At 60.7% G+C, this 57,671-nt stretch carries 35 protein-coding genes (2 of these 35 running past the window's edge); 19 read left to right on the top strand and 16 right to left on the bottom strand.

What is annotated here, in order from left to right; genetic code table 11:
• Positions 1-49, bottom strand: partial view of a type B 50S ribosomal protein L31 gene (locus RHM69_RS27415; RefSeq protein WP_014717108.1) — the start only. It extends 224 nt beyond the left edge of the window; 49 of the gene's 273 nt are visible here — the first part of the coding sequence; its start codon is at positions 47-49; its stop codon lies off the left edge, out of view.
• A 302-nt stretch (positions 50-351) separates the two neighbouring features.
• Here RHM69_RS27415 and RHM69_RS27410 point away from each other — a divergent pair, with 302 nt between their 5' ends.
• The 5 genes from RHM69_RS27410 to RHM69_RS27390 all read left to right on the top strand — a co-directional run bounded on the left by RHM69_RS27410 (position 352) and on the right by RHM69_RS27390 (position 10,441).
• The gene (locus RHM69_RS27410) at positions 352-1,971 is read left to right on the top strand and encodes an FMN-binding glutamate synthase family protein (RefSeq protein ID WP_020301187.1); all 1,620 of its coding nucleotides are present in this window, start codon (positions 352-354) and stop codon (positions 1,969-1,971) included.
• 12 nt (positions 1,972-1,983) lie between these two features.
• On the top strand, positions 1,984-2,268 hold the full coding sequence (locus tag RHM69_RS27405) for a putative quinol monooxygenase (RefSeq protein ID WP_014717106.1): 285 nt from the start codon (positions 1,984-1,986) through the stop codon (positions 2,266-2,268).
• A gap of 60 nt (positions 2,269-2,328) precedes the next feature.
• A complete protein-coding gene (locus tag RHM69_RS27400) occupies positions 2,329-2,625 on the top strand; it encodes a cupin domain-containing protein (protein WP_200599148.1) in 297 nt (98 codons plus the stop codon).
• 125 nt (positions 2,626-2,750) lie between these two features.
• Positions 2,751-3,881 (top strand): OpgC family protein, encoded by a 1,131-nt coding sequence (locus tag RHM69_RS27395; protein WP_019817685.1) that lies wholly within the window; start codon positions 2,751-2,753, stop codon positions 3,879-3,881.
• A 65-nt stretch (positions 3,882-3,946) separates the two neighbouring features.
• Complete coding sequence (locus RHM69_RS27390; RefSeq protein ID WP_200599147.1) at positions 3,947-10,441, top strand: NEL-type E3 ubiquitin ligase domain-containing protein; 6,495 nt, start codon at positions 3,947-3,949, stop codon at positions 10,439-10,441.
• Between the two features lie 41 nt (positions 10,442-10,482).
• Here RHM69_RS27390 and RHM69_RS27385 read toward each other — a convergent pair whose 3' ends face one another.
• Together RHM69_RS27385 and RHM69_RS27380 are read right to left on the bottom strand one after the other, a co-directional pair.
• Entirely contained in the window at positions 10,483-11,901 is a 1,419-nt protein-coding gene (locus RHM69_RS27385; RefSeq protein ID WP_020301190.1) for an amino acid permease, read from the bottom strand.
• A 345-nt stretch (positions 11,902-12,246) separates the two neighbouring features.
• Positions 12,247-16,839: a hypothetical protein gene (locus RHM69_RS27380; protein WP_200599146.1), complete on the bottom strand. Its 4,593-nt coding sequence runs from the start codon at positions 16,837-16,839 to the stop codon at positions 12,247-12,249.
• A gap of 181 nt (positions 16,840-17,020) precedes the next feature.
• On the opposite strand from RHM69_RS27380, the gene RHM69_RS27375 reads away from it, so the two are divergent.
• Entirely contained in the window at positions 17,021-20,110 is a 3,090-nt protein-coding gene (locus RHM69_RS27375) for a transglycosylase domain-containing protein (protein WP_200599145.1), read from the top strand.
• A gap of 192 nt (positions 20,111-20,302) precedes the next feature.
• Positions 20,303-25,483 (top strand): dermonecrotic toxin domain-containing protein, encoded by a 5,181-nt coding sequence (locus tag RHM69_RS27370; protein ID WP_200645821.1) that lies wholly within the window; start codon positions 20,303-20,305, stop codon positions 25,481-25,483.
• Between the two features lie 14 nt (positions 25,484-25,497).
• Here the strand turns inward: RHM69_RS27370 and RHM69_RS27365 are convergent, their stop codons facing one another.
• The 5 genes from RHM69_RS27365 to RHM69_RS27345 form a co-directional block, all read right to left on the bottom strand.
• Positions 25,498-25,983 carry a CS1 type fimbrial major subunit gene (locus RHM69_RS27365; protein WP_014717097.1) on the bottom strand — a complete coding sequence of 162 codons (486 nt, stop codon included), beginning with the start codon at positions 25,981-25,983 and terminating at the stop codon, positions 25,498-25,500.
• Entirely contained in the window at positions 25,980-26,732 is a 753-nt protein-coding gene (locus RHM69_RS27360; protein ID WP_014717096.1) for a hypothetical protein, read from the bottom strand. Before RHM69_RS27360 ends, RHM69_RS27365 begins: the two co-directional genes overlap by 4 nt.
• A gap of 69 nt (positions 26,733-26,801) precedes the next feature.
• Complete coding sequence (locus RHM69_RS27355; RefSeq protein ID WP_234451965.1) at positions 26,802-28,046, bottom strand: hypothetical protein; 1,245 nt, start codon at positions 28,044-28,046, stop codon at positions 26,802-26,804.
• Positions 28,047-28,067: 21 nt separating this feature from the next.
• On the bottom strand, positions 28,068-30,590 hold the full coding sequence (locus tag RHM69_RS27350) for a CS1-pili formation C-terminal domain-containing protein (RefSeq protein ID WP_103451491.1): 2,523 nt from the start codon (positions 30,588-30,590) through the stop codon (positions 28,068-28,070).
• Between the two features lie 122 nt (positions 30,591-30,712).
• Complete coding sequence (locus tag RHM69_RS27345; protein WP_172832672.1) at positions 30,713-31,210, bottom strand: CS1 type fimbrial major subunit; 498 nt, start codon at positions 31,208-31,210, stop codon at positions 30,713-30,715.
• A 491-nt stretch (positions 31,211-31,701) separates the two neighbouring features.
• On the opposite strand from RHM69_RS27345, the gene RHM69_RS27340 reads away from it, so the two are divergent.
• Together RHM69_RS27340 and RHM69_RS27335 are read left to right on the top strand one after the other, a co-directional pair.
• Positions 31,702-32,211 carry a PadR family transcriptional regulator gene (locus tag RHM69_RS27340; RefSeq protein WP_014717092.1) on the top strand — a complete coding sequence of 170 codons (510 nt, stop codon included), beginning with the start codon at positions 31,702-31,704 and terminating at the stop codon, positions 32,209-32,211.
• Complete coding sequence (locus RHM69_RS27335) at positions 32,208-32,975, top strand: siderophore-interacting protein (RefSeq protein ID WP_020301197.1); 768 nt, start codon at positions 32,208-32,210, stop codon at positions 32,973-32,975. Before RHM69_RS27340 ends, RHM69_RS27335 begins: the two co-directional genes overlap by 4 nt.
• Positions 32,976-33,081: 106 nt before the next feature.
• Here the strand turns inward: RHM69_RS27335 and RHM69_RS27330 are convergent, their stop codons facing one another.
• Entirely contained in the window at positions 33,082-33,708 is a 627-nt protein-coding gene (locus tag RHM69_RS27330; protein ID WP_014717090.1) for a Pr6Pr family membrane protein, read from the bottom strand.
• 4 nt (positions 33,709-33,712) lie between these two features.
• On the bottom strand, positions 33,713-33,946 hold the full coding sequence (locus RHM69_RS27325; RefSeq protein ID WP_003188882.1) for a VF530 family DNA-binding protein: 234 nt from the start codon (positions 33,944-33,946) through the stop codon (positions 33,713-33,715).
• Positions 33,947-34,116: 170 nt separating this feature from the next.
• Between RHM69_RS27325 and RHM69_RS27320 the strand changes: the two genes are divergently transcribed.
• The 4 genes from RHM69_RS27320 to RHM69_RS27305 all read left to right on the top strand — a co-directional run bounded on the left by RHM69_RS27320 (position 34,117) and on the right by RHM69_RS27305 (position 41,491).
• Positions 34,117-36,135 carry a TonB-dependent receptor gene (locus RHM69_RS27320; RefSeq protein ID WP_200599143.1) on the top strand — a complete coding sequence of 673 codons (2,019 nt, stop codon included), beginning with the start codon at positions 34,117-34,119 and terminating at the stop codon, positions 36,133-36,135.
• 481 nt (positions 36,136-36,616) lie between these two features.
• Entirely contained in the window at positions 36,617-39,034 is a 2,418-nt protein-coding gene (locus RHM69_RS27315; RefSeq protein ID WP_200599142.1) for a glucose/quinate/shikimate family membrane-bound PQQ-dependent dehydrogenase, read from the top strand.
• A gap of 167 nt (positions 39,035-39,201) precedes the next feature.
• The gene (locus tag RHM69_RS27310; RefSeq protein WP_038449041.1) at positions 39,202-40,047 is read left to right on the top strand and encodes a 2OG-Fe(II) oxygenase; all 846 of its coding nucleotides are present in this window, start codon (positions 39,202-39,204) and stop codon (positions 40,045-40,047) included.
• A gap of 34 nt (positions 40,048-40,081) precedes the next feature.
• Positions 40,082-41,491 carry a pyridoxal phosphate-dependent decarboxylase family protein gene (locus RHM69_RS27305; protein WP_069868287.1) on the top strand — a complete coding sequence of 470 codons (1,410 nt, stop codon included), beginning with the start codon at positions 40,082-40,084 and terminating at the stop codon, positions 41,489-41,491.
• 125 nt (positions 41,492-41,616) lie between these two features.
• Here the strand turns inward: RHM69_RS27305 and RHM69_RS27300 are convergent, their stop codons facing one another.
• Complete coding sequence (locus RHM69_RS27300; protein WP_200599141.1) at positions 41,617-43,953, bottom strand: putative bifunctional diguanylate cyclase/phosphodiesterase; 2,337 nt, start codon at positions 43,951-43,953, stop codon at positions 41,617-41,619.
• Positions 43,954-44,303: 350 nt separating this feature from the next.
• Between RHM69_RS27300 and RHM69_RS27295 the strand changes: the two genes are divergently transcribed.
• The 6 genes from RHM69_RS27295 (at position 44,304) to cmoB (ending at position 53,419) form a co-directional block, all read left to right on the top strand.
• Entirely contained in the window at positions 44,304-47,846 is a 3,543-nt protein-coding gene (locus RHM69_RS27295; RefSeq protein ID WP_106111028.1) for a YncE family protein, read from the top strand.
• 172 nt (positions 47,847-48,018) lie between these two features.
• Positions 48,019-50,439, top strand: a complete 2,421-nt coding sequence (gene lon, locus RHM69_RS27290) for an endopeptidase La (RefSeq protein ID WP_019817668.1) — start codon at positions 48,019-48,021, stop codon at positions 50,437-50,439.
• Between the two features lie 199 nt (positions 50,440-50,638).
• Positions 50,639-51,028: a protease inhibitor I42 family protein gene (locus tag RHM69_RS27285; protein WP_020301204.1), complete on the top strand. Its 390-nt coding sequence runs from the start codon at positions 50,639-50,641 to the stop codon at positions 51,026-51,028.
• Position 51,029: 1 nt separating this feature from the next.
• Positions 51,030-51,686 carry a lysoplasmalogenase gene (locus tag RHM69_RS27280; RefSeq protein ID WP_014717081.1) on the top strand — a complete coding sequence of 219 codons (657 nt, stop codon included), beginning with the start codon at positions 51,030-51,032 and terminating at the stop codon, positions 51,684-51,686.
• Positions 51,687-51,722: 36 nt separating this feature from the next.
• Entirely contained in the window at positions 51,723-52,466 is a 744-nt protein-coding gene (cmoA, locus tag RHM69_RS27275; RefSeq protein ID WP_014717080.1) for a carboxy-S-adenosyl-L-methionine synthase CmoA, read from the top strand.
• Positions 52,463-53,419 carry a tRNA 5-methoxyuridine(34)/uridine 5-oxyacetic acid(34) synthase CmoB gene (gene cmoB, locus RHM69_RS27270; RefSeq protein ID WP_020301206.1) on the top strand — a complete coding sequence of 319 codons (957 nt, stop codon included), beginning with the start codon at positions 52,463-52,465 and terminating at the stop codon, positions 53,417-53,419. The genes cmoA and cmoB overlap by 4 nt, the downstream gene beginning before the upstream one ends.
• A gap of 141 nt (positions 53,420-53,560) precedes the next feature.
• On the opposite strand, the gene tadA is transcribed toward cmoB, so the two are convergent.
• The 5 genes from tadA to era form a co-directional block, all read right to left on the bottom strand.
• On the bottom strand, positions 53,561-54,058 hold the full coding sequence (tadA, locus tag RHM69_RS27265) for a tRNA adenosine(34) deaminase TadA (RefSeq protein WP_019817664.1): 498 nt from the start codon (positions 54,056-54,058) through the stop codon (positions 53,561-53,563).
• Positions 54,058-55,440, bottom strand: coding sequence for a multicopper oxidase family protein (locus tag RHM69_RS27260; RefSeq protein ID WP_032872908.1), 1,383 nt, complete (start codon positions 55,438-55,440; stop codon positions 54,058-54,060). Before RHM69_RS27260 ends, tadA begins: the two co-directional genes overlap by 1 nt.
• Before the next feature lie 225 nt (positions 55,441-55,665).
• Positions 55,666-56,409 carry a pyridoxine 5'-phosphate synthase gene (pdxJ, locus tag RHM69_RS27255; RefSeq protein WP_014717076.1) on the bottom strand — a complete coding sequence of 248 codons (744 nt, stop codon included), beginning with the start codon at positions 56,407-56,409 and terminating at the stop codon, positions 55,666-55,668.
• A gap of 51 nt (positions 56,410-56,460) precedes the next feature.
• Positions 56,461-57,147, bottom strand: a complete 687-nt coding sequence (gene recO, locus RHM69_RS27250; RefSeq protein ID WP_019817662.1) for a DNA repair protein RecO — start codon at positions 57,145-57,147, stop codon at positions 56,461-56,463.
• A gap of 154 nt (positions 57,148-57,301) precedes the next feature.
• Positions 57,302-57,671, bottom strand: partial view of a GTPase Era gene (era, locus tag RHM69_RS27245; RefSeq protein ID WP_005785147.1) — the end only. Its footprint extends 533 nt past the window's final position; 370 of the gene's 903 nt are visible here — the last part of the coding sequence; the start codon falls outside the window, past its right edge; its stop codon occupies positions 57,302-57,304.

Here is a 57,671-nt window from a genome sequence, read left to right as displayed (position 1 = left end):
TGTCGTGGAACAGCACGGTGCGGTAGTCGGGGTGGATACCAGCTTTCATGAGGCCTCCGGGGCGTCTGGGTGCGGTTGATTTGTTATACAGTAACACAACATCAAGCATCCAAACGAGAACCTTTTGCAATAAGGTTAGGCTTGTTGCGTCTAGTAAGCCGATGCTGAGAGCCGCCCGAAACTATCAATGCTGACAAGGGTTGAACCGAATCAAGCGCCGACAGGTGTCTATCCCAGGCCAGTCTGTCCCACCCGCGTTGCCAAACTGAATATTCCCACAGGTTGTCTATGGTTTCCTGACAGGCGCAGAATGGCGGATCGACCTGAAGAGTCCGAACCCAAGGAAACCGTATGAGCCTGTCCTTGTTAAGCCGCTACGCCTTCTTTGCTGTGTGCGTCATTTTCACCCTCGCCAGCCTCCCCTTTATCGAACATGAATGGCTGTGGCCGATCACGCTGGTCACCGGCGTACTCAGCCTGATCGGCATTGTCGACCTGCTGCAAAGCCCCCATGCGGTGCGCCGTAACTATCCGATCCTGGGCAATATCCGTTACCTGGTAGAAACCATCCGCCCGGAAATCCGCCAGTACCTGCTGGAGTCCGACAGCGACGCCCTGCCCTTCTCCCGCGCCCAGCGCTCGCTGGTGTATTCGCGCGCCAAGAACGAAACGGCGGACAAACCCTTCGGCACCCTGATTGACGTGTACCAGTCAGGCTTTGAATTTATCGGCCACTCCATGCGCCCTGCGCCACTGAGCGACCCCAGCAGCTTTCGCGTGATGGTCGGCGGCCCGCAGTGTGCACAGCCATACTCGGCGTCGGTGTTCAATATCTCGGCCATGAGTTTCGGCTCATTGAGCGCCAACGCGATCCGGGCACTCAACCACGGCGCCAAGCTCGGCAACTTTGCCCATGACACCGGCGAAGGCAGCATCAGCCCCTATCACCGAGAAAACGGCGGCGACCTGACCTGGGAACTGGGCAGCGGTTACTTCGGCTGCCGCACCAGCGACGGCCGTTTCGACCCCGAACGCTTCGCCGTGCAGGCCCAGAACCCGCAAGTGCGCATGATCGAAATCAAGATGAGCCAAGGTGCCAAGCCCGGCCATGGCGGGATCCTGCCCAAGCACAAGGTCACCCAGGAAATCGCCGATACGCGCGGCATCATGATGGGCGAAGACTGCATATCACCGTCACGCCACAGTGCGTTCTCCACGCCCATCGAGCTGATGCAATTCATCGCCCAATTGCGCGAACTGTCCGGCGGCAAACCGGTGGGCTTCAAGTTCTGCCTGGGCCATCCGTGGGAATTCATGGGCATCGCCAAGGCCATGCTCGAAACCGGCATCCTTCCGGATTTTATCGTGGTGGACGGCAAGGAAGGGGGCACCGGCGCCGCCCCCGTGGAGTTCACCGACCATATTGGCGTGCCACTGCGTGAAGGCTTGCTGTTCGTGCACAACACCCTGGTGGGCCTGAACCTGCGCGACAAGATCAAGCTGGGTGCCAGCGGCAAGATTGTCAGTGCGTTCGACATCGCCAGCGTCCTGGCCATCGGCGCCGACTGGGCCAACTCGGCGCGTGGTTTCATGTTCGCCATTGGCTGCATTCAGTCGCAGTCATGCCACACCAACAAATGCCCGACCGGCGTGGCGACGCAAGACCCACTGCGTCAACGTGCCTTGGTGGTGCCGGACAAGGCCCAGCGGGTATTCAACTTCCACCGCAACACGCTGCACGCTTTGGCCGAAATGCTCGCCGCCGCCGGGCTCGATCACCCGTCGCAGTTGTCGGCCAAGCACTTGGTGCGACGCATGTCGGCGACCGAGATCAAACTGTTTTCGCAGTTGCATGTATTCCTGAAGCCTGGGGAATTGCTCACCGGGGAAGTGAACGGCGAGTTTTATTCGCGGATGTGGCAGATGGCGCGGGCGGACAGTTTTGAGCCGCATGAAATTGCTGCTGCCTAAAGGACACCTAGCATGTTGAAAGTCATCGCCGAAGACTTTATCAAGCCCGAACATGTGGAAACCGTGCGCCCCTGGTACGCCGAACTGGTGGAAAAAACCCGCCAGGAACCGCTGTGCATTGCCTACGACTTGTTTGTCGATCAAAAAGACCCCGGGCACTTCATTTTTATCGAGCAATGGCCGGATCAAGCGGCGCTGGATGCGCACTGCCAGACCGAGCACTTCACCCGGTTGGTGCCCCAGATCAATGAGCATCAAGCCAAGCCATGCCGGGTCTTGTTGATGGACGCTTTCTGACAAGACCCGCCGCCTGCTGAACCGGACCACCGACGGCATCGTTGAAACAAGGAGATTCACATGCCGTTATTGGACTTCGTCGCTATCGCCGCGCAACTGCCCGACAGTTGGACATCCACACGTCTGGGCCAGGTTGGCCCGGCGCGGATCAAAGTACTGCGCATGGATGAACAGGCGTACGAGGAAGAGACCCACGACTACAACGAAGGGTTGTTGGTGATCAGCGGGTACTTGCACCTGCGCATCGGTGATCAAGCCATCAGGGTGGACGCCGGCCAGATGTACCTGGTGGAAGCCTGCACTGCCCACGGTGTGCTCATAGGCAGCCAGGGCACCCTGGTGATCATTGATCTCTAGAGACATTCAGTAATACCCAGCCTTTGCAATTGCTTACAAATACCGCCAACCTGCGCCCGCCCTACGTGCGGCGACGCCCACGCTCACCTATCGTCAATCAACTACTTGTTCAAGAGCCCGCTGCCATGCTGAACGGACGCGACCCGCGCATCGATTTTTTTCGGGGCCTGGCGTTGATCTTCATTTTCTGGGATCACGTGCCTCACAACCCCCTGGCCAATGTCACCGTGCAGAACTTCGGCTTCAGTGACGCCGCCGAAATCTTCGTGTTCCTGGCCGGCTACGCGGCGGTGCTGGCCTACGGCAAGATCCTGCTGCGCGACGGCTACGTGTTTGCCTGCGTGAAGATCCTGCGCCGGGTATGGACGCTTTACGTGGTGCATATTTTCCTGTTGGCGTTGTTGATGGGCATCGTGATTTTTGCCAACAGCCATATCGAAACCCGCGATCTGGTGCAGGAGATGGGCCTCGAGTATTTCCTCACTCACACCCAGCAGGCCCTGCTCGATGAGCTGTTGCTGCGCTTCAAACCCAACCTGACCGACCCATTGCCGCTGTATATCGTGCTGATGATGAGCCTGCCCATTACCCTGCCGCTGCTGGTGCGAGCGCCCACGCTGATGGTGGCGATATCGTTAGCGGTGTATCTGCTGGCGCCTTGGCAAGGCTGGAACCTGCCGGCCAGCAACGGCGGCGTGTGGTACTTCAACCCTGTCACCTGGCAATGCCTGTTTATCCTCGGCGGTGCGTCGGCCTTGCGTTCGCCAGGCCCGGTCGATGCACGCCCGCTGCTGCGCCAACCGCTATTGGTGGCCGCTGCGGTCTACGTGTTGGTGACCTGCGTGATCACCTTGTCGTGGCGCTGGCCCGAGGTGCACGACGCCTGGATGCCGAGGGCGATTGGCGAATGGCTGTACCCCATCAGCAAGACTGACCTGTCCCCCGTGCGCCTGCTGCACTTCCTGGCCTTGGCCTACGTCACCGCCAAACTCCTTCCCGATGTCGGCTGGACGCAACAGTGGCTGGCCCGACAACTGGCGCGGATGGGGCGTTATTCCCTGGAAGTGTTTTGCCTGGGGGTGGTGTTGGCACCGTTGGCCGATATGCTCAATGCCATGGCCGGCGACTCCCTGGCGATCAAGCTGACCACGGCCCTGGCAGGGGCGGCGCTGATGGCGGCACTCGCGGGGTGGCTGGACGTGAACAAGCAACTGAACCAACGCGCCGCCGCCCGCGCCGCATCGCTACATAGTTAGCCACGGCGCCCATCAGCGGGATGGTTCCATTGCCCTTCCACCTCACCGTGAAAGGAAATGGCGCCATGCCCACCCAGTTACTGCTCAACGGTTTATCCGGGACCTTGCAAGACAGCGAGTCCTGGAACCGGCAACAAGCCCTGGCAATGATCCGCGACACCGTCGCCCAGACCCTGGCCAGCCTCACGCCCCCCCAACAACGTGAGTATGTGAAGCTGCAGCGCGAGGCACATCGCGCACTCATGGCGGTGGAAGCCGCCAACAACACCCTGATCAGCACCTTCAAGGCGCAGGGCCTGGCACGCCTGAGGGCGAAGGTCGGCGGCCAGGATCCAGAAAAAATCTACCTGCACACACGCTATCTGGAACCGGTCTCGCCGCCCCTCCCGTGGGAGCCCCGTGCCAGCACGGTCAACGGCCTGAACCCCAAGCGCTTTCGCAGGGCGTATGACGAATGGAAATACCGGCCGCACCTGTCGACGATGTCATTGTGGGAAGCCGCGTGCCTGAACTTCAGTTTCGCCACCCAGACGCGCCAGGCTTCCGGCCACACATTCGTCGACGCTTCCTACCTGTCCGGCAGCCACGACAAGTCGCTGACGGTGGAGTCGTTTATCGCGATCACCCGCGAGCTGGACCTGGGCGGCGCGCTGCAAGCAACCCTCAATGCGCAGTTGCGCCCGGACGGCAACCTGCATGCCCTGTTGCGCACCAGTGCACGTGCCTGCCTGCGCTTCGAGGCCCTAGAGGCCTATCGCAATCGCCGCAGCTCTGGCCTGACCCTTGGGCTTTACAACACGTTGATCGAGGCCATCGACAAGGATGAAACGGTCCAGCACATTGAGCAATTGGCGCTGAGCAAACCGTCAGGTGTGTTTCCGCAGGTCACCCTCACGCCGCCCGCCAGTGCTGTTCCATTGCCGCTGCTGCTGATTCCGGTCGCCAGCCTTGGAGTAGTCTCCTACTTCCCTTTCCGCCCCGGTGGCGCGCTGCGTTTCCATCCCGATGCACGCAGCGCCCATGCCCAATTTCTGGCGCAACTCAAAGAAAGCCATCGCAAACACGACCTGGGCTGGTTTTCTCGCCAGTTGCCGATCACCGAACTCAACGAGTTCAAACGCCTGTTGTACGCGCAAGAGCGCCCCGAGGGTTTGTCTGCCGCTGCCGCTTTTCTGTACGACAGCCTGCACTACCTGTTCCCCGAGCACACGCTGGCTGACCTGCGCTTCACACCCGTGCCCAAGAGCCCGCGTCCCGTTTCAGTGGTCGACACCTTGACCGCCTCGATGGTGCAACAATTGCAGTCCAACCTGGCCACATTGGCCAATACCCGTACGGACCGCGACGTGCAAGCCGTCATCGATGGCGCCGCCGCGATTGCCGCCGAAGTCCTGGAATTGTTGCTGACGCCTGTACCGGGCGGCGTCACCGGCTTGAACCGGGTCATGCACGTGGCGGTATTCGGCAGCCTGGCCCACAGCGTCACGCAGGGCGTCAACGAAGCGCTCAAGGGCGAGGCCAGTACCTTTGCCGCCGCGATGGGTGACGTCGCCGACCTGGCAATCAGCGGCCTGCTGATCTCTACCGCCGGCCGAGTACATCGTCGCCGCATGAACCAGTTGCTCCAGCAACTGGGCAACCCGCGCAAAGTCACGCGCAACGATGGCAGCCCTGCGCTGTGGAAACCCGACATCAGCCCTTACGCGATCCTCGACCAGCATCTGCTCAACGGCCAGATAGCCAATGCCCAGGGGATCTATTCGCTCAGGGGCAAACAGTACGTGTGGCTTCAAGCGGCCGAGCAAAAACACGTGGTGGAGGTGGGCTACGACAACCGCCTGATGCGCTTTGTGCTCAAGAACGACCACCAGGGCGGCTTTGCCCCACCGATTGTGTTCACCCCGCACCTGGACGCGTGGACGCTGGACCTGCAAAACGCACACACCCTGTCCAACGTGCAATTGGCCGAACGCATGCTGCCCAATGGCGCTGCCGCCGTGCCCATTGAGTCCATGGAAAACCTGCTGCGCAGCACGGCCACCAGCCGCAGTACCCTGGATGGTATCTGGGCAGGCCAGCCGACGCCGGTCAACCTTACCGAAGGGGTGCGTCGACTGCAGGCCGACCGTGTGATCGAACAACTCATCCACACCTTTCATCGACGCGGCCACATGCCGCCCCACGCCGACGGTGCCGTGCTGTGCCTGCTGACTCAATTACCGGAGTGGCCGGCGGGCGCGGCAATCAATGTGTATGACGGCCAAGGCAATCTGAGCGAAACCTACAGCGCCAGTGAGCAGACGACCACGGCCATTAATATCAAGCGGCGCGACGATGGCCGCTACGCGGGGCTTGATGATCCTGCTGACAGCGAAACGACGAGGCAGGCACTGTTTGAGCTGATCCTGCGCCAGCAACCCGCCGGTTCCGTATTGGGCAAGGCCGGTAGCCCGCTGCTCGACAATACCCAGCGTATCGCCCGCTTGCGCCTGCAAATCAGCGCCCTGGCCCAGGCCCGACGTGCCGACCTGTTCAACGCCATGACTCGTTTCGCCGGTTACGCCCGCCACGAAATGCCTGCGGACCATCCGGCCCGTTCGCTTGTACCCACCAGGGTGGCTCAACCGCTGGTAGCGATCACGCCATTGCTGCGAAAACTGCACGAACGCTATCCCCCGCTCACGCCAGCCAACCTGGCACAATTGCTTGAGCAACACCCACTGACCTCAGAGCAGCAAGCACGCTTTTTACAGGACGCCACCCTGCCACCCACAGTCCATCAAGGGCTGGAACAACACCGCATCGCGTTGCGTCTCGATGCCGCCATCGACGGCCTGTACCATTCGCGCCCGTTCAATCCAGACAACGACCAGTGGGCCCGGGAGTTTGCATCCAGCCTGCTACGCACGCGGCTCAACCGCGCTTTCGTGGTGACCGAGGTCGTCGATGGCGTTATCACCCGGCCCTATGTCTCGACGGGGCCCGATGACACCACGGTTGAACTGCGCCATTACGGCGAAGGCCGCTACGAAGCGTATGACATGCGCAACGGCGGCACCATTCCTGTATCGCCCACCACCGACAGTTTTTACCTGGCCATTGCCTCGGTGCTGCAACCTCACGAACGCACCCAATTGGGCACGACCGCCGACACCGATGCCAAGGGCCTGCGCAAAACCCTGGGCGACCTGATGAGCGAACGGCGCGGCCCCGAAGGTGTCAGCCTGCTCAACGGTTCTCTGGGGCAGTACGAACAGAATGTGCTGCTGCCGGCGCACGTGCAGGCCAATGCCGAGGGCATCTATCAATGGCGAGACCAGCAGTTGATTGCCCTCTACGGCTCGCTGTATCCGATCACATTCGATCAACAAGTGCTCAAGTGGCGGCTCAAGCATCCGCAGAAAGTCGGCGTCGATACACCACGGCTCGAACACAATGGCCACGGCGCCTGGCGCTTGGCCAGCGAAGACCCGCTTAGCTGGGATGACCATGCATTGCTCTATCGCCTGGGCCCGCAAGAGCTCCACATCGACCGGCCAACCTCGGCACGCATCCTCGCCATCACCGATACCCCGGCTCGGGCCCTGCGTGAAGTGCACAGCGCCGGCCTGCCGCCACCGCCGCTGCTTGCCGATACCCGTAAGCGGGTGGCTATCGAGCGGCAAATCCTGCACTTCATCGAGGCCATGCGCACGGCGTCAGCCCGCCACAACGCCCGCCCGACCCTGCAATTGATGTTGCTGAGCCTGCTGCCGGGCTGGCCTGAGACCCATGTGTTGCAAGTGGTGGGCAGACAACGCCAAGTACTGGCGCAATACCCGGCCAGGGTCAAAAACCCCATAGAGAAGATCTTGATTTCAGAAGCCGACGCCCGAGGGCCGACGCCGCTGCACGATGCGGCACTCAATGACACCCTGGTCCAGGCACTGCTGGGGGAACTGCCAGGCACCGTGCAAGAACGCCAGTTCAAGTTGGCAAAGAAAATCGCCGAGTACGCCTACCAGGAACGGGCCCAGTTGTTCGAGCAGTTTTACACGCAAAGCGAACAGCCCGGCACACTTCTGGAGACGCGCCTGAAAGCTCAACATCCCCATCTGCCCGTCAGTGCCGTCAGGGCCATCCTCGGCCAGGCCACGCTCAAAGAACAGCGCCAGCTCCAGGACAAGGATCAGGTCGGCCTGCGCCTGGCCGAACAAGCCCGGCTGACCGCCAACGACCTGCGCCTCAACCGTGCGTATGAAGGCCTGTACCTGACCACCCTGATGAACCCCGACAGCGACTCCATCATCCTGCACTTGCTCAAAACCCTTCCGGGCTGGCCTGCACAATTGCGCCTGGATGTTCACTCTGAACGCGACCCGGGGCGCCTGCTCGAGAGCGGCGGTAATCTGAACGGCACCGATCGCCGCTCACTTATTCGGGAGGGTGGGCGTTACCGTGCGCTCGACGCACAAGGCCGTTCACTCAACGATCCGGCAGACAGTACCTGTGACCTGTTGAGCGCGATTATCCTGCTGCTGTCGACACGCGAATGCGAGGCCTTGGGCGTGGCTGACCGGCTGGACCCAACGGCGCTGCAGGCGCGTATCGTCGACCTGGCGCTCAACCAGCGTGTGTCGATCAAACGGTTGCTCGACCTGCCCCATATTCCGCCATGGCTGCAGCCGCCCATGCAGGTAAACAGCTCGTTCGTGGTGTACCCGCTTTCACTGCAAAACCTGTGGCCCGCCCGCCCCCTTCGGTCGCCAGACCTGATCAGCAAAGTCCAGGCGCTCTACCCCAGCCTCAATGCGATGCACGCCGGTGATCTGATCGACTCACTGGGCCTGTCACAACCCGCCCTGCTGCTGGAACTGGAACGGCGCAGAGTCGAATACGCCAGCCTGGATTACGGTTTGACTCGGTGGGCAGAAACCCCGCAGCCCATTGACGACTCTGCCACCGACCCCTTGGGGCTGAACATGGGCCGGCGGCGCCACCTGGCCCAGCACATTCGTCGGGCCTGGCGCCGGGAAACCTGGCGCGGCCATATCCACGGCCAGTTCGATACCCACTGTATGATCCTGCGTCTGGATGACAACAACCTGCCCGACGCCGACTTCATCCTGGGAACACGGGGCTTTGAACACATTGAATACCTGAACATCTCGGGCAATGCTTTCCCGCCCACCGGCAACGCCTTTCTGAGTCGCTTTTCCAATCTGCGTACGCTGAATATCGATTGCCTGCTCAACGAGTTGCCCGTCGAAATCACCCAGATGCGCCAGCTGCAAATTCTGAACCTGGGTGGCAACAACATCACCTTGACCGAGGAGGCTCGCCAACGCTTGGGGCAAATGACGGCGTTGCAGGAGTTGAACCTGAACGACAACCCGTTGCGCCTGGCTCCGGACGTCAGCGCCATGGAGCGTTTACGAATCCTCAACCTGCGTAACACCCAGCTCGATCAATGGCCCGCCGGGGCTGAAAGCAGGCCTCTCCTGACCCAACTGCTGCTCCAGGAGAATCAACTGACGACGTTGCCGCCGACGCTGTTCCAATCCGATCGAAGGGTCCGCTCCAGCCGCAATATCAATTTGCATGACAACCCGCTGAATGCCGAGTCCCTGGCATTGATAGGTGAATACCGCCTGCGCACCGGGAACACCGCCGGTGGGCCACTACCCGGAATTGTCCATCAACTGCTCCCGGCAGATTGTTCCGATTGGTTGAGCGGCATACCGCAGGCTGAACACGCACAACGCCGCACCCTCTGGGACCAACTGCTGCAGATCGAAGAGCCCAGGCCCGATGACGCCTTTCGGGTGTTCCGGGATTTGACCAGCGCTTATGCCTATCGCAATACGCATTTGCGCCCAGCATTGACCAAACGCGTCTGGAAACTGATGGAGGCCATGGGCGACTCCACTGAATTGCGCAATGAAATCTTCCTCAACACCTACCTGGCAGGCACCTGCGGCGACGGTGCGCTGTTGACCTTCATTGATATGGAAATCGCGCACCGGCGTCACCAGGCCAAGGTGCAACCCGCCACTCTGCAAGCCAGCCGCGAACTGATGGAACTGAGCATCAGCGTATTCTTCCTGCGTGAACTGGACCAATTCGCCGAGGAACATATTCTGGCGCTGCGTGCCGCTGACAAAAACCCGGACGACGTTGAAATCAAGCTTTACTTGCGCATAGCGCTGGCTCAGGAGTTCAGCCTGCCGGTAGGTCGCGAGGAAATGCTGTACTCGGTCGACAGCTGGGTCAGCGCCGCAGACGTCACCCGCGCTCGCCAGCGGCTGCAAGCGCTCAAGAACACCGACGCCGCGTACGAAGCGCTGATGACCGAACCCTTCTGGATCGAGTTCATGACGCGCCACCTGCCAGAGCCATTCACGGCCATTCGGGACACCACGCGCCACAAAATCGAAAGGCTTAATCGGGAGGAATTGGACAGACGCTCGGACGCCTACCTGGACCGGCGCCAGGCAATCATCGACGATGAAAAGGAGGAGTTGGCCTCGCTGCTGCGACAACTGACGCAAGCCATACGGGCGTCAATCACCCGGCCCTGAAAGAAAACGGCCCGCCTGCTGCGGCAGGCCGTTGCAACAGGTTAAACCGAGCGCGTTGCAGTGCTAGGGGTAGCCGTTGGCTGCAATTTGAACACATGGTAAAGCACAGTCAGCAATACCAGGAACGCAGGCCCCACATACAAGGCCACGCGGGTGTCCGGGAAGTACGCCATCAGGCCCACCACCAGTACCAGGAACGCCAGCGCCAGGTAGGAGCTGACCGGGTACAGCCACATGCGGTACTTGAGGCCTGCCTGCTCGGCAGGGCTCAAACCTTTGCGGAACTTGAGCTGCGCCAGCAGGATCATCAGCCAGGTCCAGATCGCGCCGAAGGTGGCGATGGAGGTCACCCAGACGAACACCTGGTCCGGTACCAGATAGTTGAGCAATACGCCGAGCAGCAAGGCAAAGATTGACAACAGCAGCGCCTTGCGCGGCACGCCATTGCTGGAGGTCTGGCCAAAGGTAGCTGGCGCCTGGCCGTTCTGCGCCAGGCTATAGAGCATGCGCCCGGTGCTGAAGATACCGCCGTTGCAGGAGGACAGCGCGGCGGTGATTACCACGAAGTTGATGATGCCGGCAGCGGTCTTGATGCCAAGGCGCTCGAAGGTCATCACGAACGGACTGCCCTGGGTGCCGATTTCATTCCACGGGTAGATCGACAGGATCACGAACAACGCGCCGACGTAGAACAACAGGATGCGCCAGAACACCGAGCCAATGGCGCTGGGGATGGTCTTCTGCGGGTTGCGCGCCTCACCGGCGGTGAGGCCGATCATCTCGACGCCCAGGTAGGCGAACATCACCATCTGCAATGACATCAGCACGCCCTGCACGCCATTGGGCATGAAGCCGCCATGGGCCCACAGGTTGGAAATGCCCAGTGCAACGCCGTCATTGCCGAAGCCGAAGGCAATGATGCCGACGCCGCCGATTACCATGGCAATGATGGTGACGATCTTGATCAGTGCAAACCAGAATTCGAACTCACCGAAAGCCTTTACCGCGATCAGGTTGATGGTGCCCATGCTGATCAGTGCCGCCAGGGCCCAGATCCAACGCGGCGTGTCGGGGAACCAGACGCCCATGTACACCGCTACGGCGGTGATTTCCGCGACGCAGGTCACCAGCCACAGGAACCAGTAGTTCCAGCCGGTGAGAAAACCCGCCAACGGCCCGAGGTAATCCTGGGCATAGCGGCTGAACGAACCGGCCACGGGGTTGTGTACCGCCATTTCACCGAGGGCGCGCATGATCACCAGAATGGCCAGGCCACCGATGATGTACGAGAGCATGATCGCCGGGCCGGCCATTTCAATCGCCTTGGCCGAACCCAGGAACAGGCCCACACCGATGCAGGCGCCAAGCGCCATCAGGCGAATATGCCGTTCACCGAGTTCGCGTTTGAGCGGTCCGCCTTGAGCGGTCTCGCCAGGGGGCAGTGGTTTGCCGACAGGCATAGGGATACAACCTCATTTTGTTATTGGATTAAGCCACCGAGCCTGTGGTGCAGCAGCGTGTAGGCCGATGCACCGGCTTGACCGGGTCTGCCTCGTGGGCAAACCCGCCTGGCGGGCGTAGGCGGCCAGGTCAGCGGGGCGTCAGTATAAAAAGCAAGCGGTAGGATATTTCACTCTATAAACACACAAATTTGGCGATATGCCCCGTAAAAAAGTCCTTGGGCGGGGGAAGTACCAGGCCTCTAGACCGGCCTTCCCAGGGTAAAACGGCGCAGAGTATTGCATAACCTGTTACCGGTTGGGCTCGCTCATCCGCCGCAGGCGCGAGCGAGCCCACCTTGGCAGTCAGTCAACACTGAAGAACAAACGCCGCGCCAACAGCCTGGAAATGCTCGCCCGTTCGATCTCCAGGGTCTGCTGTACACGGCCGGTCTGGCCGGTGCGAATCCGCGCGAACGCCTGGGCTTCGGCCTGGGCCTGGGCCTGGCGCCCGAGGCGTTCCTGTTCAGGGCTCTTGAGGTGGGCAGCGGTGTAGTGGTCGTCCGGCCCCTGGCGGTTTTCATAGTGAAAATGCGCGTAACACAGGGGCAGCCCAGTGTCCGTATCCAGCACGACATACACTTGGATAAAATCCCGGGCTTTGTCCTTGATGGGCACGCGCGCGTCTTGGCGAACGATGCGAACTTCATTGAGCCCGTGCAGAAAGTCCACGTCTTCGGCGCGACTCAACTTCAGCTTGCTCGCGCGCACCCGCGCCTCAACACCCGCTGCGTCCAACCGCAGCGCGGCGGCACGCAACTGGGTGGCACGCACTCTCGCCGTGTTTTGCTGGGTAGGCTTCAGCCGTGACGGGTTCAAGGTCAGCAGTTTCTTGTCGATATCCGCAGCGACCATCCGCCGGCTGTTGGCCTGAGCCGCCAGTAAGGCTTGCAGAGATGAAGGCTCGCATTTGCTGGCCAAGGCCTGCACCTTGAGGATGGCGATATCGACATCTTCCAACAATCGCTGGCCCTTGTTCAGCAGCGCGCCCAATTGTGGGTTGGCCGTGCGCTGGGGCGCAGGCTCAACCGGCTCCCATATGCCGTCTTCAGCCTCGGTGAAGGTGGCAAGCACACTGCCTTTGTCATCCACCAGCTCTGCCGTGCCCGCTGGCGTCTTGATGCGTGCCACATAAACATCCCGGTTACGGGTGCGGATGATCTTTTTGACCCGCGTCCCTGCTGCGCTGGGCGGCCTGGGTTGTCTGGGTTGTCTGCCGCCAGGCAACGGTGCCAGCAGATCAGCCAGTTGCCCATTGGCTTGCTGGTGCAGGTCGGCCAACAGCGCCTGCAGCTTTTCCAGGTTGGGCAAGTCAAAGGTGTCCGGTGCCATGGCTCGCCAGAACTGAATATGGTCGTCGGTCACCGCGTAGACATGACTGAGGCTTTTAAGCAGTTCGATACGCTCCTCAACAGTGGTGGTCAGGTTCTCCAATTCGGCCAGGGAGCGGCTGGCCCAACGGGCCCGATTGATCACCCGGTTCAAGCTGTCGAAAAACTCTACTTCCAGGGGCGGCCCTTCAATGTCGATGGTGATGCCCCACAGCGTGGTGACCTGCAACGCCTGCAAATCCAGAATGGAGGGGCGCGAAGGCAGCTGTGCGTCCAGCGCCCGGGCTTTGTCACGGCCCAGGCGCGGTACGCTGTTCAACTGCTCCATATAGGCGCTTTCCAACTTGCGATTGCTGATAGCTGCGTCCTCGGCCGTCACCTGTTCGCGCATGTTTTTTTTCAGGTTGGCATGGGCCTGACGGTTAAGGTCGGAGCCGGCTTCGTCATCGGTTTCGTCTTGCAGCAGATCCAACAAAGGTTTGATCCGCCGATTGATCTGGATCATGCGCTCACGGGTGTCAGCGTCCATCAATCGCAAGGTGAGAATCAGCGACTCGAGTATTTCACACAGATTTTCCTCGTAACGGGGACGGGGCTTGATTGCCCGCAGACGCATGAGCAGTTGCAGTTCCTTCTCGGAAAACTCGACCTTGTTGCGCAGTTCCTGCTGGTAACGCTGCTCAAGCCTGGCAAGCTGTTGGGCGTCGATTTTATCTTTGGACTCAACCACCAGCTTGCGCGCCACCTGCATGGCGGCAGCCGCTTTGGCACGCGAACGTCCAGCCTCACGGTACTGTTCTTCAAGGCGTGGCAGTGAAAGCTCCAGCGCCTGCAACTGAGCCTCCATCGCCGCATCGGCATTGCCGCCGACCAAGCGCAAGCGCCCATCGAAATCCCAATGCCCGTCCCCCAACGGCTTGAGCCACGGCCCTTTCTGGGCACCATCGGCGCTGATCACCCGCCACGCGCCCGACTCGTCCACCACCCGATAAAGATGCCCACGCACCAAGGCTCGCCATTGCGGCGGCGAATAAGCGGTGTCACGCAACAAGCCACGGCGCGGGCCGCTTGACTCGGCGTGGTCCCAGCCGCCTGAGAACGCGCCCAGGCTCAAGGTACGGGCCCGTGCATGTTGCGCGGCGGTCAGGGTATCGCGGGCGTTACTCCAACGGGTCAGCGAGCTGAACGTCGCGGGCGGTGCGCCACGTGTGGGCACCCTGGTGGTGGCAGTGGCTCGGGCCAGGGGGGCGAACACCGGATGCTCCAGCTGCAATGGCGGTAAAGGATCATGGGGCGTGGCTTGATGGGCAAGGACAACCATCAGATTGCTTAACACGTCCATGACCGCTTTGTTCCTGACCTGTTCATCCTGGCTGGCCAAGTCCTGAATGTCTTGCTGCAGGCTGTCGATCAGTTGCACCAGCCACCCCCCCAGTTGCAAGGGCCCGCTGGCAAACGGCAGTACGCTGCCAAACAGCAGCCACCCCACCTCTTTAAGCCTGGCCCAGCGCTGCTCGGCATTCGATACCGATTGCCGATCAGCCAGAGCCACCAGGGCCTGGGCCGTGCCCTCAAAGACCAGGCTGCAAGCGTCCTCGTCGTTCAATTGTTTGCTGAGCTGGACCGGGGCAGGTTTCTCGTACAGCGTAAATTCATCACCGGGTAAAAAGCGGCGGATATGCGGTTCAAGGAAGCCGCCGTTGGCATACACCGCCTGGCGTGCCGGGGCGAGCCACGTCAGCACGTCATCCTGCAGCGGGCCGTTAGCCTTGATGGCGTCAAACAAAGCCTTGATCGACTCGAACCCTTGCAACATCGGCTTGAGCAAGGGCCGGTACAGCAGATGAACGCCAGCGCTCCCGGTAGCCGGCCCAATGATGAAGTGATTAGTGACCACATCCTGCGCAGCCTCAGGCGAAGCCTTGAATGCCAGCGGCCACAACGTCATCGTCTGGCCTTGCACCTTGCGCTCGGCAAGGCTGGCTTGCAACGCGGCCTGTACGCGGTCGACACCTTCCTGAGTCAGGCCGTGCTCACCTTTGAGTTTCAGTTCCAGCGCCAGCATCGGCAGTTGCACCCGTAACTGGCGGGTGAACAACCCTGAGCGACGACTGCGTTCCAACGGGTCATCCAGCAGTTTTTTCTTCAATAGATCCGGGTAGGCCTGGCCCACATCGGCTTTTTCCACACAACCTTGAAGCAGGCCATAGGTCAACCACTCGGGGGCTTGGGCACCCTTGAGGGTGATCTCGGTGACGGTGTGCGGGAAGCCGGCCAGGTTTTCCAGGGCCAGCTCGGTCAGGCTCACCGTGACCGGGTCGACTTCACCGGCGACAAAGCCCCCTGGGACTGGAATCGCCGCAGCGATCACGCGGTTGAAGGTCAACTGAACGTCGGCGGGCCGTACTGTTTTGGTGGCGGGTTCGGCTTGCAGGCAAGTGCGCAAGGCCCGGTCGGCAAACACCTGAATTGAATCAATACCGTCCAGAAAATGTTGCCCGCCACTGTGCTCATGGGCCAGCACCAGCGCCTGGACCAGACGTGCGTAGGTGATGCTGTCGTCACGGTTGGCATGGACCAGCCACAACGGCAGGGCCTCACGCAGCTTGCGCTGGCCTGCACTCAGGTGCGCAACAAACCAGCGGTGGGGGTTGGTGATGTACGCAAGCAACGCTTGGTGCTGGCCCGGCGCGAGGGGCAGGTTGCGGTCGATGCGATCGATTTCCCGCAGCTGCAGCGCCAGGTAACTGGCGGCCAACGCATCGAAGGGATCGCTTTCCACGTCCTGGGCAAACCACTGCTCAGTGTCGGCGTCTTCGGGCACATAGGCCGGTAACAGCGCCGCCACATCGTCAATGCTGCCCAATGGATGAAAACCGCTGGCCGGGCTGAACAGCAACGTCTGTTGCCCGTGGCTGAGGATCAGCAACGGCAACATCAGCGGCGTCGCGCCGGCCAGGAACACCGCCTGTACACGCAACGCCTCACCGTGGGCGCTCCACTCGCGGTCGGGCCGCGTCGGGTGCAGCAGGGTCTTGGGGAACAGCCGGGCAAACCCCTCGTCATTGAAACCAGGTGGTTTGCCGGCATCGTACAGCAACGTCAGCAGATCATCCGACAGATAGCCCCAACGCGTCATCTCCACCGGCAACGCCTCACGCCACCAGGCTTGCAAGCGCTGTGCATACGCCCCCAACAACCCCGCGCCGCAGCGATTGAGCAGCGGCTCCAGCTCGCTGAGGGTCGGGCCACCGACCACAAACACTTCCCGCACGCGCTGCACCACGACGTGATAGTCCGCCACCAACAGCAAGGGCTTGCTGCTGGCCAAGCGTTGCAGCACCCACTCGGGCAAAGACCGGTAGGCCAGCGCGTCGTCGTCATCGGTCGGGGTGGCGATGTAAATCAAGCCAACCTGCCATTTTCCCGCGCCCAAATGCTCGTCCAGATAAGCCTGGACACTGTCGTTCGCGACTGTGAGCAGGCTCGGCGGCTCGCCGAACAAGGTTTGGATTTGCTCAATGGTGGCTTGGCGCGGCGAGCCTGAAGCGGTGTCGGAAAGGGTCATGGCAGAGCTCTATGATGGTTTAAATCACGAACGCTACCCGCTGCCATCCTGGCGACGCGGTAGTTATCTACTCTCCCGTCTGACGACTCGATCTTTAGCGCCCTACAAACTTCGTAGTGCAGTCAATCAGCGTCTACGCTTCAGACAAGTCCGATCAATCTATAAGAATGGTCAATCGACTATGGGCGCACTGTGGCAAACCGACTCACACCAGGCGCAAGCTGACAGCCCGTCAGCCACGCCGCTGGCAAAAAAACTCAAACCCGCCCAGTCGTGGCGCCGGCTGTACTGGATGATTCTGTTAATGGCCCTGATCGCCCTGGGGTTTGCCGCCACCCGTGAAATGCACACGGCCCACTGGCAAGCCCGCACATTCAGCCAGTGGGCGGCCCAACTGACCTACACGGTGGCCCCCGGCGCCAGCGATGCCATGGTGTACCCCGGCGACGGTCCGTTCGATCGGCGCCTGGGCTACAGCGCCCTGGGTGAGTTCCTGCCGCGCCTGCTCAAGCGCAACTATCTGATCGAATCCCAGGCGCGCTTTTCCGACGCGCTGATGGACTACAGCCGCCATGGCCTGTTCATTCCCTATGCCGAAAAGCTGCAAGCCGGATTGACCATCACCGACTGCCGCGCCGCACCGCTTTATCAATTCAACTATCCGCCTCAGCTGTATAAGCACTTCAACGAGGTGCCAGCGCTGATGGTCCACAGCCTGCTGTTCATTGAAAACCGCCAATTGCTCGACCCTGACCCGCCCCAGGCGAACCCCGCCGTGGACTGGCCGCGCTTTGCCAAGGCTGCCTGGTCGCAAGTCGCCCGTCAGTTGCACCTGCCAGGGCAATCGGCGGGCGGCAGTACCCTGGCGACGCAACTGGAGAAGTACCGCCACTCCCCGGACGGCTTGACCCTGTCGGGCAGCGAAAAGATCCGCCAGATGCTGTCCGCCAGCGTACGCGCCTACCAGCACGGGCCCGACACCCTCACCGCACGGCAAAACGTAGTGCGCGACTACCTCAACAGCGTGCCCCTGTCGGCGGTCCCTGGGCACGGCGAAGTGCATGGCATCGCCGAGGGGTTGCGGGTGTGGTACGGCGCCGAGTTTGCCCAGGTCAACCGGGCCTTGAACGACACCGCACAAACCCCGGCCAGCCTCGCAGCGCGCGGCCTGGCGTTGCGCCAAGTGCTCTCGCTGATCATCGCCCAGCGCCGCCCCTCCTATTACTTGACCAAGGGCCGTGACGACCTGGTGCAACTGACCGACAGCCACTTACGGTTGCTGGCGCAAAATGGTGTGGTGCCGGCCGAATGGGTGACGGCGGCGCTGGCAAGCAAGGTCAGCTACCGTGATTGGCAGCAGCAGCCAACCCTGCAAAAAGTCGAGACCAACAAAGGTATCAGCGTCGCGCGCAGCCGCCTGGCCGCCCTGCTCGACCGCCCACTGTACGACCTGGACCGCCTGGACCTGTCGGCCACCAGTACTTTGCAGGGCCAGTTGCAAGAGCAAGTCACCGCCTACCTCAAACGCCTTGCCGCCCCTGACTATGCCGCCGAAGTCGGGTTACTCGGCGAGCGCTTGCTCACCCCGGCGAGTACCCCGCAGGTACGCTACAGCTTCACCTTGTTCGAGCGCACCGATGATGGCGCACGGGTACGGGTGCAGACCGACAACACGGACCAACCCTTCGACATCAACAACGGCAGCAAACTGGAACTGGGCTCCACCGCCAAGCTGCGGGTGCTCACCACTTACCTGCAAATCGTCGCCGAACTGCATGAGCGCTACGGCGCCGCAACACCTGCGGCACTGAAAAAAATCGAGGTTGCGGAGCAGGACCGCATCAGCCGTTGGGCCGTCGATTACCTGCTACAAAACCCCCGCAAATCCCTGGCCGACATGCTCGACGCTGCGCTTGACCGCACCTATTCGGCAAGCCCGGGCGAGAGCTTTTTCACCGGTGGTGGCCTGCACCGCTTCCATAACTTTCGCAACGAAGACAATGGCCGCAACCCGACCCTGCGCGACGCCCTGCGTGAATCGATCAACCTGCCCTTTATCCGCCTGATGCGCGATCTGGTGCGCTACACCACCTACACCAGTGCCAACAACAGCGCGCATTTGCTCAAGGACGACAACGAGCCGCGCCGTCAGGAATACCTGGCGCAATTCGCCGACCGCGAAGGCACCACGTTCCTGCTCAAGTTCTGGAAGAAATACCAGAAGAAGGACACCCAGGGGCGCCTGGAAACCTTCCTCGACAGCCTGCATCCCACGGCGATCCGCCTGGCCGCGGTCCACCGTTATCTGCTGCCGGAGGCCAGCCGCGACAGCTTCAACAGCTTCGTGCGCGCGCGCCTGGCCGGCACCAAGGGCGAGCAGACGCTGACCGACAAGCGCCTCGATGCACTCTATGACAGCTACGGCCCCGGCGCCTACGACCTGCCCGACCAGGGCTATATTGCCAAGGTGCATCCCCTGGACCTGTGGTTGCTGGGCTACCTGATCAACCACCCGGAGGCGACGTTCAGCGAAGTCGTCAAGGCCAGCCAGTTCGAGCGCCAGGAGGTGTACAGCTGGCTGTTCAAGAGCCGCCACCAGAGCGCACGTGACAGCCGTATCCGCACCATGCTGGAGATCGAAGCGTTCCTGGAGATTCATCAACGCTGGAAGGACGTAGGCTACCCCTTCGACCATCTGGTGCCGTCCCTGGCGACCGCCATCGGCAGCTCCGGCGACCGCCCTGCCGCACTGGCCGAGTTGATGGGCATCATCCTCAACGATGGCGTGCGCATCCCGGTACTGCGCATCGACAGCCTGCACTTTGCCGCCGGTACACCGTACGACACCCGCGTGATCAACGACCCCGACCGGGCGCATCGTGTCATGCCCTCCGAAGTTGCCACGGCCTTGCGCGGCGCGTTATCCCAAGTGGTGGACGCCGGCACTGCAAAACGCGTCGCCGGCAGTTTCAAACAGGCCGACGGCACACCACTGGCCATGGGCGGCAAGACCGGCACCGGCGATAACCGCATCGAAGCGATCGGTTCGGGCGGACGTATCATCAGTTCCAAGGCGATCAACCGCACCGCCACTTTCGTGTTCTACATCGGCGAGCGCCACTTCGGCACACTCACTGCGTTCGTACCGGGCAGCTCGGCGCAGGGCTTCAAGTTCACCTCGGCGTTGCCGGTACAAGTGCTTAAAGGCATGGCCCCGATATTGATGCCTTATCTGCAAGGTGAGAGTCAGAGCACATGCCTGCCTCGATGAGCGCCGCGCCAGAGTGGTAATCCGTTGTTGCTTGCTCCTGGCTTATTGATCCAAAACGCCCATTTCTCGAGCCCTGCGTTTGATTTTTCCAGGGAGGGGCCAAGTAGTGTTTATGTATGCCTGAACGTTTCATGAGGGTGATTAGTGTAGATCGGGTTGACCCCCCACTACTCATCTCAAGGCAACACAACCATGTTCTTCGAACGCCCCTCCCCACACGCTGCGAGCCATGCCCAGAAGGGTATGCACTTTGATGTTATCCAGCGCTCCATTCCAGATTGGCTCAGCGCGACCACGCTGACACGCGCTCGCGCACTGAAAGCCGCAAGCCCTTTTGTCTACACCCGACTCAACTCGCTCGACACGCGCGCAGATACGGTGTCCACAGAGGCCATGGCCGAGCAGTGGACCGCCAGGAATGCCTTGGATGAACACTTCAAATACATCAAGGACGTGTACTCATTCGCAGAGCCTCTGCTCAAAAAGGCCTTGCGTGAATACGGCGACATTGATGTAAAAAACACGTTCATTCGCCTGTATGCCCCCGCCGAAAAAAGCTGGTGGGTCATTGGCGTTCGCAAAGGCGTAACCAGCCGGACCGTAACGTTACTGGACGCCGCTCTGCATAACTTTTCCGCCAGCGAGCAGTTTGCCGACTATGGGTTCTTGTCCAAGCCCGACGCCCGTGGCCAGCAGCCCATCCTGACGTTCACCTCCAATACCAGCGGCCAGCCCCTGACCGCGCAAGTATTCAAAAATCTGTGCCGCACCCTGGATATAGGCCGCCAATACCAGACACGGTTATTGCGCACCCTTGGCTTCGGTAATCAAGTCCAGGCCGATACGCTACGGCGCAAAGTGATTGCCTGCGACAAGGCCACGCTGAAAAACGCCACCTGCATCGCCTGGTCGCAGCAGCATATCCAGGAGGACGCCCGACGTCTGCTGTTCGATATTGTCGAGGACAAGCCCGACCCAGCGTTGGACGGCATACCGGTGGAGTACTACAACCTCAGCCTGCTGGATGCCCGGCTCAGCGGTATCGTGCTGATTGCCGCGCCACAGGGCAGCGACAAACACATCGAACGCCTGATTGCCTATGTTCCTGAAGACCCGGAGCATCCGTTGAAGGAGTACCCCTCGCCGATTGAATTCATGAATGAGTTGACGCGCCAACTGCGCGACAGCACCGCCACCCTGGATGCCCACGGCCAAGCGCCTGCAAAGACCACCTACCGGCAGTTTTTCAGTCGATTTGTCGACCATAAACAACGCGGGCATTTTTTTGCCGAGCTGCAAAGCCGCCTGTTCAAGGTGCAGTGGCACGAAAAGAAGCGCACCGATAGTGGCCCCAGTTGGCAAACCATCGCGGTGGACACGCCGCGGTTGCACTTCAGCGTGCAAAACATTTTTGACGACCACGAGAACCGAGCGCCTTCCGGGCATTCGGAGCCTGACACGCTGTGGCACTACCTGTACCGGGTCAACGTCAATAAAATTGTCAACGATACCCGGGAAGTGGCGATCAGCACCGCTTACGCCGACTTGATGGCGCGCTGGGCCTGGTGGGATAACCTGGGCAAGATTCTCTCGGATATTTTCAATGCGGCGCTCCTGGTGGTCACCCCCTTCGTGCCGTTCCTGGGGGAGTTGATGCTCGCCTACACCGCCTACCAGGTGGCCAGCGATGTGTTCGAAGGTATTGTTGACTGGGCGCAAGGCAACGGACTGGAAGCCATCGGGCATGTCATGGACGTGGTGGAAACGGTGGTGCAACTAGGCATTTGGGCGGGGGCCGGCACCGTCGGCCAGGCTGTCACCCTCAAGCTGTCGCCCTTCGTCGAGGGCCTGCACCCGGTGACGCTGGATGGCGGTGAAAAGCGCTTGTGGAACCCCGATCTTTCGCCTTACCAGCAGACCATCAGCCTGCCCCAAGGCATCGCCGCTGATACACAGGGTTTGTATCAGCATGCCCAGAAACACTGGCTGGCCCATGCCGACCATCACTACCAGGTAGAACCGGACCCGCAGTTGCCTCATCACCGAATCGTGCACCCCCGCCGGCCACACGCCTATCAACCGAAAGTGCGTTTCAATGGTCACGGCGCCTGGGTACATGAAGGCGAACAACCGCGCAGCTGGGACGATCACACGCTGATGCGCCGCATCAGCCCGGCTACCCAGGCGCTCACCAACGAGCAGCTTGAACAGATCCGTATCATCAGCGGCAGCGAGCCAGACCATTTGCGCCACATGTATGCGCGCAACCAGCCGTCCCCGCCGCTGCTGGCCGACAGCATCGAACGCTTTAGCGCAGATCGATTCGCCCAAGCGTCGGTCCAGAAAATACGTACGGGCCAGACACTCGCCCCCTATTCCTACTGGTTCGAACAAGCCGTTACCGACCTCCCCGGCTGGCCGCCGAGCAAAGCCCTGGAGGTGTTTCACAACAGCGATCTGAGCGGCGAGTCGCGCAAATACGGCGATACCCACGCCGCGCCCGTCGATACCCTGCGCATCAGCCTGGCTGACGTGATGGCTGCCAGGCTGCCCGAGCGCGTGCTGGGTTTTCTGGACGAACATCAGGTCAATACGTTGTTGGGTGAAACCTTGCCCCAGGCTCAACAGGCCCAGGCACTGCGCAATAAACTGGCGAACTACGTAGAGGGCTATGGCGGGCATGTCGCCAAAAGTCATTACCAATTGGGCCAAGCCAGCAGCGACCCACACGTGGCCCTGTTGCGCCAGGACTTTCCCGAGCTGGCGCTGAGCAGTGCGAACGCGTTGCTCAAGCAGGCCTGGCCTGAAGAAACAACGGTGATGAACGACACACAGCGCCTGCCCCTGCGCCTCAAAAGCCTGGCACGGGAGTTGGACTTCGACCATCAGGCCAGCCGCGCTGTCGAAGGGCTTTACCCTCCCCGGCAACCCTCGGCGCACAGCGAACGGTTGGTGCTCAATACCCTGCGCCTGCACAGCGACGTGTTCAGCCATCTGAACATCGACATCCGGGACAACAGCCCCACCGGCCCGTTGCGCTGCAGCGTCGGTGAAACCGACGCGCCGCAGGCCCGCACACTGGTACGCAGCGCAGACGGGACCTACACCGTGTTCGACGCCGATGCCAACCCACTCAACCCAGCCACCACGCTGTACGAGTCCCTGCTCTGGACCCTGGCGCAGGATCCGCAGCGCGCCCCGCCCTACACCGTCGGCGAAGGTGAACAGCTCAGGCAGTGGGTGATCGAACATAACCAGACACCGGCCGATCGACGCCTGGCATTGGCTGAGCCGCCCTTGCGCATGCGGCCCGCTCCCGAGACCGAGGTGCTGCTGGGCGGAGGCGCATCCTGCAAAATGTCCCGGGTCGACAGCTATGACATGCAACCCAAAACCATTGAAGAACGCATCAAACAGTTACTGCCCGCGATGAGCAACGACAGCGTTCGACGCTTATCAATCACGATGAGCACAGCCGAAGGCGAGCAAACGCTGATGCAGATGGAGTCGCAAAAACAGCAGTTGTTCAATCAGCTCGACGCCTACATAAAGGGTCCGACGCCCAGGGCGGGCACGCTGTTGGAGCCGGAAGTCCGCAAACGCCGGGCGCAAGTCGCGACCCGCCTCTATGATGGCTGGAGCAATGGCCTGACGGTGCATCTGGACGAAAGCTTCGAACACCGCGGCGGTATCGCTCTGGACTTGTTCAATACGCCCATGCCCGACGAACTGCCCACCCTTAACGTGCCACTGAACCACATCAGCGACCTGGACCTGCGCGGTTGTGATTTTTCCGATCACCACGCCGCCTTTCTAGACAATTTCCCGCATCTGCGCGACCTCGATCTGAGTCACAACCAGCTCACCCAGTTACCTGCGACCCTGGGCAAGCTCAAACGTCTTCGACGCTTGCATCTGGAAGCAAATGCCCTGGTTCTGGACGATGCCGCCATTGCAACACTTGGACGGCTCAAGCGTCTCAAACAGCTTGAGATGGCCGGCAACCCACTGGGGCAAACACCGAATATCAGCCAAATGCCGGCCTTGACCTTGCTGAACCTGCGCAATACGCAAATAAAGGACTGGCCCGTCGGGCTCGTCGGTCGCTCACGCGCGCGCGGGTTCCAACTGGACCTGAGCGAGAACCCGATCACCCAGTTACCCCATGTCGCCCCAGGTTCGGATGATGCCGACATCATTGCCCGTACCCGCCTGGACCAGAGCAGGCTCACCTCGGACTTTCAGGACTTGCTCGCTGAATACCGCGAGTCTGTGGGGCTGGACCCGCTGCGCTTCTACGCGCCTAGAGGTGAAAGCGCACCCTGGCTGAGTGACATCAAGCCTGAGGAGCATGAGCAGCACCGGCAGCTGTGGGACGCGATTGAAAAGGAACCCGGCTCTCAAGGTCTGTTTGAGGTGATCAAATCGCTCGAAGAGCCGGACGAGTTCCAGGCCGAGGAAGACCGCCTGGCCTATCAGAACAACCGGCCTGAGCTGAGCCAGAGGGTATGGCGCCTGCTGAGGGCGGTCGAAGCCGACAGCGACCTGCGCGAGCGCGTGTTCAAGGATACTCGCTACCCCGGCTTGTGCCCCGACGCCGGCGCGCTGATATTCCAGAAACTGGGCGTCGAAGTACTCGCCAGCGAAGCCTATCGAACCAGCACCACACCGGCAGAACTCGAGGCCAGGCTGGTGGTGCTGGCCCGCGGAGCCGCGCGCGATGCCTACATGGGCAAAGCCATTGGTGAAGACATCGCCCACCGCCTCAAACCCAAAGATCAGGGCGGGCTGGGGCAACGGCTATGGTCGCAGGTCATCGACGGCGAGCATGGCGAGGTCGACGAGGCCGGCATTCACTTAGCCTATCGCAGCACCCTGGCAGACCGGCTGGACCTGCCGTGGCTATCGACCCATATGACTTACCGCACTCTCGCCGATGTAACCCCCGCGCAGATCGAAAAGGTGGCCGCCGCAGTAGCCAGGTTGGAAGAGGGTGACGGGCTGGTGAACCAGATGCTGTTGGACAAAGGTTGGGAGCGTTACCTCGAGCAGCACAACCCCACCGCCAAATGGAACAATGACACAGCCTTCGACTTGAAGTACCTCCAACTCGATGAATTACAGGCACTGCAAGCGCAATACGCCCAGTCACAGACGCTGCCGGAGATTGATCGGCAAGCCCAGCGGGTAAAACTGCGCGGCCTGGCGCAAGCCCTGGGATTGGACGAAGACAGCGTGTTATCCGGCAACCCTATGAGTTCAACACAGTACGACACAGCACTCAATGAGCTGGGGTACCGGCACAATCAGTGGCTGCGAGATCTGACGCGTGTTGCGCTGAACCGGGCCGGAGCACGTAAAAACCGGGCTTGATGCGGCCCTGGCGTTCAAGGCGCAAGAAAATCAAACATCAGATGCACCGTGCCGTAGTAGGCCCCGCCCTGGTAACCCCCCTGCGGCTCGATCGCCGAAATATCCAGCTCGACGCGCCGGCCCATGCCCGCTTCGTCAGCGCTGAGTACCTGGGTCGAGTCCAGGGTCAGGGGCACCCGGTTGAACAGCACGCGCAAATCGATACGGTCATTGCCGCTCAACAGATAGGGCACGTCTCCCAGGCGTGCCGCAACGCCGCCATTGAGATTCTTGACGTCGAAATGCTTGCGCAGGCGGCCAAGCCGGGAGGTCGTCAAGTCCCAGGCCAGCAACTGATCCTGCCCCATCCAGTCGGGTTCGGAAGGCAATACATAGGCTTCGTGGATCGGGATGGTCACCGACACATCAAAGCTCTGGCGTTCCTGAAACGCCATCGCTTGCCCGCCCAGGGTCAACGGCACCATCAGCGCCGCCAGTCGCGTCAATTGTCTAAATATCATCGGGTGACCTTCATCGGTTTTTTGTCCCGGCCTTCAACCAACTGGAAGCTGAATTGACGTTCGACTTTCTTCTCGAATACCAGCTGGCGGCCAGGCAAGATGTGGTGCTTGGTGGTGGGTTCACAGTCGGTTTTCTTTGCCACTGAACAGTCCCGGAACTCATCGAGCACGACCGTACTGTTGCCGGCATTGCGCAGGGTGTACTGGCTGGCGGTCTCGCTGATCTGCGTATCGAAGCGGGTATCCTTGGGGCGCACGAAGAACACCGTGCCATAGCCCGCCATGACGTTGACCCCGGCTGCCAGGTCTTTTTTGTATTCGCTGCGCTCTGCGTCGGTGACCGCAAAGTCATCTTCCTTTTCCGGCACGACGGGGATAAAGCGCACACGAAAGTAACGCTCCTTGTCACGCTGGCCCATGTACAACAGACGAGTGCCCTGGCGTCCGCCGGCCGGCACGATCAGGCGCGCCGGGCTGGCCATCAGGCCGTCGCGATTGGTGGTGCTGCCCTTGGCGTCGGTCATCGAGGCGACCGGCACTTCCCGGGAGGTACCGTCGGCGTTATAGATAATCTCCAGCACATTGACCTTGATGAACGCGGTACTGGTGCCGCCGTTGAATACCCGCTTGAGGTAGGAGCTGCGGTCGCCTTCCAGGTAGTCGTACACGACGCCGACGTTGATTGCCGGCCCCGCCTGCGCCGTCAACGACATCAGGAAAAGCCCGGCCCATAGCACTGCATGTTTCATAGTTGATTACGCCTTGTTGATTGAACGCGGCCCGCCACGACAGCGGGCCGATGTGCGGGCAAAACCCGCCTAGACTTCCGAATCCCAGATCACGGTGACTACGCCTGAATAAGTGCTGCCGGGCGCCTTGAGCATGTCGCTCACGTCTTCTTTGTCGACTTGAAAGTGCAGCGTGCCGGGGCGGTTGTTGACGTAGTGCACGGACTGGATCAACTCGGTGCCTACCCCATCCCGGCGTAACGGCTGCCGGTTTACGGGCTCGTCGCGCTGGTTGTGCAGGCCAAACGGCAAGCTGACCGCGACCTGCAACGGCACCTCATCGCCCGCGCCGTTGCGCAGGCCGCAGGTGTTGCCGATCGCCAGGCCGCATTCAAGGGTCATCTTGAAACGCCCACTGGAGAAAATGCTGAAGGTCTGGTCACGGGACAATCGCGAGGGCTGCCGCCCGCGGTTGAGCCAGGCTTGCCAGCCGCCTTCGGGGAGCAGTTCGACACGGTTGCCGCCCGGAGGCAGGGTGACTTTGAGGATGTGCTCGACTTGCAGGGTGAAATTGAAGGTGGCGATGTTGTCGCTGGGAATCATCACGTCACCGAAGTCAAAGTCACCGCCAGGCCCCATGCTGTAAGTCAACGACCCGCGATACTCGCCGGCCGTCATGGTCAATGGGTTGGGCGTTCTGAGCTCGTAACCGTATTCCATATAGCTGTATTTGAGCCATGGAATGTCGTACCCCGGCGTGAGGCTGCACGCCCCGGCATTTTCTGGAACACTCCAGAAAAACAGCCCGAAATTGATCCACGCCGCGTGATAGCCCAGCCCCACACACGGCGGGGCGCCGGCCTTCCAATAAAAATCCCACGGTTTGCCCTCATACTGCCAAGCACTGACACCGGGCGGGTAGGCAATATCCCAGCGGGTCCCCACCCCGGCAATACGCATCTGCACGGTGGCGCTTTCGCCTGTGCCCGTGTGAGTCACCTGCACGTCGCGCCACGCTGAAGGCACTTTGAAATAGGCGCCTTGCCGCGGGTCGGTATGCCCGGCCGCAATCGGTGTGGCAGATTCAGCCCGGAACTCCATGTTGCGAATACTGAAGATATTAAGGGCCTCACATCGCGTCGGTATGTGCCAGGCGCATACGCCACTGTGAGCCGTGGTGTTCTTGAACTTGTTACTCATCGGGTTCGTCGGATCAGGGCGAAACACGGCGGTGATGTCCTCAACGAACGCCTGCGCCGTCAAGCTCGTACAACCGAGTGCGAGTGCCAGGGGCAACGGCCTCAACAGTGTTTTTATTGCAGTGATAAAAGTCATCGAATCCCATCCAAGCCGCCGTTAACCGGCGGTGTCGGCCTTGTGGTTAGCTTCAGCCAGTGTGTCCGGCGTGCAGCGCAGATCACCGATCATCAACACATCGTTTTCATTGGTCGTATGCCTCGGGTCGAGGCGGAACTGGCAGAGCAACTGGTTCTGGTAGCGCACTTGCAGGGTCGGTGAACTGGAACTCATCTCCATGGAGAAAAACCCGTCCACTTCGCTGACGCCACGGCTGGCGTGGTTGATCACGTGATGCCCCTTGAGCGGCGCGCCTCGCCCGTCCAGCAGGCGACCCAGTACGGTGACGGTTTTCATCACGGTGACCTTGCGGTAGTCCACACCGCCCTTGTTCAAGTGGTAACTGGAACGGGTGGGCTGGATATTGGCCGCCGGCGGGTGATTGCCTTCGAAGTCGAAGCTCACGCTGCTGCTCTTGTAGGCCGAGACCGGCACATAGTTGCGTCCTGGCCGCAACACGGCGCTGCCGCCGCCCAGGTCGTCGGCGCGCAGGGCAATTTCATCGAGGTCGGTTTCCACATCGATGATCATGCCTGCCCCATTGCCCTGGTACTGGCTGCTCAGCAACATCTTGCCGGCGCCCGCGACGAACGTGCTGTTGAGGTTCAAGCCACCGCTGAAATCACCGTTGAAGGAGCTGCGCTGCACAAAGCCGTCACCACTGAGCGCATCGGTACTGAAGCTGGCCATACTCGACAAGCCGACGCCGTAGGTGTCGGTTATGGCTGTGGCCGAAACGCTTTGCAGCACGTGGTCGGTGAGGTCCTGGCGAATCGTCAGCGAGGCGTTGTTGTCACGCCCACCATCGCGGGCGGTGCGGGTGCCGACGCTGCCGGAAATCTGCCGGCCGTCTGTGCCCAGGTTCATGCTCAGGGTCACGTCGACGCCACGGTTGCGTTGGTCGTTGGTGCCGCTGCTGCCCGGTCGGTCGAATACCGAGAAACGCCAGTTGGCATCACTGCCGAACAGTTTGTCGTGGCGGCTCCAGCCCAAGTCCACGCCTGCCCCTTCCACATTGCCCTGGCTGTGGGAAACCCGCAGGTTCAAGGTGTTCTGTGCGTCGAGGCGGTGGTTGACCGACAGGGCAGAATTGCTCGCCTGGCCGACGAAGGTGTTGCGCCGCAGGCGTGTACCGTCGGGCAGGGTTTCGTAAGTGTCGCGAGTGTCGAGCCAACTGCGGTTATGGCTGAACACCAGGTTGGTCGCACCGAAACTGTAAAGCCCTTGCAGGTCCATGCCAGTGCCATGTTCCTGGGTTTGATACAGGTTGGCGTAGAGGCTGGTATTGCCGGCCACGGTCCAATCCACCGAGCCGCCGTACTGCAGTTGCTCGCGCACCTGGCGAGCGGACAGGCCGAGGATCACGCGCGGATGCACCAGGTAGTTGAGTGACGCACCGGCGGTGATCGCGCCGGAGGCCTGCTCATCCCAGTTGCTGAACAGCTTGGTCTCGCGCCCGGCAAACAGGTTGTAGCGCCACGGGTCGTCGGCGTTGCGCCAGTTGCTGGGCTTGTACACCAGTTCCTGGCTGGTGCTGGTGGTGAGGCCATCTTCCACCAGGCGCACTTCGACCTCATAGATGCCGCCCGGCAGTGGCCGGGTGTCCAGGGTTTGCAGGCCGGCCGTCACCGACTGGGTGTTGATCAACAAGCCATTGCGATAAATCTCTACCGCCGCCTGCCGACTGGCGGTGACGTAGATCGGATACACGCTGGGCTTGGCGTCATTGATCGCCAACGTGTCGGAACTGCCATACATCACACCCAGCGCCGTATCGGGGCTGGCGCCGAAGCTGCGCAGTTGACGGGTGAGGCCATCGGAATTCGGCGTGAAGTGGCCCAGGCGGAAAAACTGCCCTTGCAGTTCGCGCTGGGTGTACAGCTCGTGGATCGCATGACGCATTTGCGCCTCATCGCCACTCTGGCGGGCCAACTGCAGGTTGAACACCTGGCTCCAGTTACCCACGCTGGAGCTGGCTTGCAGGCCATAGCGGCCACCCAGGCTGTCTTGCTGGCTGCCATTGAGATTGAGCTGGTTATTGATGATCAACCCCAGGCTGCCGCCTTCCGGTTGGTCATAGAAACGCGGGGTGTCGTCTGCCAATTCGACGTTTTGCGTCAGGATCGACAACTGCGAGCTTTCGAGGTTGTAGTACGCCGAGATCATTTTTTGCGGGCAGGACTGGGTGCAGGCGCCCAGCGCCACGCCTTGTTCCAGCACGGCCTGCCAGGTGTCGCGGGTGGCCGCCGGGACTTTACTGTCACCGGTATCGGTAAATTCCAGAAGGGTCACGCGGTCGTCTTGAGACAACACGATCAAGGCTTCGCCGAGCAGTTGTTGGTCCAGGTCCACACGCACCGCCAGCGGCACATCAAAAAAATGGTCGGCAAACCCTGCGGGCAAGCCTTGGGCCTGAGAAATCAGGCTGCCGGGGGTGGCAGCGCCAGAAGTGGCGGGCGCTGCCAGGGCACTCGTACACACCAACAGCGCAAGCGCTGCCGCGATAGGCGTCATCGGAAACATGAACGGAATACTCGGAATGCCAGGGCCAAAAATGAAAATCAGGTCGGCAGACCGAGGAGGAAAAATCAGCCGACCTGCAAGTCATACAAGGGGTGCCCGTACGTCGCGGGCACTTATGGGTTTCAAGGCGTTGGCAATACCGCGTCGAACACCACCGGCATCACCGCGGTGTAGGAACCACGCTGGGTGGCCGACGGTTTGGCCGCGACGATGCGCATTTCAGCACCCACGCCAGGGGTGGAGTCGGCTTCATTGACTACTTCCTGGGGGGTGCCGGTCAGCGTGACGCCATTGAGGCTGGTGGTGAGCGGGATGTTCTGCGACACGTCACCATTGAACAACACAGCCGGGCCACCTTCGATGTAAGCGTGTACCGAACCGTTGGTGTTCTTGAGATCGTAGATGGCGCTCAACGGAGCCAACTCGCCGCTGACCAGGTTGTAGCTCATGGTTTCGTCACGGCCCCAGTTCGGGTCACGCGGTTGTGCGTGGAACACGGTGGTCGGGATGTTTGCCTTGAGGTTGACGGTGTGACTGGCTTCACCTGCAGCGATAGCTGTTACCGAGGAAGACAAAGCCAAAACAGCCAGGGGAACAGCAACAGCAAACTTCTTGAACATGATCAGTACCTGCATTTATTAACATTGATTGGTTCGTTGCCAAGTACCACCTCAACAACGAATTACGCCGCTGGTTAGTTGAACCACACAACGCCAAACAATCATTCAATAAAATTAAAAGCAGGTATGCAGGCTTCTTCTCACACGCTCGTAGCCCTTGTAATCAGGGCGCGCGGGAAAAACATGGCACTTTGACCAAACTTTAAAATCCGCTGTAAGAAACAGGCTACACGGCAGTAAAAGCATAACCTGAAAACAACTGTAAGAACTGGACTACACCATACATACACTCGATAAAAAACTCACGACACTTAGCTTGAATTGGAGCGCCAACTCTAATTAAAGTTATAACTCTAAAGACGCTATTCGTCTATTCACATATTCCGATTTCCGGCTGCGTCTCACGCTGCCACGACCGTTGGTCGCCATAGGCTACCAACGACATAAGATATATCTTACGTTATATCTAAACCTGAGCAGAGAAGCCCTACATGAAGCATGATCATCGCGGCGAATTTGAAAAACGGGGTGGCCGTGGCCCCCGGGTGTTCGCCCCAGGCGACCTCAAGCTGCTGCTATTAGCCCTCATCGCTGAACAGCCCTGCCACGGCTACGACCTGATCCGCCGCATCGAAGGCTTGTTCGACGGCGCCTACAGCCCCAGCCCCGGCGTGATCTACCCCACCCTGACCTTTCTTGAAGAGAGCGAGTTGATCAGCGGCGACGCCGATGGCGGAAAAAAGCGCTACACAATCACCGACGCCGGTCGTCTCTTCTTAAGCGAGCAAGCCGTTGCCCTGGACGGCGTGCGCATGCGTATCGATGTCAGCAAGCGCTCGCTGCGCGGGCACGACCGCCCACCCGAGATCCACGAGGCGGTGCACAACCTGCGCCATGCCTTGCACTCACACCACGGGCACTGGAGCCCGGAAGAAATCGTTCGTGTCGCGGCGCTGCTCAACGGCACCGCCCAAGCTATTGCCGACGGGAGAGATCAATGAACACACAAGCCATCCATCGCGTGACCCACGACATCAAACGCCGCCGCCTGCAAGTACTGCGGGTGGTGGATATCACCCCGCGTATGCGGCGTATCACCTTGGGTGGGCCGGAACTGGCAGGTTTCATCAGCCTGGGCAGCGACGATCACATCAAACTGCTGTTCCCGCAGAACGCCGCCGAACAAGCGGCGCTGGAAAGCCCGACGTTCGCCATCAAGGGCGACGGCCCGCAACCCGCCATGCGCGACTACACGCCACGGCGTTACGACCTGGACATCGGCGAGCTGGACATCGACTTCGTGCTGCACGGCGATGGCCCTGCCTCCACCTGGGCCGAGCAGGTACAGGTCGGCCAGCATCTTTATATCGGTGGGCCAAGGGGTTCGATGATCGTGCCGGACATCTTCGACAGCTACCTGCTGATCGGTGATGAAACCGCCCTGCCCGCCATCGGTCGACGCCTGGAAGAATTACCGGCCGGGCGCAAGGTGCTGGCGGTGATTGAAATCGCCGATGCGGCGGAACAACAGGTGCTCGGCAGCGCAGCCGAAGTCGAGGTGATCTGGGTTCTGCGCGGCCACGATGACCTGCTCGATGTAGTGCGCAACCTGACGCTGCCCAGCGGGGCGTTGTACAGCTTCGTCGCCACCGAAACCAAGCTGTCGCGCCAGGTACGGCGGGTGCTGCTGGATACGCACAAGGTCAACGAGGAATACCTCAAGGCCGTGGGTTACTGGCGTGCTGAGGGCAGCGAAGAAGAATGATTAAGGTGGGAGCGGGCTTGCCTGCGATGCAAGCACCTCGGTTTATCAGGTACACCGAGGTGCTTGCATCGCAGGCAAGCCAGCTCCCACATTAATGGTGCTCACTTTAAATCGAGGGGGATTTGAGGCGCTTGTCCAGGCCAATGATCGCCAACGCGATGACGATGAACCCTGCCAAAATCCCTGCGGCATTCACAAACACCTGTGGATAACCGAGGCTGTCCACATCCATGAACGGGTACTGATACTGCCCGAGCATATGCCCCCGCAGCAGCACATAACCGAAGTACACCAATGGGTAGATCACCCAGCCGGCAATGTGTTTGAGCCGCAACGTACCCTTGGGCACACACCGCCACCAATACACCACAAACAACAACGGCATGACGTCGTGCAGCAACTCATCGGCGATAAATTGAAAGCCTTGCGGGCTCCACAGATGCCGCAGCAGCAGGTTGTAGGCCAGGCTTACCACCACGATGCTCGCGGCAATCGCGCTACTGATGCGAGGCGCGAGGAAAAACCGCTTGGCGCCAGAGTCGCGCTTGACCAGCGCGTAGCTGAGCACCACGACCACCAGGGTATTGGTCAGCACGGTGAAGAAGCTGAAGAAACTGATCAGGCCGCCCAGCAAGCTCGCGCCACTGGTCCAGCGCGAATAGAGAATCAGGTATTGCTGGATCGCCAACCCCACCCAACCGGCCAAGGCTGCCGTCGCGACAAAGCGCTTCATGCTTTCAATCCAGGGGGCGCTTGGTACGCATCAGCTTGACGTACAAACCTTCGACCTTTTCCCGCGCCCACGGGGTTTTGCGCAGGAAAGTCAGGCTCGACTTGATGCTCGGGTCACTTTTGAAGCAGCGGATATCAATGCGCTCGGCCAAGCCGCTCCACTCGTAATGCTCCACCAGGGTGGTGAGCACGTGTTGCAGGGTCACACCGTGGAGCGGGTCGTTGCTTGTCGCGGTCATGCCAGGCCTTTTGCAAAAAGAGGAAACACAGCCGCGCACCTTAGCCGACGGGGCGTGCAGGTGGAAGCATCGCATTGAATATAGCCCGCGAGGAAAAGTTCCCCTTCTACACAAAAAAGAGATGTTATATTGTAACTTAAATTATCAGTCATTTTGCCCAGGAATCTCCGATGTCGCTGCCTTCTCTCTGGCGCTTGTCGCCCCTCGCCGCCGCCCTGTTGATTGGCTCCCAGGCCCATGCCCTGGAACTGCCACCCCAAGTGGTCACCGGCAACCCGCTGGGCAGCGAACAGCTGGCCTCGCCCACCACTGTGCTGACAAGCGATGACCTGACCCTGCAACAAAAAGGCAGCCTCGGTGAAACCCTGAACAAGCAGCCGGGTGTGTCGTCTTCGTACTTTGGCCCGGGGGCCAGCCGCCCGATCATTCGCGGCCAGGACGGCGACCGCATTCGTATTCTGCGCAACGGTGTGGGGGCGCTGGATGCCTCGTCGCTGTCCTACGACCACGCGGTACCGCTGGACCCGATCAACGTTGACCGCATCGAAATCGTGCGGGGCCCGGCCGCCCTGCTGTACGGCGGCAGCGCCATCGGTGGGGTGGTCAACACCTTCGACAATCGCATCCCCACCGAGGCCATCGAAGGCATCCATGGCGCTGGCGAGTTGCGCTACGGCGGTGCCGACACCACCCGCAGCAGCGCGGGCAAGTTGGAGGCCGGCAACGGTACCTTCGCCCTGCACCTGGATGCCAATGGGCGCGAATTCAACGACCTTAAAATCCCAGGCTATGCCCGCAGCCGGCATGCACCGGAGAGCGAGAACGGCCCCGGCAAAAACGGGCGCCTGGGTAACAGCAATGGGCGCCAGGACGGCGGTGCGGTGGGCGGTTCCTACACTTGGGACGATGGTTATGCCGGGCTGTCCTACAGCAATTACGACAGTAACTACGGCTCACCCGCCGAGCAGGATGTGCGCATCCGCATGAAACAGGACCACTACGCCTTTGCGTCCGAGATCCGCAACCTGCAAGGGCCGTTTACCTCGGTGAAAATAGACGCCGGTTACACCGACTACGAACACCGGGAAATCGAAGGCGGCGAAACCGGCACCACCTTCAAGAACAAAGGCTATGAAGCCCGCGTTGAAGCCCGACACCAGCCGATTGGCCCGTTCGATGGCGTGGTCGGCGCCCAAGTGACGCGCAACGAATTCTCGGCCCTGGGCGAAGAAGCTTTCGTGCCACAGAGCGACACCAACGCCGGCGCGCTGTTTATCCTCGAAGAAATGCAAGCCACTGAACGCCTGAAACTCAGCCTCGGCGCACGCGTGGAACACACCAGCGTCGACCCGAACGCCAAAGGCAACGAGCGTTTTGCCAATGTCGACAAGAGCAATAACTTCACCGCCGGCAGCTTGTCGTCTGGCGCTGTCTACACCCTTACGCCGGTCTGGTCCCTGGCCGCCACCCTGGGCTACACCGAACGCGCACCAACCTTCTACGAGCTGTATGCCAACGGCGCCCACGTCGCCACCGGCACCTATGAGTTGGGCGATGCCAACCTGAAGAAAGAAAAAGCCGTGTCCAGCGACCTGGCGCTGCGCTTTGACAACGGCACCCACAAGGGCAGCTTTGGCGTGTTCTATAGCCGCTTCTCCAATTACATCGGTTTGCTCGGCACTGGCCGTACGCTAAACGACGAAGGTGAAGAGGACGCGGGCGGTATTCCCGAGTACGAATATTCTGGCGTACGAGCACGCTTCGCCGGCTTCGAAGCCCAGGATCACTGGAAGCTCGGCGAAGGTGCCTACGGCAAGTTCGCGCTGGAACTGTCGGGCGATTACACCCGAGCCACCAACCTGGACACCGGCGAAGCCTTGCCACGCATTGCGCCCCTGCGTTTGAACAGCGGCTTGCTGTGGGAACTGGATCGCTGGCAGGCACGTATCGATGTGGAACATGCCGCAGGCCAAGGGCGTGTGCCGGATAACGAAAGCGGCACCGATGGCTACACCACCCTCGGCGCCAGCGCGGGGTATCGCTTCAATGTGGGTGGCAGCCAGTGGCTGGCCTTCGTCAACGGAGAAAACCTGACCAACCAGACCGTGCGCTATGCCAGCTCGATCCTGCGCGATATCGCGCCGGCGCCAGGTAGAAGCGTGCAGTTCGGCGTTCGCACTACCTTCTAATCATCACCGAAAATCCCCTGTGGGAGCGGGCTTGCTCGCGAAAGCGTTGGGTCAGTCAACATCAATGTTTGCTGGGCCGACGTCTTCGCAGGCAAGCCAGCTCCCACATTTGAACGTCGTTGCGTTGAGCATTGCGTTCGCTTGACTGATCGGGATCGGGGCGACTATCTGTCACTGTTACCAAAACTGAAATGATGCATCTTGCGATTCACCCTTTCTCAAAACGCCCCGCCGCATTATCCTTCGCAACAATCTGAAACGCTTCAGCTCCCGGTCGACTCCTTTTGCCGAATCTCTTTTTGCTCAAAGACAGCGCTGTCTTAATCCGACCTGCGCTCGGGAGTTTATTGCCTGCCTGTGGATAACCCGGTTACCCACAGAAAAAACCAAAAATAACGATGAACCAAGCCCGAGCCGAATCGTCATCTACAGTGAGTGAAGCACGGGGTTACATAATTCCAACGTAACGGAGAAACACACTATGAGCACTGATGGTGCCTCAAGCCCAAGCCGCCTGTTGCCCAGGCTGCTAGGCGTCTTGCTGCTGATCATGGGGCTGGCCTTGCTGGCTGGCGGCGTCAAGCTGAGCATGCTCGGCGGGTCGCTGTACTACCTGCTCGCCGGTATCGGCATCACCCTGACCGGCGTGTTGCTGCAGGCCACCCGCCGCGCCGCGCTGGGCTTGTACGCACTGGTGTTGTTCGCCAGCACCGTGTGGGCCTTGTGGGAAGTCGGCCTGGACTGGTGGCAGTTGGTGCCGCGCCTGGCCCTGCTGTTCGCCTTGGGCATCGTCATGCTGTTGCCGTGGTTTCGTCGTCCGTTGCTGCGTGGCCAAGCGGCCCCGCTGGGTACCGGCGCGCTGAGCGTTGCCGTGGTGCTGGCGGGCGCGACCGCCCTGGCCAGCCAATTCACCAACCCAGGTGAAATGGTCAAGACCGGCCAACTGGACCGCGACGCGGTGCCGGGCATGGCCAGCGCTGCGCCAACCCAGGCCGATGGCGACTGGAACTCCTATGGCCGCTCGGCCTTCGGTGACCGTTACTCGCCACTGGCACAGATCACCCCGGAGAACGCCCATAAGCTGGTGCCGGCGTGGACTTATCGCACGGGCGACATCCCTGGCCCAGGCGATCCCGGTGAAACCACCGCGGAAAATACCCCGTTGAAAGTCAATGGCATGCTCTACGTGTGCACACCGCACAGCCAAGTGATTGCCCTGGACCCGGATACCGGCAAGGAAATCTGGCGTTTCGACCCGAAGATCACGACCCAGGGTGCTGAGAGCTTCAAAGGTTGGGCGCACATGACCTGCCGTGGCGTGTCGTACCACGATGACGCCGCCTACGCTTCCGAGCAGAGCCCGACTGGCACTGCCAGCCCGGCCGCCGCTCCGAATGCCTGCCCGAAACGTATCTTCGTGCCGACCGCCGACACCCGTCTGATCGCCCTGAACGCCGACACCGGCAAGATGTGCGAAGACTTCGGTGACAAAGGTCAGGTCGACCTGCGTGCCAACATCGGTAGCTTCGCCCCAGGCGGTTACTACTCCACGTCGCCACCGGCCGTGACCAAGAACCTGGTCGTGATCGGCGGTCACGTGACCGACAACGTTTCCATCGACGAGCCAAGCGGCGTGATCCGCGCGTTCGACGTGCACACCGGCAAGCTGGTGTGGAACTGGGACAGCGGCAACCCGGACGACACCACCCCGTTGGCCGAGGGCAAGACCTACACCCGCAACTCGCCGAACATGTGGTCCATGTTCGCCGTGGATGAAAAACTCGGCATGCTCTACCTGCCGATGGGCAACCAGATGCCCGACCAGTACGGCGGCGACCGTACCGATGAGTCTGAGAAGTACGCCGCTGGCTTGACCGCCCTGGACATCGACACCGGCCACGTGAAGTGGACCTTCCAGTTCACCCACCACGACCTGTGGGACATGGACGTGGGCGGCCAGCCTTCGCTGATCGACATCAAGACCGCTGCGGGCGTGAAGCAGGCAGTGATGGCGTCGACCAAGCAAGGCAGCATCTACGTGCTGGACCGCGCCACTGGCCAGCCAGTGGTGCCCGTCAATGAAATCCCGGTGCCACAAGGCGCAGTGGCGGGCGACCGCACCTCCCCTACCCAACCCAAGTCCGACCTGAACTTCATGCCGCCGCCGTTGAAAGAACGCGACATGTGGGGCGTGACCCCGTTCGACCAGATGCTGTGCCGGATCGACTTCAAATCCATGCGCTACGACGGCCCGTTCACACCGCCGTCGCTGCAAGGTTCGATCGTGTACCCAGGCAACTTCGGCGTGTTCGACTGGGGCGGCATCTCGGTTGACCCGGTGCGCCAGATCGCCTTCGTGAACCCAAGCTACATGGCGTTCAAATCGAAGCTGATCCCAGCTGCCGACATTGCCAAGCAAGGCCCACGCGTCAGCGAAACCGAAGGCGTGCAGCCGAACAAAGGCGCTCCGTATGGTGTGATCCTTGAAGCGCTGCTGTCGCCGATGGGCCTGCCGTGCCAGGCACCGGCCTGGGGCTACGTGGCGGCGGTCGACCTGACCACCCACCAGACCATCTGGATGCACAAGAACGGCACCGTGCGTGATAGCTCGCCGGTTCCAATCCCACTGACCATGGGCGTGCCTAGCCTGGGCGGTACGTTCACCACCGCCGGTGGCGTCGCGTTCCTCAGCGGCACCCTGGACCAGTACCTGCGTGCCTATGACGTGAAAAACGGCAAGCAACTGTGGGAAGGCCGCCTGCCTGCAGGCGCGCAAACCACCCCGATGACCTACACCGGCAAGGACGGCAAGCAATACGTGCTGGTCATGGCGGGCGGTCACGGCTCCCTGGGGACCAAGCAGGGTGACTATGTAATGGCGTTCAAACTGCCGGATTAAGCAACGCTGGCGGTACAAAAAAGCGGCGGCCCGAATGGGCAGCCGCTTTTTTTTGCCTGCTGATAATGCACCGGCGTTTCCCCTCAACCCTTTAAAACTAATTTAGTGCGCACGCCCTGCGTAATACAAAAGGCGTACGGATAAAACTTTAAAGGGAGCTTCACTGCATGACGGACCATGTCGCTACAAAACCGATGCTTTCCACCCCCACAAAAATCCTGGAGCTTGAACACCTCAATACTGCCAGTTTGAAAAAACTCATCAGTGGCGAAGTGCTTGCCATTCGGGTACCTGAGTTTGCCAACGCAACCACCAGCGCACGGTTGATTCAGGCCATCGACGATACCGCCACCCTGGAACACTACGGCCATGAAACCTACGAAGAGGGGCGCGTCGTTCAGCACTTCTACGGTGTGCATCGCTGGGGCACGCCGTTCAACTCCACGTACGGCAAGGCCGCCGGCGGTGACGCCCAAGAAAAATATTATGCAGACGCGGCCCGTATGCGCGGCCTTATCGACAGCCTCTGTGCGCCGCAAACGCCGCCCATTCAACAGCTGATGGAACAGTTCCAGGCGCTCTGGCCGCAAGGTGCAACAGCCGCTGCGTTCCAGGGCCGCCCAATGTTTTGCGGGATCATCCGCGTCATGTTCCCGGAGACGGCGCACCTCTCGGAAACGGTGCCCCATGTGGATTGCCTGCCCCGCACAGTCGCTGAACTGCAGCATCAATTCAGCGCCAATATCTACCTGCAAACACCGCCTTCGGGGGGCGAGTTGGTCATCTGGGATACCCAAGCCTTTGGCTATGAGGAGGTCAAGCGCTTCGAGGGGGCCCAACTGCCCGAACAGTGTTTACAAAAACCCCTGCGCATCCGCCCACGCCAGAACGAACTGGTGCTCATCAATACCCGCCGCCCCCACGCCATCTGTGGGTTCGATTCGGGAAAACGCGTCAGCATGCAGTCGTTTATTGGCTATAACGCCGGCGAACCGTTTTACTTCTGGTGCTAATACTTTTATTGCTCGTGCACATGGACGTTTATCTATGACCCCCGAAGAATTCCGCCAACATGGCTATGCCATGATCGACCTGATTGCAGACTACCGACAGAACATCGAACAACGCGGCGTGCAGCCCACCACCCAACCTGGCGAGATCAAAGCCGCCCTGCCGGTCAGCCCGCCTGAAACCGCCGAACCGTTCGAACAGATCATGGGCGATGTCGAAAAACTGATCATGCCCGGCTTGCTGCATTGGCAGCATCCCAGTTTCTTCGGGTTCTTCCCTTCCAATGTGGAACTGTCCTCAGTGCTGGGCGATTGCCTGAGCACCGGCCTGGGTGTGATTGGGTTGTCCTGGCAATCCAGCCCGGCCCTCACCGAAATCGAAGAAGTCACCACCGATTGGCTGCGCGACATGCTCGGCCTGGGCAGCACGTGGAGCGGTGTGATCCAGGACTCTGCGTCCACGTCCACGCTGGTGGCGCTTATCAGCGCCCGGGAACGCAGCTCCGATTACGCGCTGATGCACAACGGCCTGCAAAACAGCGGCGCGCCCCTGATCGTCTACACCTCAGCCCATGCCCACAGCTCGGTCAACAAGGCGGCGATCCTGGCCGGATTCGGCCAGAACCATATCCGCACCATCGCCACCGATGCACACAATGCAATGTCGCCCCAGGCACTGGCGCACGCCATCGCACAGGACCTGGCCGCCGGCAACACGCCCTGCGTGGTGATTGCCACCACCGGCACCACGGCCGCCATGGCGATCGACCCGCTGGCGGCCATTGGCGACCTGACCCAACGCCACGGCCTGTGGCTGCATGTAGACTCGGCCATGGCTGGCGCCGCGATGATCCTGCCAGAATGCCGGGCCTTGTGGGATGGCATCGAAAAGGCTGACTCCCTAGTGCTCAACCCGCACAAATGGCTGGGCGCGGCCTTCGATTGCTCGGTGTATTTCGTGCGCGACCCCGAGCATTTGATTCGCATCATGACCACCAACCCGAGTTACCTGCAGTCCAGCGCAGACGGCCAAGTGCGAAACTACCGTGACTGGCGGATCTCTCTGGGCAGCCGTTTCCGCGCTTTGAAGTTGTGGTTCCTGATACGCGAGCAAGGCGTCAGCGGCCTGCAAGCGCGGTTGCGGCGAGACCTGGCCAATGCGCGCTGGCTGGCAGAGCAGATCGAAGCCAGCGAACACTGGACGCTGGTGGCCACGCCCGCCTTGCAAACCTTGTGCATTCGCCATGAGCCGCCGGGTTTGCAAGGCCAGGCACTGGACCATCACACCCGAGCCTGGGCAGAAAAACTCAACCAGTCAGGCGATGCCTACGTCACCCCCGCCCTCCTCGATGAGCGCTGGATGGTGAGGGTGTCCATCGGCGCGCTGGGCACCGAGCATCAGCATGTCCAGAGGTTGTGGGTGCGATTGCAAACCCTGGTCGCTTGAACGCTGCCAAAGTAGCCCCCCTGTGGCGAGGGAGCTTGCTCCCGCTGGGCTGCGCAGCGGCCCGAAAATCCTGGGAGCGCTTCGCACTCCAGCGGGAGCAAGCTCCCTCGCCACAGTCAAACTGTCTAGGTTGGCACCTGCTCACGGCGCATCCACCGCTCGAACGCCATGGCGTTGAGCGGCCGGCTGATCAGGTAGCCCTGGGCCGTGTCGCAGTTCCAGCGTTTGAGCAAGGTGAGGCTGTGCTCGAACTCCACGCCCTCGGCCACCACCTTGAGCCCCAGGCTATGACTCATCTCGATGGTGGAACGCACGATCACGCCGTCGCCACTGGTGCTGTCGAGGTTGCGCACAAAGGACTGGTCGATCTTCAGCTCTTGCACCGGTAGGCGCTGCAATTGGGCGAGGGACGAGTAGCCGGTGCCGAAATCATCCACCGACAGGCTGATTCCGCAATTGCGCAGCTGCTCCAGCACGCTGAGGGCCTGCTGCGGGTTGTGCATGATGGCGCTCTCGGTGATTTCAAAAATCAAATGCTCGGCGTCCACGTGGTATTGGGCCAATAGCGCAGTGACGCGAATCGCCAAGTCATCATCCGCCAAGTCGTTCACGGATATATTCACCGACAGTTGGATAACCAGCCCACGCTGCGCCCATTCGGCAATCTGGCGGATGGCTTCCTCGATCACCCACAGCGTTAGCGCGCTCATGCTACCGGTGCGTTCGGCCAGGGGAATGAACTCCCCGGGGGAGACTTGCCCCAGCGTCGGGTGTTGCCAACGCAGCAAGGCTTCAGCCTGGCTCACATGGCCGTGCCGCAGATCGAGCTTGGGCTGGTAGCACAGGTACAACTCGCCTTCGATCACGGCGCGGCGCAAGTCGCGAATCAGGGTGATCTGGCGTTGGTGGGCGAGGTCGCGGTCCGGTTGGTAGATCTGCAAATGCCCCGGCAGGTTGGCCGCGTCGTGCCGGGCGATGGCCGCGCGGTTGATCAACTCTTCCACCTGCTGCCCATCAGCAGGGTACGCGGCGATGCCGATGCTCACTTCATGGCGCACTTCGTCATTGCCGATGCGCAGGGGTTCGGTCAACGCCCCATGCAACTGGTCGGCGCGGGCCACGGCTGAGTCGATCTCGGTGTTTTCCAGCAACAACAGAAACTCACTGCCGGCGATGCGTGCTGCGGTGTCGCTGGCCAACAGGCTGCTGGACAAGCAGCGGCTGGCCTCGCACAACATGTGCTCGACACCTTCGGCGCCAAACCCTTCGTTGATGACTCGGTAGTTTTCAATCCCCACGTACAGCAACACCACCGGCCGCCGTGCGCTGATCGCGCTGCCCAGGCGCTCCATGGCCAGGGCGCGGTTGGGCAGGCCGGTGAGCGGGTCATGCAAGGCATTGTGGGCCAGTTGCCGCTCGCGCAGGGCGATGCCGCTTTGCATGGCATTGAACGCACGCGCCAGCAGGCCGAACTCGTCGTGGCTGCGCACCCGCACCGGGGTGCGGTAGTCACCGGCCCCGATCCGCTCAGCGGCTTGCACCAGCGCATTGAGCGGGCGTGACACTCGCCGCGCCAGGAATAATGCCACCGCCAGCGAGACCAGCAGCACCGCCAGGGCAATCCCCATGAACTGCCGATCCAGCGGCGCGAAGGATTCCAGCGCATGGTCCAGCGGGCTTTGCAGCAACACGCGCACTTCATCGCCTTCGCCGCTGTTGGCCAAGGGCAACACTTGGCTGAGCACACGCTGGCCATGGAACAGCTGGATCTTCGCCTCAGGATCGACCTGCGTGCCATGCAAGAGGCTGATGATGCTTGGGCGCCAATTGCCAGGGTGGGTGGTGAACAACTGACCGAGATGGCCGTCCTGCACACTGAGGAACGACACCTCCAGGTTGCTCATGGAGCGCAGTTCATGGGCGAATTGCGTGTCCATGGGAAAGCCCATGACCACGCGTGCGATCGGCACAGGCCCGAGCACATCTTTTTGCACCAGCAAATAGGGGCGCCCGGCCATGGCGACGATCAACATTTGCTGGCCGCTGCGCCGCGCCTTGCGCAAGGCATCGGCATACGGGAACAGCTGGCCGCGCGTCTGCATCAGCAGGGTACTGACCATGACCCTGTCATCCAGGCCCAGCACCATCACTTCGCTGGAACTGACCCCGGTGCCATGGGTGCCCAGGGCCTCCAGGATCGGCAGCGTCCGGCCGCCGGCCACCGCCTGCTTGAACGGCCCATCGGCGGTGAGCCAGTCCAACCCGTACTGCAAGCGCCGCCCGCGCAGGTCCAGCAGGCGCTCGAACACCTGCCGCCCCGTGTTCAGCTGTACGTCGGCCTGGTTCTCCACCGCCCGAGTGGTGGCAGCGTTCACGGCAAAATAGGTGGCGGCCACGACCACCAGTAACAACAGCGCCAGCACCCCGGCTATGCGGGTCTGAAACGTGTGGCGCCAGTGCATGGCCGCGCCCTCGGGCCGTGCTCGTCGCTCTTGGCCGTGCTTTCCTTGTGTCATACGCGTCCCTGCCGACTGCTAACCGGCGTCAAAAAAACATCCTTTTTAATGGATTATTTTATTTAGGCAGGTTAGCTGGGACTGAGGATAAGTAAACCCAATAAACACAAGGATTTCGTAGTCATATTTTTGACGAAAACAACATAAATATAAGCATAGCCATGCCTCGCCGCTCGTCGGCACTGTCATTTCTCACAGCTAGGCAACCTGCGTCGTAAGCGCCCTGAATAAGGAGCCACTCGACCTAAGGAGGATCCTGGGTCGCGTCTTGCTTACATTTATTGAGGTGTTCAACCGTGACCTACGATCAACTGCCTATCCTACCCCCGCCCCTCGCCTGCCTGCCTGCGGTAGCGCGCAAAAAACGTAGCCAGGATTCCATCGGGCGCTTGCCCGATGCACTTGTTCCCAATGGCTGCACCCAAATACCCTTCTCCGATCTGGAGCTGATCATCCCCAACCTTACTTCCATCCCAAACACTGACGGCGCACTGAACAACGCCGCATTGACGGTCAACGCCCTCGGGGTGATTTGCATCCTCCTTGCGTGGGCCCAACAAGATGAGGGGGATTTCGTCTATCTGGAGCTCAACGGCATACGAGTGGCCCACTACACCCTCACAGAAGATGATGAAAAGCAAAACAAACACGTTAAGTTGGCCATAGAGAGCGTCAGGTTTATCGACCAGGCCCATAACACACTACAAGCTTTCGTCAGACGCCTAAGCGGAACCACTGACAGGACCAAAACGTTCAGTATCTGGGTGGATACCAAAGCCCCCGGGGGGCTGGACCCTCAGGCCAGTACGCCGATTATCAACGAAAACCTGGCACGCGTTACGTTCGAAGATCCAACCATTGAGGCCTTTGGCATCGTGAATCCCGCGGATGCGCAAAAAGGCGTCAGGGTCCTCGTTGATAATTACCCGCTGAACCCGTTAGTGGATCAGGTTCACCACCGCAAAGAAGGTGATGTGATCTATATGAGTATTGGCGGTTGGCTTGTTACTCACACGGTGACCCATTTTGAAGCCTCCGGGAACGCCCCCATCATTATGACCATCAATTTCGGCGACTGGCAGAAAGTGACACCGGGGCCGAATATTCTTGAGTGGTATGTAAGAGACAAGGCCGGAAACCAATCCATCGGTTTTTCCATCCCAAGGGTCATACAAAATAGGGTGAGCGGGGGCACCAACCCGCAACTGATAGAGGGTCACGTTACCGAGTCCGAATACGACCCTGTTTCAGACGAGGAATACATCGATAAGGACGCGCACTCCAATGACCTTAACTTCGAGGTACCGTTAAGAAATCATGGGTGGCAGGTCAACGATGAAATACATGTCACCTATTTAGGGCTGACTCATACGGGAAGCCTTAAGCACACTGAATCTTATGAAGTGCTGCAGCCAAACCTGGTTCGCGTATCCATTCCGTTGCCATTGCCCTTTGTAAAACAACTGGCGGAAGGCCGTTTAATGGCTTTCTACGAGCGGATTCGCGCAGGGCAGCCCAATACACCTTCTAACGCTGCCATTTACAGCGTGCGTGGCACGCCGGTCGATAACCGTCGCCCGGCGCCAGTGGTACACGGCCTGGTGGGGGGGACGCTGCCCGATATCAACCCAGTGCATATCACCGTACCCGGCGCGGAACTGCCTCTGAGTGACAAAGTTGACCTAATCATTGAAGGCAGAGCAGCCAACGGCAACATCGTGTACGAGCGCTTCACCGAAATCGCCAGCGGTGGCGATATTGACTACTTATTGGACTACCGCACATTTGAGCCATTGGAGGGCTCCACCTTCACCGCCTACTATCTAGTCAACAACGATGCGGCAAACCCCTCGCAATCGGTGACTGTACCGGTCGGTGATATTTCAATCTCACTCCCTCCACCACGATCACCTGAAGCTCCACCGCCTGACCACCAATTTGACGAGCTTATCAACAAAGGCAACCTCAAAGCGTTCGTGGATCCCCACCCGAGCATCTGGTTGAATGATGAGGTACGGATGGTTGCGACAGGCAGTAAGCCGGGGGGCAGCATTACCTCAGCATGGCTGAAGGTGACCAGCGTGTGGTATGGCTCGGCCTTGCCCTTTACCATTGCCCGCGCGATCGTCCTGGCTAACAAAGATGCAAGCATGGCGCTGCACTGGGAGGTCCGCACACTGCCTACGGATATCCCGCTAAAGTCCCTGCCGTTGGTGGTCAAAGTGGGGGCGGCGCTACAGCTCAGCGAATGTCCGACCTTGCTGGAGGCCACCCCGGTGTCGTCTTGCATCATGCGGCTTGACCCGCTGAATGTCTGGACGCCCTCTCCTCGCATCACGACGTTCCGGGTCAAGTACCCCATGCTGGAGAGTGATCTTGTCACTCTGCGTGTAGTCGGAAAACACGGGGTGGGTACACCCGCCATTCCCAGCAAACCCGGCAAGCCAGAAGCTGGCCATGATTACATTTCGTTCTCTTACCTGAGTAACTTTGTTGGCGCTTACGTCGGGGAGTCGTTTGAAGTTTATTTCGAGGTACTGCGCGACAACGTCAGGACGGACTCTAGACGACTCACGGTTGAAGTGGATAAGTTCTCTGACCAGACACTTAACCTGCTGAGCGTGCCTGCGGCCGCGGGTGGGGTGATCGATACCAACAAGGCGAACTCGGTACAGATTCGCGCCTTGCCGTTTTTCCGGGCCGGGCTTGCGGTCGGCATTGACCTGTTCAGTACCACCGACTTGCCGCTGCGGCGTGCCATTGATATAACCCCGGCAGAAGCCAGTGCCGGGCGTACTCTGGACTTGATACCGGCCGATTATTTGAGGGAGTTGCCGGATAGCAGCCAGGTCAGAATCCGGGGCTGGATATCGTTGGATGGGACCAACTGCCTGGACACTGCCATATATTTTAATGAGGCTACTTACCGCACGCGCAAGGCACCGGGGGAGATTGTGCGAGAGATTGAAGTGGGGAATGGGCCGACGTATATCGTGGCCAGTCGGGACGGTAAAAAGGTTTGTGTGGCGAATGGACGGACGCCGTCGATTTCGGTGATTGATCTAGAGAACAATACGGCCCGGACGGTGAATACGGTTGGGAGTGTTATTCATGGTTTGGCGTTACATCCTTCGAACTCGAACCTGTATTTTTCGGTTGAAGGCTCGCACTATACCCAAACTACTCCCATACTAAACACTAGTAATTTCACTTTTCGCTACCCTTATTGGCTTGGCGGTTCTACCCAAGCAATATGCTTAAACCCAGGGGGATTGCGACTCTTTATGGGGCATTTAGGCGCCACTACCATTTACTATTGGAATACACAAACAGAACGAAGCGAAACTTATCTCCACGCACAAAATAGCTCCAGAGCTATAATAACCAACCCACAAGGCACTGCGTTATATTCAGTTACTGAACAAACACATCGATATAATATCACCACTCGCACTCGCACTCACGTGGTCGCTAATAATGGAATCGCAAGTGCCCTCGCCCACTCCCCACTGTTCGCCACCCTCGAACGGCTATTTGTCTGTGTTCCCAACTTAGGAAAAGTTGATATCTACAACACCTACAACGATGGCCTTACCTACGTCAAATCCCTGACCGGGCTGGCAACCCCACGAGGCGTCGCCTTCCACCCAGTCAAACCGCTGGCCTACGTGACGGAGTACGCCAGTAACACCGTCCGCATCATCGACACCACCACCGAGGAACTGGTTGGCAGTATCCCTGGTTTCAACCAACCCACCGGCCTGGCTTGCAGCGAGGATGGCAGGTACTTGTTCGTCTGCAATTTCGGCAACAATACCGTAGCCGTAGTAAGCGTCTAAACACTTGCCAAGATGCCCCGTCTCCCGCGAGACGGGGCATTCACCCCTTGCATGCCCCCCACTCCGCGCTTCCCCCGTTATTTCATGCAAATTGTTGCTAACGACGCCGCCCCATTGAAACCACCGCAACCCCGCCCCATCTAACCTGCATACTTACTGATGCAGGTGCCCCATGAGCGACCAGCAAGAATTTCCAGATTACGACCTCAACGATTACGCCGACCCCGAAAACGCCGAAACCTCCTCGTCCAACACCGGCCTGGCGCTGCCTGGGCAAAACCTGCCGGACAAGGTTTACATCATCCCGATCCACAACCGGCCGTTTTTCCCGGCCCAAGTGTTGCCGGTGATCGTCAATGAAGAGCCCTGGGCCGAAACCCTGGAGTTGGTGAGCAAATCCGACCACCACTCCCTTGCGCTGTTTTTCATGGACACGCCGCCCGAAGACCCACGCCACTTCGACACCTCCGCCCTGCCGCTGTACGGCACCCTGGTGAAGGTGCACCACGCCAGCCGCGAGAACGGCAAGCTGCAGTTCGTCGCCCAGGGCCTGACCCGCGTGCGCATCAAGACCTGGCTCAAGCACCACCGCCCACCGTACCTGGTGGAAGTCGAATACCCGCACCAGCCCAGCGAGCCGACCGATGAGGTCAAGGCCTACGGCATGGCGCTGATCAATGCCATCAAGGAACTGCTGCCCCTCAACCCGCTGTACAGCGAAGAGTTGAAGAACTACCTCAACCGCTTCAGCCCCAACGACCCGTCGCCGCTCACCGACTTTGCCGCCGCCCTCACCTCGGCGACAGGTAATGAACTGCAGGAAGTGCTGGACTGCGTGCCCATGCTCAAACGCATGGAAAAAGTGCTGCCGATGCTGCGCAAAGAGGTAGAAGTCGCGCGTCTGCAAAAAGAGCTCTCCGCCGAGGTAAACCGCAAGATCGGCGAGCACCAGCGTGAGTTCTTCCTCAAGGAACAACTCAAGGTCATCCAGCAGGAACTGGGCCTGACCAAGGACGATCGCAGCGCCGATGTCGAACAGTTCGAACAGCGCCTGCAAGGCAAAGTGCTCCCGGCGCAAGCGAAAAAACGCATTGATGAAGAACTGAACAAACTGTCGATCCTGGAAACCGGTTCGCCGGAATACGCCGTCACGCGCAACTACCTGGACTGGGCCACCTCGGTGCCGTGGGGCGTATACGGTGAAGACAAACTCGACCTCAAGCACGCGCGCAAAGTGCTCGACAAGCACCATGCGGGCCTGGATGACATCAAGAGCCGCATCCTCGAATTCCTCGCCGTGGGCGCCTACAAAGGCGAAGTCGCCGGTTCCATCGTATTGCTGGTAGGCCCGCCGGGCGTGGGCAAGACGAGTGTGGGCAAGTCCATCGCCGAATCCCTGGGGCGGCCGTTCTATCGCTTCAGTGTCGGCGGCATGCGCGACGAGGCCGAGATCAAGGGCCACCGGCGCACCTACATCGGCGCCCTGCCCGGCAAGCTGGTGCAGGCGCTGAAAGACGTGGAAGTGATGAACCCGGTGATCATGCTCGACGAGATCGACAAGATGGGCCAGAGCTTCCAGGGCGACCCGGCGTCGGCGTTGCTGGAAACCCTGGACCCGGAACAGAACGTCGAATTCCTCGACCATTACCTGGACCTGCGCCTGGACCTGTCCAAAGTGCTGTTTGTGTGCACCGCCAACACCCTGGACTCGATCCCGGGCCCGTTGCTGGACCGCATGGAAGTAATTCGCCTGTCGGGCTATATCACCGAAGAAAAAGTCGCCATCGCCAAGCGCCACCTGTGGCCCAAGCAGTTGGAAAAAGCCGGCGTGGCCAAAAACAGCCTGACCATCACCGACGGCGCCCTGCGCGCATTGATCGATGGTTATGCTCGGGAAGCCGGCGTGCGCCAACTGGAGAAGCAACTGGGCAAGCTGGTGCGCAAGGCGGTGGTCAAGCTGCTGGATGAACCGGAGTCGGTGATCAAGATCGGCAACAAGGACCTGGAAAGCTCCCTGGGCATGCCCGTGTTCCGTAATGAGCAAGTGCTGTCCGGCACCGGCGTGATTACCGGCCTGGCCTGGACCAGCATGGGCGGCGCCACCTTGCCGATCGAAGCGACGCGCATCCACACGCTCAATCGCGGCTTCAAGCTCACCGGGCAGTTGGGTGAAGTGATGAAAGAGTCCGCCGAAATCGCCTACAGCTACATCAGTTCCAACCTGAAGTCGTTTGGCGGCGATGCGAAATTCTTCGACGAGGCCTTCGTGCACTTGCACGTGCCGGAAGGCGCCACGCCGAAAGACGGCCCGAGTGCCGGCGTGACCATGGCCAGTGCGTTGCTGTCCCTGGCCCGCAACCAACCGCCGAAAAAAGGCGTGGCGATGACCGGCGAACTGACTTTGACCGGGCATGTACTGCCGATTGGCGGGGTGCGCGAGAAGGTGATCGCGGCGCGGCGCCAGAAGATTCACGAGTTGATCTTGCCGGAGCCCAACCGTGGCAGCTTTGAAGAGCTGCCGGACTATTTGAAGGAAGGGATGACGGTGCACTTTGCCAAGCGGTTTGCGGATGTGGCGAAGGTGCTCTTCTGATAGATCTCTAGCGCCTGGACTGGCCCTATCGCGGGCAAGCCCGGCTCCCACAGGGATCGGTGTTGTTAATGACAACGCGGTCAAGTGTGGGAGCGGGCTTGCCCGCGATGGCGCCAGCCGCCACACCGCATGCCCTCTTGTCACACCTTGTCTCATCTTCGGTTATGCTCCCCCTTCGTCGTGTATTAACGGAGCCTTCATGACCGCTGCCCGCCTGTTTCTCCCCTTGAGCCTTGCCCTGCTGGCCGCATGCGCCAGTGCCCCCAAGCAAAACGTCAGCGTGGACAACCAGAGCGCCTGCCCGCTCCAGCTTAAAAACGGGCAAAACCTGATCCTCACCCTGCCCAGCAACCCCACCACCGGTTACCGCTGGGCCATCCAGGACTCCGCCGGCGGCGTGTTGCGCGCCTTGAGCCCTGAGGTCTACAGCAGCACCGAGTCCGGCGTGATCGGCGGGGGCGGCCAGTCCACCTGGCGCTTCCAGGCGTTTGCCCCAGGGCAAGGGCGTTTGCGCCTGACATCCCAGCAACCCTGGGAGCCAGAGGCCGAACCTGTCGAAACCTTTGACTGCGCCATTACGGTGAACTGATATGCCCTGGCTGATCCTTGCCTTGATGGGCGCCGGCACCTTTGTCTACGGCCTGGCGACCCATGCGACGCTGCTGTGCCTGCTGGTCAAGCCACTGCCGGTGCTGGCGCTGCTGGGTTGGCTGCATGACGCGCCGCCCACCGAGTATCGACGCTGGATCAGCCTGGGGTTGATTTTTTCCGTGGTGGGCGACGTGTTACTTGCCTGGCCAGGCGACCTGTTTATCTTTGGCCTGGGCGCGTTTCTGTTCGCGCATTTGGCTTATCTCAAAGCTTATTTCAGTGACTGTCGGCGCTTGGCGCTGCTGCCGCTGGTGCTGGCCCTCGGCGTAGGCGCAATCTTGCTGAGCATCCTGATCTCCCACGGCCTCGGTGAACTGCTGATACCGGTGGTGGTTTACGCGCTGGTGATCAGCGCCATGCTCTGGCGTGCGTTGGCACGACTGGGCAGCGAGGTGCCCAAACGTTCAGCGTGGCTGGCGGCGGTGGGTGCGGTGTCGTTTGTGGTTTCCGACGCGCTGATCGGCATCAACCGGTTTGTGCTGGCGTTCGAGGCAGCGCCGTATTTGCTGATCACCACCTACTGGCTCGGGCAGTGGGGCATCACCGCCTCGGCTTTCCATCAGACAACCCGCGCATCCGAGGAGCAACTTGGCTAAAATGCCGGCCTTTCCCCCATCGTCGCCGGAACAGCCGTGAGCAAAGAACCCGATCGCCTATTCGCCCAGCCCCTGCCCCAGGTGCCGGACTTCGCCTTTAACGAGGATGTGGTGCGGGTGTTCCCGGACATGATCAAGCGCTCGGTGCCGGGCTACCCCACCATCGTCGAAAACCTCGGCGTGCTGGCCGCGCAATTTGCCCAACCGGGTAGCGTGCTGTATGACCTGGGCTCTTCCCTGGGCGCCGTGACCCAAGCCCTGCGTCGCCATGTACGCACCGAGGGTTGCCGGGTGATCGCCGTGGATAACTCCGCCGCGATGGTCGAGCGCTGCCGCGAATACCTCAATGGCCAGGACTCGATGTTCCAGGAGTTGCTGCCGGTGGAGGTGATCGAGGGCGACATCCTCGCCCTGCAATTCAAGCCCGCCTCGGTGGTGGCCCTGAACTTCACCCTGCAATTTATCGCCCCCCAGGAGCGCCTGGCGTTGCTGGGGCGCATTCGCCAGGCGCTGCTGCCGGGCGGGGCGTTGATCCTCTCGGAAAAGCTGCGCTTTAACGATGTTGAAGAGCACGCGCTGCTGACCGACCTGCATATCGCCTTCAAACGCGCCAACGGCTACAGCGAACTGGAAATCGCCCAGAAGCGCAGCGCCATCGAAAACGTCATGAAGCCCGACAGCCTCGAAGAACACCGCGAACGCCTGCTGGCGGCCGGGTTCTCGAAAGTCGTGCCGTGGTTCCAGTGTCTTAACTTTGCCTCGTTGATTGCCTTGCCATGATTGATTTGTCCCCCCTCGCCCGCCATCTGGTCGGCACTCCCCTGGCCGTGTGGGCCCAGGGCCTGCAAGCGCAGCTCGATAGCAAGATGGAAAAAGGCCATGGCGACCTGGAGCGCTGGCAGAGCGCCTTGGATGCACTGCCGAAGATCCAGCCCAACAGCGTAGATTTGCTCAACGGCCTGGTGCTGGACACCGATTGCGACGACGCCACCCGCGAACAGATGCACACGGCGCTGATGGGCCTGAGCCCCTGGCGCAAAGGCCCGTTCCATCTGTTCGGCGTGCATGTGGACACCGAGTGGCGTTCGGACTGGAAGTGGTCGCGGGTCGCGCCGCACCTGAACCTCAAAGGCAAGCGCATCCTCGACGTGGGCTGCGGCAACGGCTACTACATGTGGCGCATGCTCGGCGCCGGGGCCGACAGCGTGATTGGCGTGGACCCCAACTGGCTGTTCTTCTGCCAGTTCCAGGCAGTGCAGCGCTACTTGTCCGAGCCCAAGGCCTGGCACCTGCCGTTCCCGTTCGAAGACTTGCCGGCGAACCTGGAAGGCTTTGACACGGTATTTTCCATGGGCGTGTTCTACCACCGCCGCTCGCCCATCGAACATTTACTGGCGTTGAAGGACACCCTGGTCAAGGGCGGCGAGCTGGTATTGGAAACATTGGTGGTGGAAGGCGACCAACAACAAGTGCTGGTGCCAGAAGACCGTTACGCCCAGATGCGCAACGTGTGGTTCTTGCCGTCGGTGCCGGCGTTGATGCTGTGGCTGCGCCGGGCCGGGTTCAGTGACGTGCGGTGCGTGGATGTGAGCGTGACCACGGTTGAGGAGCAGCGTGGAACGCAGTGGATGAAGTATCAGTCGCTGAGTGATTTCCTGGACCCTGAGGATCACAGCAAGACCATTGAAGGGCTGCCGGCACCGATGCGGGCGGTGATCATCGCGCGCAAATAACACCACGCTCGTTCTGAAAAAAATGGAGATCAACGGTGGGAGCTGGCTTGCCTGCGATAGCGGTGGGTCAGTCAATATAGGGCTGACTGACAGATGGCTATCGCAGGCAAGCCAGCTCCCACATTGATATTTCAGTGTTCTTTAGAGTGGTGGCTTGGCCCGGCGAGCCTTGAAGAACTCGCTCAGGACAGCCCCACACTCCTCGGCCAATACCCCGCCCTCAAACAACACCCGATGGTTAAGAAAACCCTGGGTAAAAAACTGCCCCTGGCTTTGCACGATGCCCGCCTTCGGCTCCAACGCGCCATACACCACCCGCGCCACCCGCGAATGCACGATCAGCCCGGCACACATGCTGCACGGTTCCAGCGTCACGTACAGCGTGCTGCCCACCAGCCGATAGTTACTGATCGCTTGTGCAGCAGCGCGGATCGCGACCATTTCGGCATGGGCGCTGGGGTCGTTGCCACTGATGGGGCAGTTGAAGCCGCGGCCGATGATTTCACCGCCCTGCACCAGCACCGCACCCACCGGCACTTCGCCCAATGCAGCACCTTGGGCGGCGAGCGCCAGGGCTTCGCGCATAAAATCCTGGTCGCGGCTGCGGTCGATAATCGCGGCGGGGCGAATCTGGCGCATCACGCCACCTCGATGGCGGCCATCAGGCCGGTTTCCATGTGGTCGATCACATGGCAATGGAACATCCACACCCCTGGGTTATCCGCCACCAAGGCCACGCGGGCGCGTTCGTTCTTGCCCAGCAGGTAGGTGTCGGTGAAGTACGGGATCACCTTGTGGCGGTTGGACGCAAGCACCTTGAAGCTCATCCCGTGCAAGTGGATCGGGTGCTGGTATTGGGTCATGTTCTTCAATTCGAAAATATAGCTCTTACCCTTCTCCAGCTTGGCAATCGGGCGGTCGGCACAGGTCTTGTCGGTGATGTCCCAGGCCTGGCCGTTGATCTGCCACAGGCTCGGCGGCTTGCCGTTTTCGACATTGACCGACACTGAACCGACCCATTCGAAATTGAAGTTGAGTTTCTCGGCATTGGCCAGGTCTGGCTCGGCAACCGGGTTGGCCGGCAATGCCGGTGGCCACAGGGTAGGCGCGTCGGTATTGGCCACCGAGCGGAAGGTGCCAAGGCGCACCGGGCCGTTGCGCAACGACAGTTCTTCGCCCGCCGGTGGCGCCTTGATCGCCAGGCAAATACGCATGCCCGGGCCCAGCCAATATTCCTTGCCCAACGGGCGCGGCTCGATGGGGTTGCCGTCCAACGCGTAGATCTGCGCTTCGACCCCGGGAATATTGAGGCGATAGGTCACAGTGTTATCGAGGTTGAGCAGGCGCACGCGGGTGATTTGCCCAGCCGGCAGGTCGATGACCGCCTGGGGCACCCCATTGATGGTCGACAGACGCCCGGCCGTGCCGCCACGCGCCGCTTCACGGGGGATGCTGAACTCGACAAACCCGCCCTCTTCGTCGATGTGCCAGTTCTTCAGGCTCAAGGTGCGTTCGTACTTGAAACCGGTGGGTTCGCGCTCTTCCACGATCAACGGGCCGACCAGGCCACGGCCGAGTTCTTCGCTGCTGCTCACGTGAGGGTGATACCAGTAGCTGCCGGCATCGGGTACGCGGAATTTATAGTCGAAGTATTCGCCAGGCAGCACCGGCAATTGCGAGACGTAGGGCACGCCGTCCATTTCCAGCGGCAGGCGGATGCCGTGCCAGTGGATGGTAGTGGCGACTGGAAGATGGTTGATAAAGCGCACCCGCAGCCACTCGCCTTGGCGCACCCGCAACTCGGTGCCTGGCGCCGAAGGGCCGAACGCCCAGGCTGGGGTTTTGTGCCCCGGCACCAACTCTACGTCCAGGGGCGCGGCGATCAGCTCGTAATCGTGCCCCGCCTCGGACTCAGCGACTTTCCCCAGCCAGTAGCGGTAGCCACCACCGGCACCGACGCCTACTACGGCCAGGCCAGCAAGACCACCCAGGATTTGTCGACGGGAAAAGGATCGGGACACAACAACCTCGCGTATCTGCCGCAGGCCAAGGGCCCGCAAAGGGCTGATACGATACACCTGCGTCGGCTAAACAGTAAGGCTTCGCATTGCCGCATGCCAAAAACGCCGACGACTCATCATGTGGGAACTGGCTTGCCTGCGATTGCAGTGGGCCAGTTACGAATGCGTCAACTGACACTCCGCTATCGCAGGCAAGCCAGCTCCCACATTGATCTTCATTGTTTATCAGTGCTTGGCAGCGGCCAGAATCAGGGCTTTCATCTCGGCCACGGCGCCTTTGAAACCGACGAAAAGCGCGTGCGCGACCAGCGCATGGCCGATGTTCAGTTCGTTGATGCCCTTGATCGCTGCCACGGCTTCGACATTGTGGTAATGCAAGCCATGGCCGGCATTGACGATCAAGCCTTCGCTGAGCCCGCAGTTCACGCCGTCGATGATGCGTTGCAGTTCGTCGGCCACTTCGGTCGGCGTGGTGGCATCGGCATAACGGCCAGTGTGCAACTCGATCGCCGGGGCGCCAACACGGCGGGAGGCTTCGATCTGGCGTTCGTCGGCGTCGATAAACAGCGAGACTTCGCTGCCGATCCGCGACAGGCGCTCCACCGCGGCCTTGATCCGCGCCTCCTGGCCGGCGACGTCGAGGCCGCCTTCGGTGGTCAGCTCCTGGCGAGTTTCCGGTACCAGGCAGATATGCGCCGGGCGAATGCGCTCGGCGAACGCCATCATTTCTTCGGTGACGCCCATTTCGAAGTTCATGCGGGTTTGCAGCACGTCCTTGAGCAGCAGCACATCGCGCTCCTGGATGTGACGGCGGTCTTCGCGCAGGTGCACGGTGATGCCGTCGGCGCCCGCTTCTTCGGCGTCCAGCGCGGCCTTGACCGGGTCAGGGTAACGGGTGCCCCGGGCCTGGCGCAGGGTGGCGACATGGTCGATGTTGACGCCAAGAAGAATGCGATTGCTGGTGGTCACGGAAGCGCTCCTGAAAAGGGAAAGAATCGGTGCACAGCATACACGGGGATGTCAGGGCTTTCGAAACAACTCGCGACTGACCAGCGGACGCCCGCCCAGGTGCACGGCCAGGGCCTGGCGCATCAGGCGCTTGGCGGCGGACAGCGCACCGGGAGCGTGCCAGTCGGCCTCACTCATGGCCAGCAGTTCGGTGCCCTGAAACAGGCCGGGCTGCAGCAGGTACACGCGCTCAAGCCCCGCATCGACTTGCAGGCGATACATGCCATCGGCGGCGATGGGCTCTCCGTGCAAGTCGTTGGCCAGTTCGAAGCCGTAGCCAAGGTCGTCGAGCAAACGCCATTCGAAAGCGCGCAGCAGCGGTTCCAGCGGACGGCCTTCAGCGAGGGCCAGCAAGGTGGCAGCGTAGTGATCAAAGACTGCCGGGTGCGGGTCTTCGGCGGGCAGCAGGCGGATCAGCAGCTCATTGAGGTAAAGGCCGCTGAATAACGCATCGCCATTGAGCCAGGCAGAGGTGCCAACGCTTTCCAGGCGGCCGACGTTTTTCAGCTCGCCCTTGCCGCGAAACTCCACGTCCAGCGCCACGAACGGCCGCGCCAAGGTGCCCGCCTTGCCCCGCGCGCTGCGCAATACCGCGCGCAGGCGGCCTTGGGGCGTGAGGAAGTCCACCAGCGCACTGGTTTCGCGGTAGGCGCGGCTGTGCAGGACATAGGCAAGTTGGCTGGGGGGGGAGGCGGACATGAGGCTCTCTCGCAGAACGTGAAACAGCGCCGATCCAATGTGGGAGCGGGCTTGCCCGCGATGGCGGCGTCACAGTCAACATCTCTGCCGAATGTTACATCCTCATCGCGGGCAAGCCCGCTCCCACAAAGTTTTGCAGTGTGTTCGAGGCCCGTTACAGGTCGCCGTAGCCCAGGGAGCGCAACGCACGCTCATCATCGGACCAGCCACCCTTCACCTTCACCCACAGGTTGAGCATGATCTTGGAGTCGAACAGCAACTCCATATCCTTGCGCGCTTCGGTGCCGATGCGCTTGATACGCTCGCCCTTGTCGCCAATGATGATTTTCTTCTGGCCGTCACGTTCGACGAGGATCAGCGCATGAATGTGCAAGGTCTTGCCCTGCTGCTTGAACTCTTCGATTTCGACGGTGATCTGGTACGGCAGCTCGGCGCCCATCTGGCGCATGATTTTCTCGCGGACCAGTTCGGCGGCGAGGAAGCGGCTGCTGCGGTCGGTGATCTGGTCTTCCGGGAAGAAGTGC

The organism is Pseudomonas sp. CCI1.1 (assembly GCF_034348165.1).
Taxonomy (GTDB): Bacteria; Pseudomonadota; Gammaproteobacteria; order Pseudomonadales; family Pseudomonadaceae; genus Aquipseudomonas; species Aquipseudomonas paracarnis.
Note: the sequence above shows the minus strand (reverse complement) of the source record. Positions and strands in the feature narration are given on the sequence as shown.

Excerpts from the sequence above, each read along its gene's own strand:
- RHM69_RS27375 (WP_200599145.1), top strand. The coding sequence starts at position 17,021 with ATGGGCGCACTGTGGCAAACCGACTCACACCAGGCGCAAGCTGACAGC.
- RHM69_RS27380 (WP_200599146.1), bottom strand. The coding sequence starts at position 16,839 with ATGACCCTTTCCGACACCGCTTCAGGCTCGCCGCGCCAAGCCACCATT.
- RHM69_RS27390 (WP_200599147.1), top strand. The coding sequence starts at position 3,947 with ATGCCCACCCAGTTACTGCTCAACGGTTTATCCGGGACCTTGCAAGAC.
- RHM69_RS27315 (WP_200599142.1), top strand. The coding sequence starts at position 36,617 with ATGAGCACTGATGGTGCCTCAAGCCCAAGCCGCCTGTTGCCCAGGCTG.
- RHM69_RS27300 (WP_200599141.1), bottom strand. The coding sequence starts at position 43,953 with ATGCACTGGCGCCACACGTTTCAGACCCGCATAGCCGGGGTGCTGGCG.
- RHM69_RS27365 (WP_014717097.1), bottom strand. The coding sequence starts at position 25,983 with ATGATATTTAGACAATTGACGCGACTGGCGGCGCTGATGGTGCCGTTG.
- RHM69_RS27330 (WP_014717090.1), bottom strand. The coding sequence starts at position 33,708 with ATGAAGCGCTTTGTCGCGACGGCAGCCTTGGCCGGTTGGGTGGGGTTG.
- RHM69_RS27285 (WP_020301204.1), top strand. The coding sequence starts at position 50,639 with ATGACCGCTGCCCGCCTGTTTCTCCCCTTGAGCCTTGCCCTGCTGGCC.
- RHM69_RS27280 (WP_014717081.1), top strand. The coding sequence starts at position 51,030 with ATGCCCTGGCTGATCCTTGCCTTGATGGGCGCCGGCACCTTTGTCTAC.
- RHM69_RS27325 (WP_003188882.1), bottom strand. The coding sequence starts at position 33,946 with ATGACCGCGACAAGCAACGACCCGCTCCACGGTGTGACCCTGCAACAC.
- RHM69_RS27340 (WP_014717092.1), top strand. The coding sequence starts at position 31,702 with ATGAAGCATGATCATCGCGGCGAATTTGAAAAACGGGGTGGCCGTGGC.
- RHM69_RS27310 (WP_038449041.1), top strand. The coding sequence starts at position 39,202 with ATGACGGACCATGTCGCTACAAAACCGATGCTTTCCACCCCCACAAAA.
- RHM69_RS27400 (WP_200599148.1), top strand. The coding sequence starts at position 2,329 with ATGCCGTTATTGGACTTCGTCGCTATCGCCGCGCAACTGCCCGACAGT.
- RHM69_RS27385 (WP_020301190.1), bottom strand. The coding sequence starts at position 11,901 with ATGCCTGTCGGCAAACCACTGCCCCCTGGCGAGACCGCTCAAGGCGGA.
- RHM69_RS27305 (WP_069868287.1), top strand. The coding sequence starts at position 40,082 with ATGACCCCCGAAGAATTCCGCCAACATGGCTATGCCATGATCGACCTG.
- RHM69_RS27405 (WP_014717106.1), top strand. The coding sequence starts at position 1,984 with ATGTTGAAAGTCATCGCCGAAGACTTTATCAAGCCCGAACATGTGGAA.
- RHM69_RS27335 (WP_020301197.1), top strand. The coding sequence starts at position 32,208 with ATGAACACACAAGCCATCCATCGCGTGACCCACGACATCAAACGCCGC.
- RHM69_RS27370 (WP_200645821.1), top strand. The coding sequence starts at position 20,303 with ATGTTCTTCGAACGCCCCTCCCCACACGCTGCGAGCCATGCCCAGAAG.
- tadA (WP_019817664.1), bottom strand. The coding sequence starts at position 54,058 with ATGCGCCAGATTCGCCCCGCCGCGATTATCGACCGCAGCCGCGACCAG.
- recO (WP_019817662.1), bottom strand. The coding sequence starts at position 57,147 with ATGTCCGCCTCCCCCCCCAGCCAACTTGCCTATGTCCTGCACAGCCGC.
- cmoB (WP_020301206.1), top strand. The coding sequence starts at position 52,463 with ATGATTGATTTGTCCCCCCTCGCCCGCCATCTGGTCGGCACTCCCCTG.
- RHM69_RS27345 (WP_172832672.1), bottom strand. The coding sequence starts at position 31,210 with ATGTTCAAGAAGTTTGCTGTTGCTGTTCCCCTGGCTGTTTTGGCTTTG.
- lon (WP_019817668.1), top strand. The coding sequence starts at position 48,019 with ATGAGCGACCAGCAAGAATTTCCAGATTACGACCTCAACGATTACGCC.
- RHM69_RS27320 (WP_200599143.1), top strand. The coding sequence starts at position 34,117 with ATGTCGCTGCCTTCTCTCTGGCGCTTGTCGCCCCTCGCCGCCGCCCTG.
- RHM69_RS27410 (WP_020301187.1), top strand. The coding sequence starts at position 352 with ATGAGCCTGTCCTTGTTAAGCCGCTACGCCTTCTTTGCTGTGTGCGTC.
- RHM69_RS27355 (WP_234451965.1), bottom strand. The coding sequence starts at position 28,046 with ATGACTTTTATCACTGCAATAAAAACACTGTTGAGGCCGTTGCCCCTG.
- RHM69_RS27350 (WP_103451491.1), bottom strand. The coding sequence starts at position 30,590 with ATGTTTCCGATGACGCCTATCGCGGCAGCGCTTGCGCTGTTGGTGTGT.
- RHM69_RS27360 (WP_014717096.1), bottom strand. The coding sequence starts at position 26,732 with ATGAAACATGCAGTGCTATGGGCCGGGCTTTTCCTGATGTCGTTGACG.
- RHM69_RS27395 (WP_019817685.1), top strand. The coding sequence starts at position 2,751 with ATGCTGAACGGACGCGACCCGCGCATCGATTTTTTTCGGGGCCTGGCG.